Origin of the sequence: Streptomyces cyaneus (genome assembly GCF_004028635.1) — a bacterium.
In the GTDB taxonomy this organism is placed as follows: domain Bacteria; phylum Actinomycetota; class Actinomycetes; order Streptomycetales; family Streptomycetaceae; genus Streptomyces; species Streptomyces cyaneus.
This window is the reverse complement of the sequence record NZ_RQJW01000019.1, coordinates 112,697-161,181: the sequence shown is the minus strand read 5'-3', so window position 1 is coordinate 161,181 and position 48,485 is coordinate 112,697. Positions and strand designations below refer to the sequence as shown.

The 48,485-nt window shown below is 69.3% G+C and carries 42 protein-coding genes and 3 pseudogenes (1 of these 45 cut by a window edge); 32 read left to right on the top strand and 13 right to left on the bottom strand.

The features are described 5' to 3' along the window. Nucleotides 1-457: 457 nt before the first annotated feature. Nucleotides 458-892: pseudogene (locus tag EHO50_RS39640) on the top strand (protein kinase family protein); the annotation flags it as partial. A 113-nt stretch (nucleotides 893-1,005) separates the two neighbouring features. Here the strand turns inward: EHO50_RS39640 and EHO50_RS39635 are convergent. From EHO50_RS39635 to EHO50_RS39610, 6 genes are all read right to left on the bottom strand, one after another. Next, the gene (locus EHO50_RS39635; protein ID WP_128436698.1) at nucleotides 1,006-1,995 is read right to left on the bottom strand and encodes a zinc-dependent alcohol dehydrogenase family protein; all 990 of its coding nucleotides are present in this window, start codon (nucleotides 1,993-1,995) and stop codon (nucleotides 1,006-1,008) included. Next, nucleotides 1,992-2,840: a carbohydrate ABC transporter permease gene (locus EHO50_RS39630; protein ID WP_128436697.1), complete on the bottom strand. Its 849-nt coding sequence runs from the start codon at nucleotides 2,838-2,840 to the stop codon at nucleotides 1,992-1,994. Before EHO50_RS39630 ends, EHO50_RS39635 begins: the two co-directional genes overlap by 4 nt. Beyond that, the gene (locus tag EHO50_RS39625; RefSeq protein ID WP_128436696.1) at nucleotides 2,837-3,775 is read right to left on the bottom strand and encodes a carbohydrate ABC transporter permease; all 939 of its coding nucleotides are present in this window, start codon (nucleotides 3,773-3,775) and stop codon (nucleotides 2,837-2,839) included. The genes EHO50_RS39630 and EHO50_RS39625 overlap by 4 nt, the downstream gene beginning before the upstream one ends. Further along, nucleotides 3,772-5,142 carry an ABC transporter substrate-binding protein gene (locus tag EHO50_RS39620; RefSeq protein WP_128436695.1) on the bottom strand — a complete coding sequence of 457 codons (1,371 nt, stop codon included), beginning with the start codon at nucleotides 5,140-5,142 and terminating at the stop codon, nucleotides 3,772-3,774. Before EHO50_RS39620 ends, EHO50_RS39625 begins: the two co-directional genes overlap by 4 nt. A 134-nt stretch (nucleotides 5,143-5,276) precedes the next feature. Beyond that, nucleotides 5,277-6,056 (bottom strand): DeoR/GlpR family DNA-binding transcription regulator, encoded by a 780-nt coding sequence (locus tag EHO50_RS39615; protein ID WP_128436694.1) that lies wholly within the window; start codon nucleotides 6,054-6,056, stop codon nucleotides 5,277-5,279. 302 nt (nucleotides 6,057-6,358) lie between these two features. Next, nucleotides 6,359-7,168 (bottom strand): NAD-dependent epimerase/dehydratase family protein, encoded by an 810-nt coding sequence (locus EHO50_RS39610; protein ID WP_128436693.1) that lies wholly within the window; start codon nucleotides 7,166-7,168, stop codon nucleotides 6,359-6,361. 164 nt (nucleotides 7,169-7,332) lie between these two features. Between EHO50_RS39610 and EHO50_RS39605 the strand changes: the two genes are divergently transcribed. Beyond that, nucleotides 7,333-8,286: a 5-dehydro-4-deoxyglucarate dehydratase gene (locus tag EHO50_RS39605; protein WP_128436692.1), complete on the top strand. Its 954-nt coding sequence runs from the start codon at nucleotides 7,333-7,335 to the stop codon at nucleotides 8,284-8,286. After that, the gene (locus EHO50_RS39600; RefSeq protein WP_128436691.1) at nucleotides 8,283-9,446 is read left to right on the top strand and encodes a hypothetical protein; all 1,164 of its coding nucleotides are present in this window, start codon (nucleotides 8,283-8,285) and stop codon (nucleotides 9,444-9,446) included. Before EHO50_RS39605 ends, EHO50_RS39600 begins: the two co-directional genes overlap by 4 nt. Here EHO50_RS39600 and EHO50_RS39595 read toward each other — a convergent pair. Then, on the bottom strand, nucleotides 9,383-10,627 hold the full coding sequence (locus EHO50_RS39595; protein WP_128436690.1) for an MFS transporter: 1,245 nt from the start codon (nucleotides 10,625-10,627) through the stop codon (nucleotides 9,383-9,385). The genes EHO50_RS39600 and EHO50_RS39595 overlap by 64 nt on opposite strands. A 215-nt stretch (nucleotides 10,628-10,842) precedes the next feature. On the opposite strand from EHO50_RS39595, the gene EHO50_RS44340 reads away from it, so the two are divergent. The 27 genes and pseudogenes from EHO50_RS44340 to EHO50_RS39465 all read left to right on the top strand — a co-directional run bounded on the left by EHO50_RS44340 (nucleotide 10,843) and on the right by EHO50_RS39465 (nucleotide 38,830). Beyond that, nucleotides 10,843-11,001, top strand: coding sequence for a hypothetical protein (locus EHO50_RS44340; RefSeq protein ID WP_164905077.1), 159 nt, complete (start codon nucleotides 10,843-10,845; stop codon nucleotides 10,999-11,001). A 76-nt stretch (nucleotides 11,002-11,077) separates the two neighbouring features. Further along, complete coding sequence (locus tag EHO50_RS39590; RefSeq protein ID WP_128436689.1) at nucleotides 11,078-11,503, top strand: VOC family protein; 426 nt, start codon at nucleotides 11,078-11,080, stop codon at nucleotides 11,501-11,503. An 89-nt stretch (nucleotides 11,504-11,592) separates the two neighbouring features. Beyond that, a complete protein-coding gene (locus EHO50_RS44735) occupies nucleotides 11,593-11,775 on the top strand; it encodes a DUF6010 family protein (RefSeq protein ID WP_220096492.1) in 183 nt (60 codons plus the stop codon). Between the two features lie 349 nt (nucleotides 11,776-12,124). Continuing rightward, nucleotides 12,125-12,712 carry a TIGR03086 family metal-binding protein gene (locus EHO50_RS39580; protein WP_128436687.1) on the top strand — a complete coding sequence of 196 codons (588 nt, stop codon included), beginning with the start codon at nucleotides 12,125-12,127 and terminating at the stop codon, nucleotides 12,710-12,712. A gap of 184 nt (nucleotides 12,713-12,896) precedes the next feature. After that, the gene (locus EHO50_RS39575) at nucleotides 12,897-14,375 is read left to right on the top strand and encodes an aldehyde dehydrogenase (RefSeq protein ID WP_128436686.1); all 1,479 of its coding nucleotides are present in this window, start codon (nucleotides 12,897-12,899) and stop codon (nucleotides 14,373-14,375) included. Nucleotides 14,376-14,414: 39 nt separating this feature from the next. Beyond that, nucleotides 14,415-14,843: a VOC family protein gene (locus tag EHO50_RS39570; RefSeq protein WP_128436685.1), complete on the top strand. Its 429-nt coding sequence runs from the start codon at nucleotides 14,415-14,417 to the stop codon at nucleotides 14,841-14,843. A 12-nt stretch (nucleotides 14,844-14,855) separates the two neighbouring features. After that, nucleotides 14,856-15,624: pseudogene (locus EHO50_RS39565) on the top strand (MBL fold metallo-hydrolase). Between the two features lie 205 nt (nucleotides 15,625-15,829). Continuing rightward, the gene (locus EHO50_RS39560; RefSeq protein ID WP_128436684.1) at nucleotides 15,830-16,498 is read left to right on the top strand and encodes a GntR family transcriptional regulator; all 669 of its coding nucleotides are present in this window, start codon (nucleotides 15,830-15,832) and stop codon (nucleotides 16,496-16,498) included. Beyond that, nucleotides 16,495-17,403 carry a dihydrodipicolinate synthase family protein gene (locus EHO50_RS39555; RefSeq protein WP_128436683.1) on the top strand — a complete coding sequence of 303 codons (909 nt, stop codon included), beginning with the start codon at nucleotides 16,495-16,497 and terminating at the stop codon, nucleotides 17,401-17,403. The genes EHO50_RS39560 and EHO50_RS39555 overlap by 4 nt, the downstream gene beginning before the upstream one ends. Then, nucleotides 17,400-19,148, top strand: a complete 1,749-nt coding sequence (araD, locus tag EHO50_RS39550; protein WP_128436682.1) for an L-arabinonate dehydratase — start codon at nucleotides 17,400-17,402, stop codon at nucleotides 19,146-19,148. The genes EHO50_RS39555 and araD overlap by 4 nt, the downstream gene beginning before the upstream one ends. Nucleotides 19,149-19,329: 181 nt before the next feature. After that, nucleotides 19,330-20,265 carry a carbohydrate ABC transporter permease gene (locus tag EHO50_RS39545; RefSeq protein WP_128436681.1) on the top strand — a complete coding sequence of 312 codons (936 nt, stop codon included), beginning with the start codon at nucleotides 19,330-19,332 and terminating at the stop codon, nucleotides 20,263-20,265. Beyond that, nucleotides 20,262-21,158, top strand: coding sequence for a carbohydrate ABC transporter permease (locus EHO50_RS39540; RefSeq protein ID WP_128436680.1), 897 nt, complete (start codon nucleotides 20,262-20,264; stop codon nucleotides 21,156-21,158). Before EHO50_RS39545 ends, EHO50_RS39540 begins: the two co-directional genes overlap by 4 nt. 92 nt (nucleotides 21,159-21,250) lie before the next feature. Then, nucleotides 21,251-21,448 (top strand): hypothetical protein, encoded by a 198-nt coding sequence (locus EHO50_RS39535; protein ID WP_128436679.1) that lies wholly within the window; start codon nucleotides 21,251-21,253, stop codon nucleotides 21,446-21,448. Further along, nucleotides 21,445-22,737: a pectate lyase family protein gene (locus EHO50_RS39530; RefSeq protein WP_128436678.1), complete on the top strand. Its 1,293-nt coding sequence runs from the start codon at nucleotides 21,445-21,447 to the stop codon at nucleotides 22,735-22,737. The genes EHO50_RS39535 and EHO50_RS39530 overlap by 4 nt, the downstream gene beginning before the upstream one ends. After that, complete coding sequence (locus EHO50_RS39525) at nucleotides 22,734-23,891, top strand: Gfo/Idh/MocA family protein (protein WP_128436677.1); 1,158 nt, start codon at nucleotides 22,734-22,736, stop codon at nucleotides 23,889-23,891. Before EHO50_RS39530 ends, EHO50_RS39525 begins: the two co-directional genes overlap by 4 nt. After that, nucleotides 23,891-24,736: a DUF6807 domain-containing protein gene (locus tag EHO50_RS39520; RefSeq protein WP_128436676.1), complete on the top strand. Its 846-nt coding sequence runs from the start codon at nucleotides 23,891-23,893 to the stop codon at nucleotides 24,734-24,736. The genes EHO50_RS39525 and EHO50_RS39520 overlap by 1 nt, the downstream gene beginning before the upstream one ends. Further along, on the top strand, nucleotides 24,733-26,241 hold the full coding sequence (locus EHO50_RS39515) for a glycoside hydrolase family 43 protein (protein WP_128436675.1): 1,509 nt from the start codon (nucleotides 24,733-24,735) through the stop codon (nucleotides 26,239-26,241). The genes EHO50_RS39520 and EHO50_RS39515 overlap by 4 nt, the downstream gene beginning before the upstream one ends. A 27-nt stretch (nucleotides 26,242-26,268) precedes the next feature. Further along, nucleotides 26,269-28,272, top strand: coding sequence for a pectinesterase family protein (locus EHO50_RS39510; RefSeq protein ID WP_128436674.1), 2,004 nt, complete (start codon nucleotides 26,269-26,271; stop codon nucleotides 28,270-28,272). Between the two features lie 82 nt (nucleotides 28,273-28,354). Then, nucleotides 28,355-29,704 carry an ABC transporter substrate-binding protein gene (locus EHO50_RS39505; protein ID WP_128436673.1) on the top strand — a complete coding sequence of 450 codons (1,350 nt, stop codon included), beginning with the start codon at nucleotides 28,355-28,357 and terminating at the stop codon, nucleotides 29,702-29,704. A 151-nt stretch (nucleotides 29,705-29,855) separates the two neighbouring features. Further along, a complete protein-coding gene (locus EHO50_RS39500) occupies nucleotides 29,856-30,650 on the top strand; it encodes a rhamnogalacturonan acetylesterase (protein WP_128436705.1) in 795 nt (264 codons plus the stop codon). 31 nt (nucleotides 30,651-30,681) lie between these two features. Next, nucleotides 30,682-31,995, top strand: coding sequence for a pectate lyase family protein (locus tag EHO50_RS39495; RefSeq protein ID WP_128436672.1), 1,314 nt, complete (start codon nucleotides 30,682-30,684; stop codon nucleotides 31,993-31,995). Nucleotides 31,996-32,164: 169 nt separating this feature from the next. Next, nucleotides 32,165-33,298, top strand: a complete 1,134-nt coding sequence (locus EHO50_RS39490; RefSeq protein ID WP_128436671.1) for a pectinesterase family protein — start codon at nucleotides 32,165-32,167, stop codon at nucleotides 33,296-33,298. Nucleotide 33,299: 1 nt separating this feature from the next. Continuing rightward, nucleotides 33,300-34,325 carry a pectinesterase family protein gene (locus EHO50_RS39485; RefSeq protein ID WP_128436670.1) on the top strand — a complete coding sequence of 342 codons (1,026 nt, stop codon included), beginning with the start codon at nucleotides 33,300-33,302 and terminating at the stop codon, nucleotides 34,323-34,325. Then, on the top strand, nucleotides 34,318-35,586 hold the full coding sequence (locus EHO50_RS39480; protein WP_128436669.1) for a pectate lyase family protein: 1,269 nt from the start codon (nucleotides 34,318-34,320) through the stop codon (nucleotides 35,584-35,586). The genes EHO50_RS39485 and EHO50_RS39480 overlap by 8 nt, the downstream gene beginning before the upstream one ends. Continuing rightward, complete coding sequence (locus EHO50_RS39475; RefSeq protein ID WP_128436668.1) at nucleotides 35,579-36,739, top strand: dienelactone hydrolase family protein; 1,161 nt, start codon at nucleotides 35,579-35,581, stop codon at nucleotides 36,737-36,739. The genes EHO50_RS39480 and EHO50_RS39475 overlap by 8 nt, the downstream gene beginning before the upstream one ends. A gap of 50 nt (nucleotides 36,740-36,789) precedes the next feature. Further along, on the top strand, nucleotides 36,790-37,902 hold the full coding sequence (locus EHO50_RS39470; RefSeq protein ID WP_128436667.1) for a right-handed parallel beta-helix repeat-containing protein: 1,113 nt from the start codon (nucleotides 36,790-36,792) through the stop codon (nucleotides 37,900-37,902). A 130-nt stretch (nucleotides 37,903-38,032) separates the two neighbouring features. Further along, nucleotides 38,033-38,830, top strand: coding sequence for an HAD family acid phosphatase (locus tag EHO50_RS39465; protein WP_128436666.1), 798 nt, complete (start codon nucleotides 38,033-38,035; stop codon nucleotides 38,828-38,830). Between the two features lie 3 nt (nucleotides 38,831-38,833). On the opposite strand, the gene EHO50_RS39460 is transcribed toward EHO50_RS39465, so the two are convergent. Further along, nucleotides 38,834-41,032 carry a glycoside hydrolase family 43 protein gene (locus EHO50_RS39460; protein ID WP_128436665.1) on the bottom strand — a complete coding sequence of 733 codons (2,199 nt, stop codon included), beginning with the start codon at nucleotides 41,030-41,032 and terminating at the stop codon, nucleotides 38,834-38,836. A 235-nt stretch (nucleotides 41,033-41,267) separates the two neighbouring features. Here EHO50_RS39460 and EHO50_RS39455 point away from each other — a divergent pair, with 235 nt between their 5' ends. Continuing rightward, the gene (locus tag EHO50_RS39455; RefSeq protein WP_128436664.1) at nucleotides 41,268-42,422 is read left to right on the top strand and encodes a right-handed parallel beta-helix repeat-containing protein; all 1,155 of its coding nucleotides are present in this window, start codon (nucleotides 41,268-41,270) and stop codon (nucleotides 42,420-42,422) included. Between the two features lie 156 nt (nucleotides 42,423-42,578). Here EHO50_RS39455 and EHO50_RS39450 read toward each other — a convergent pair. The 4 genes and pseudogenes from EHO50_RS39450 to EHO50_RS39435 all read right to left on the bottom strand — a co-directional run. Further along, nucleotides 42,579-43,574, bottom strand: a pseudogene (locus EHO50_RS39450) (polysaccharide lyase family protein); the annotation flags it as partial. A gap of 565 nt (nucleotides 43,575-44,139) precedes the next feature. After that, nucleotides 44,140-44,970: a pectate lyase gene (locus EHO50_RS39445; RefSeq protein ID WP_128436663.1), complete on the bottom strand. Its 831-nt coding sequence runs from the start codon at nucleotides 44,968-44,970 to the stop codon at nucleotides 44,140-44,142. An 82-nt stretch (nucleotides 44,971-45,052) separates the two neighbouring features. Next, a complete protein-coding gene (locus EHO50_RS39440; RefSeq protein WP_128436662.1) occupies nucleotides 45,053-45,919 on the bottom strand; it encodes a hypothetical protein in 867 nt (288 codons plus the stop codon). Then, nucleotides 45,916-46,485, bottom strand: coding sequence for a SigE family RNA polymerase sigma factor (locus EHO50_RS39435; protein ID WP_128436661.1), 570 nt, complete (start codon nucleotides 46,483-46,485; stop codon nucleotides 45,916-45,918). Before EHO50_RS39435 ends, EHO50_RS39440 begins: the two co-directional genes overlap by 4 nt. 259 nt (nucleotides 46,486-46,744) lie before the next feature. On the opposite strand from EHO50_RS39435, the gene EHO50_RS39430 reads away from it, so the two are divergent. Beyond that, on the top strand, nucleotides 46,745-48,196 hold the full coding sequence (locus tag EHO50_RS39430; RefSeq protein ID WP_128436660.1) for an NCS2 family permease: 1,452 nt from the start codon (nucleotides 46,745-46,747) through the stop codon (nucleotides 48,194-48,196). Between the two features lie 84 nt (nucleotides 48,197-48,280). On the opposite strand, the gene EHO50_RS39425 is transcribed toward EHO50_RS39430, so the two are convergent. Beyond that, nucleotides 48,281-48,485, bottom strand: the end of a protein-coding gene (locus EHO50_RS39425) for a peptidoglycan D,D-transpeptidase FtsI family protein (RefSeq protein WP_128436659.1). The gene runs 1,238 nt beyond the window's last position; the window shows 205 of its 1,443 coding nt (coding positions 1,239-1,443); its start codon lies off the right edge, out of view — the gene reads right to left on this strand; its stop codon occupies nucleotides 48,281-48,283.

Below are 48,485 nucleotides of genomic sequence, written 5' to 3'. Positions count from 1 at the left end.
CCCCCCCCGCCGCCCGAGCCCAAGGCCGTACCGGGGCGCAACACCGCCTGGCGGAAGTGGCCCAGTGCTCGTGAGCCTTCACTGAAGCCCTGCTCGTCTCTGCACCACAAGCGCACCAGATCGAGCGGGGAACAGCGGGGAACCACGGTGAAAGCAGCCCGGTCCGACGGAGCCAAGATCCGATCGTTCGCGCAGGTCAAAGCCCGAACCGTCCTCACATGCTCGCAGCTTCCCAAGTTGAGGGCGCCGCAGTGCAGTTACACGCTGTGCTGTACAGCAGCCTCGCGCGCACCCGACCATGGCCGAGGGCAGCTCCAGAGTCCGGGGAGGGGAAAGCGTGGCGGACAAGGAAGCGGCAATCCGCGCTGTGGCGCGCCGCGCTGACCATGTGTACTGGGTACGAGAGTGGCCCGACAAGCCGACCTGGCGGGACCGACTTCGCCGATGGATGGACCCCTCCCAGGGTTGGGCACACGGCGATGTGCAGCCAGCCCACTTCATCGTCGGTCCGGAGCGGACGTACCTCATCGACCTCGCCCTTGCCCGAGGCGGACGCGTGCCCGAGGGGTACGACTTCCCGTTCCGCGGCTGCCTCGTCCACTACGAGGCGCCGGAGATCTCCCGCAGCGTGCTCGACACGGGAGAGGCCGAGCCGACGCAGGAAGCCGATGTCTATGCTCTCGGCGCTTCCTTGCTGATCTCAGCCACGGGCTGGCGGGCGGTCGAGTATCCGGACGATGCTCAGCTTCCTGTGCAGCGGGAGGCCGTGGCGAACGGTCGGCGGCGGCCGGTGAAGGCGCCTGGCGAGCTGGGCAAGTTGATCGACGCGATGCTCAGCCATACTCCCGAGGATCGGCCCACCATCTACGAGGTGGGCGCGGCCCTGAGCTGATCCCGGAGCCCCGGTTCAACCAGCGTCTCCAGCGTGGTTGAACCGGGGGAGGCCTTGAAGAGGTGGACCCCTTCAAGGATGGGGCGGGTAGGGGCGGCGGGGGCGAAGAAGGCCTACGGGACCACCACGATCTTCCTGCCGACCCCCGACGCGAACTGCCCCAGTGCCTCCGGGTACCGCTCCAGCGGGATCCGGTCGCTGATGAAGATCTCGGGGTCGAGGACACCGCCCGCGAACAGTTCCGCCGCTCGTTCGAAGCTGTGCAGGACCGCCATCGAACCGGTGATGGTGATCTCCTGGTTGTAGATGCGGTACGGGTCGATCGTCACGCGCGTCGCGTAGTCCGCCACCCCGAACTGCAGGAACGTGCCCGCCTTGGCCACCCGGTCCAGACCGTCCTGGATCGCCGCCGCGTTGCCCGTGGCGTCGACGACCAGGTCCCAGCCCTGGGGGCGGTCCAGCTCGTCCGGGTTCGCCGCGGAGGCCGAGACGCCCAGCCTGCGCGCCGTCTCCAGACGGGCCGGATTCACGTCGACCACGTCGACGCTCGCCGCGCCCGTCCGCTTGGCGAGCTCCAGCATCATCAGGCCCATCGTTCCCGAGCCGTAGATCAGGACGTGGGCGCCGAGGCGGGAGCGGAGGACGTCGTAGCCGCGTACCGCGCAGGACAACGGCTCGACCAGTGCCGCGTCCTGGGTGCGGACGTGTTCGGGGAGCCGTACGCAGTTGGCCACCGGGGCCACCGCGTACTGCGCCGCGCCGCCCGCTGTCGTCACGCCGATCGCCGCCCAGCGTTCGCAGAGGTTGTTGTGGCCGGTACGGCAGTACCGGCACTCGTAGCAGTACAACGAGGGGTCGACCGCCACCCGGTCGCCGACCGCGAGCTCCGTGACCTGGGTGCCGACCCCGACCACCTCGCCCGCGAACTCGTGCCCGGGCACGATCGGCAGCTTCGGGGCGAACTCGCCCTGGAGGATGTGCAGGTCCGTGCCGCACAGGCCGCAGGCCGCGACCTCGACCACGACCTCGCGCGGGCCGGGCGTCGGGTCGGGGACCTCGGCGACGATTGCCTTGCCCACGGACTCGATGACGGCGGCCTTCATTTCACGGCTCCCAACGACAGGCCCTGGACCAGCTTGTCCTGGGCGGCGAACCCCGCGGCGAGCACCGGCAGGGAGATGACGAGCGACGCGGCGCACACCTTCGCCAGGAACAGGCCCTGGCTGGTGATGAAGCCGGTCAGGAAGACGGGGGCGGTCTCCGCCACCACGCCGGTCAGTACGCGGGCGAAGAGCAGTTCGTTCCAGCTGAAGATGAAGCAGATCAGGGCTGTCGCGGCGATGCCGGGCAACGCGATGGGGGCCACCACGCGCGTGAGGATCGTCGGCAGCTTCGCGCCGTCCACCCTTGCCGCCTCGATGATCGCCACCGGGATCTCGGCCAGGAAGGACTGCATCATCCACACCGCGATCGGCAGATTCATGGAGGTGTAGAGGATGACCAGCAGCCAGATGTTGTCGAGCATGTCCGTGTTCTTCGCGAACAGGTAGAGCGGCAACAGGCCCGCCACGGCCGGCAGCATCTTCGTGGACAGGAAGAAGAACAGGACGTCAGTCCACTTCTTCACCGGGCGGATCGACAGGGCGTACGCCGCCGGGAGGGCGAGGACCAGGACGAAGAGTGTCGACGCCACCGACGCCACCGTCGAGTTGATCAGCGCCGGCCAGGGGCTGGCCCCGCCGCCCGCCCCGAAGAACTCGCGGTAGCCGTCCAGCGTCAGTGACGCGGCGAAGGACGGCGGATTGGTCGCCGCGTCCTCCTCGGAGTGGAAGGACGTCAAAGCCATCCACGCGATCGGCAGGAAGAAGACGATCCCGAGCAGCCAGGCCACCAGGCCCAGGCCAACTCCCTTGCGGCGGCTGCGAAGTCGTACGGCCACTGCACTCATGCGCGCGACACCTCCTCGCGGAACAGGGACGACACCACGCGCAGCGCGAAGGTCGCGATGATGATCGAGCCGATGACCACCAGGACGCCCGCGGCCGAGGCGAGGCCGTTCTCATGGGCCTGGTAGAAGCTCTGGTAGACGGTGTAGGGGAGGTTGGCGGTGCCCAGGCCGCCGGATGTGATCGTGAAGACCGCGTCGAAGTTCTGGACGATGTAGATCGAGCCCAGCAGGGCGCCGAGTTCGAGGTAGCGGCGCAGGTGCGGGAGCGTCAGGTGGCGGAAGATCTGCCAGTCGCTCGCGCCGTCGACCCTCGCCGCCTCGATCTGCTCGTTGTCGCGGCTCTGCAGGCCGGCCAGCAGGATCAGCATCATGAACGGCGTCCACTGCCAGACGAGGGAGGCCTCGACCGCGAGCAGCGGGGTGTTGGAGATCCAGTCGGGCTGTGGGCCGCCCACATAGTGCAACAACCCATTGAACAGGCCGTATTCGGGGTTGTAGAGCACATGTTTCCAGAGGAGGGCCGCTGCTACCGGCACCACCAGGAACGGGGCGATCAGCAGGGTGCGGACCACTGAGCGGCCCTTGAACTTCCGGTCCAGGAGCAGTGCCAGGACCAGGCCCAGGACCAGGCTGGCCAGCACCACCGCGACCGTCAGCAGCACGGTCGTCCACACCGAGTGCCGCAGATCGGCGTCGGTGAGGACTTCCCGGTAGTTGTCGATGCCGGTGAAGTGGCGGGCGTCGGGGTAGAGGGCGTTCCAGTCGAAGAACGAGATCACCAGCGTGGCCACGAAGGGCAGCTGGGTCACCACGATCATGAAGACCAGGGCGGGCAGCAAGGGGGCCCGGGTCGCCCAGGCGCGCAGCCGGGCGGAGGGTTGACGCGTCGTATGCATGGGTGTCGTGGCCACGGGGGCCGTAGTCGTCGCTGTCATCGCCCCTCGTACTCCTCGGAGATCTTCTCGGCGAGCTGCTGGGACTTCTTGAGGGCCGAGTCGACGGACTGGCGTCCGGCGATGGCCGCGCTGATCTCCTGGGAGACCTTGGTGCCGAGGTCGGTGAACTCGGGGATGCCGACGAACTGGATGCCGGGCGCGGGGCGCGGCTGTACGCCGGGGTCGTTCGGGCGGGCGCCCTCGATGGCCTCCTTGGTCATCTCCTGGAAGGCGGCCGCCTCCTTGCGGTACGCCGGGTCGGCGTAGGTGGAGGCGCGCTTGCCGGCCGGGACGTTGGACCAGCCGATCTCGTCGCCGACCAGCTGCTCGTACTGCTTGCTGGACGCCCAGGAGACGAACTTCCAGGCGTTGTCGGGGTTGCGGGACGCCTGTTGGATGCCCCAGGCCCAGGTGTAGAGCCAGCCGGAGGACTCCGTCTTCTCGACGGGCGCCGGTGCGTAGCCGACCTTGCCCTTGACGGGGGAGTTGGCCGACTCCAGGGAACCGGCCGCGGAGGTGGCGTCGTACCACATGGCGACCTTGCCCTGCGTCATGTTGTTCAGGCACTCGGCGAAGCCGGACTGGGCCGCTCCCGACTCACCGTGCTCACGGACCAGGTCGACATAGAACTTCGTCGCCTTCTCCCACTCGGGGGAGTCGAGCTGTGCCTTCCAGTTCTTGTCGAACCAGGTGCCGCCGAAGGTGTTCACGACGGTGGTGAGCGGGGCCATCACCTCGCCCCAGCCCGGCAGGCCGCGCAGACAGATGCCCTTCATGCCGGGCTGCGCGCCGTCCGCCTTCGCGGCGAGGTCGGCCACCTGCTGCCAGGTGGGGTGCGCGGGCATGGTGAGCCCCTTCTCCTCGAACACGTCCTTGCGGTACATCAGGAAGGACGACTCGCCGTAGAAGGGCTGGCCGTAGAGCTTGCCGTCGTCGCCGGTGAGGGACTGGCGCATCGGCTTGAGGACGTCCTGCTCGTCGTACCCCGGGTCCTTGGCGACGTACGAGTTCATCTCCTGCAGCCAGCCGTTGCGGGCGTAGATCGGTATCTCGTAGTTGGAGAGGGTGGCCACGTCGTACTGGCCGGCCTGGTTGGCGAAGTCCTGGCTGATCTTGTCGCGGACGTCGTTCTCGGGCAGGACGGTGAAGTTGACCTTGATGCCGGTCTCTTCGGTGAAGTGGGGTGCGAGCTTTTGCAGCTCTGTCATCTGGGGGTTGTTGACCATCAGGACATTGATGGCGTTGCCCCCGGAGCCTGCTCCGCCCGCTCCGACCCAGCAGCCGGAGAGCAGCGGGGCGAGCAGCGTCCCTGCGGCGGCCATGGCGAGCGTGGCTCGCGGTGGCCGCCGTCGGCTCTGGGTTCGCATGGATCGCTCCTGGACGTGAAGGGGGGATGTGAGGGGGGAGGGGGAGGTAAAAGGCGGAGGTAAATGGGGACGTGTGGGGAGATAAGGGGTGTCGGTAGGCGTGAACGTGCCCTATAGGGGAGTGCGTTGGATTTTCAGACGCGGATGACCTGTGGTCCCAGCAGTGAGTAGCGGTGGGCCTCGGCCGTCGGAAGCAGCGTGCTCGTGACGATCGCCTCCAGCGCGCCGACATCGGCGAACCGGCAGAAGCTGACCGCTCCGAACTTGTTGTGCGCGCCCGCGAAGACGGTGCGGCGCGAGGCCCGGATGGCCTGCGCCTTGACCTCGCTCACCGCGGGGTCGGGGGTGGTCAGACCGTGTTCGCGGGAGATGCCGTTGGCCCCGATGTACGCCAGGTCGATGACGAAACCGGCCAGCATCTTCGTGGTCCAGTGGTCGACGGTCGCAAGGGTGCCGGAGCGCACCCGGCCGCCGAGCAGCAGCACCGAGACGTTCTCGGCCTCGGCCAGCGCGCCGGCCACCGGCAGGGACGCGGTGACCACGGTCAGCGGCCGGTCCCGGGGCAGCGCCTCGGCGATGAGCTGCGGGGTGAAGCCCTCGTCGACGAAGACCGTCTCGGCGTCCCCGAGCAGCTCGGCCGCGGCGGCCGCGATCCGGCGCTTCTCGGGGACATGGCTGGTGGCGCGGAAGGCGAGCGTCGTCTCGAAGGCGGCGCTCTCCACGGGGTAGGCGCCGCCATGGGTGCGGCGGAGCAGCCCGTGGTCCTCCAGCACGCGCAGATCCCGCCGTACGGTCTCCTTGGCCACGCCCAGCTCGGTGGCGAGCGCGGAGACGTCGACCGCGCCGGTGGCCCGGGCGACCCGCACGATCTCACGTTGGCGCTCTTCGGCGGTTTTCGCAGTGTTCGCCGTCATCGCCGACACCTGCCTTACGTCCTTGCTTGCCCGAGTCCTTGCCTGCCCGTTCGGGCCCGGTGAGGGCCGTGCAGCAAGTTCTACCGGGGGTACGCGGGGCTGACCAGGCCTGTTGCGGGCTCGATACTGCCCGTTTATGACCGTTCGACTCGGCGTGTGCCCGCTGCGGACCTGCGCGGTAGCCGGGGTCCGGCGTGGGTTCGGGCAGGAGGCGTGCCCGAATGCGGCGGCGGGCAGGCCCGTTCGGTGCCCGCCCGCCGCCGCGAACGATCGTTTTCCGCCGAGCGACGGAGTCGGTGACGTCAGTACGGCCAGATGGGCGGGTCGCTGACGAAGTGGCCGCCCAGGTAGGCGTGCGCGATGTTGTCCGGTTCGAGGTCGCCCTGCTCGGCGATGAGCTTCTCGGCGTATGGCTCGGAGTCGTCCTGCGGCTCGTAGCCGAGGGCGCGGGCGGTGGTGAGGTCCCACCACAGGCGCGTGTTCGCGGAGGAGCCGTAGACGACGGTGTGCTCGACGTTCTCGGCGGTCAGGGCCGCGTGGAAGAGGCGGGCGCCGTCGGCCGGGCTCATCCACAGCGAGAGCATGCGGACGCTGGTCGGCTCGGGGAAGCAGGAGCCGATGCGGACGGACACCGTCTCCAGGCCGTGCTTGTCCCAGTAGAACTGGGCGAGGTCCTCGCCGAAGGACTTGGACAGGCCGTAGAACGTGTCCGGGCGGTGCGCGGCGTCGATCGGGATGAGGGGGTCGTCGCCCTGGGGGCGGGGCGTGAAGCCGACGGCGTGGTTGGAGGAGGCGAAGACGATGCGCTCCACGCCTTCCTCGCGGGCAGCCTCGTACAGGTGGTAGGTGCCCTCGATGTTCGCCCTGAGGATCTTCTCGAACGGGGCTTCCAGGGAGATGCCCGCGAGATGGATGATCGCGTCGACGCCCCGCACGGCCTCGCGCACCGCGTCCTTGTCGGCGAGGTCGGCGACGATCGCGTCCGGCTCGCCCTCGACGGGGCGCAGATCGAGCAGCCGCAGCTCGTAGCCGTACGCCGGGAGCAGGTCCCGCATCAGGGTGCCGAGGCCGCCGGCGGCGCCGGTGAGCAGAACGGTGCGGGGGGCTGGCATCCTCGGTTCTCCTTCAATCAGCGGCCGCATGCGTGCACGGTATTCACATTCATGGACTAGTTAAGGATCATCACCCCTCGTCGTCAAGGGTGGTGCAGCCTGTGTTCATAACCGTAAACTCTGATCAGAATCCTGCACTTACCGTCTCGTTCTAGGGAGAGCCCGTGACGCCTGCCCCCCTCGCCGCTCGCCTCGGCATCCCCAGCGGGCCCCTGTTCTTCCCGGTCACGGCGTACGGGCCCGAGGGCTCGGTCGACCTCGACACGTACCGCACCCATGTGCGCCGAGGCGTCGAGGCCGGGGCCGCCGCCGTGTTCGCATGCTGCGGCACCGGGGAGTTCCACGCGCTCACGCCCGAGGAGTTCGAGGCGTGCGTGCGGGCGGCCGTCGAGGCGGCGGCGGGACGCGTGCCGGTCGTCGCGGGCGCCGGGTACGGCACCGCCCTCGCCGTGCGGTACGCGAGGCTCGCCGAGGCGGCCGGTGCCGACGGGCTGCTCGCCATGCCGCCGTATCTCGTCGTCGCCGGGCAGGAGGGGCTGCTGCGGCACTACAAGGAGATCGCCGCGGCGACCGCGCTCCCCGTCATCGTCTACCAGCGCGACAACGCCGTGTTCACCCCGGAAACCGTCGTCGAACTGGCCCGCACGGACGGCGTCATCGGGCTCAAGGACGGCCTCGGCGACCTGGACCTCATGCAGCGCATCGTCAGCGCCGTACGCACCGAGGCCCCCGGTGACTTCCTCTACTTCAACGGCCTGCCGACCGCCGAACAGACCCAGCTCGCCTACCGCGCCATCGGCGTCCCGCTCTACTCCTCCGCCGTGTTCTGCTTCGCCCCCGAGATCGCCCTCGCCTTCTACCGGGCGCTGGAGGCGGGCGACGACACCACGGTGAACCGCCTCCTGGACGGCTTCTACCGCCCGTTCGTCGAACTGCGCGCCCAGGGCCGCGGATACGCCGTCGCCCTCGTCAAGGCCGGCGTACGGCTGCGCGGGCCGGCCGTAGGGGAGGTCCGGCCTCCGCTGCACGAGCCGAGCGAGGATCATGTCAAGCAGCTCGCCGAGGTGATCGAGCGCGGATACGCGCTGCTGGAGAAGGAGCCGGAGGACACCAAGTGAAGGCGTCGACATTCGTCTACCCCTGGGACGTCAACGGAGACCCGGAGGCACCCGGGAGAATCGCCGCCCTCGGCGTACGGCAGGTGACGCTCGCCGCCGCCTACCACTCCACCCGCGCTCTCACCCCCCGCCACCCGCGCCACCGCATCGTCACCGCCGAGCACGCATCCGTGCTGTATCCGACCGACGACCGGTGGCAGGGCCGGGAGCTGCGCCCCTACCCGGCCGGGGACTGGGCGCCCGGCGACGCCTACGGAGAGGCGGCCGCCGCGCTCGCGGACGCCGGTCTGGAGGTGCACACCTGGGTGGTCCTGGCGCACAACTCCCGCCTGGGCGCCGAGCACCCCGACACCTCGGTCGTCAACGCCTACGGCGACCGCTACCCCTGGGCCCCCTGCATCGCACAGCCCGCCACGCGCGCGTACCTCGTCGATCTCGCCGCCGAGGCCGCCGTACGGCCCGGTGCGCACGGCACCGAACTGGAGTCCCTCGGCTGGTACGGGCTGCAGCACCTGCACGCGCACGACAAGACCGGCGGGGTCCCGCTCGGCGACGCCGGCATGTACCTGATGGCGCTCTGCTTCTGCCCGACCTGCAAGGAGGGCTACGGCGACCAGGGCCTGGACGCCGACGAGCTGGCCGCCGCCGTACGTGCCGCCCTGGAACCGCTGTGGCAGGGCACCGTCGCCGACGAGGGCTGGGCCGGGGTCGAGAAGCTGCTCGGCGAGTCGAACGCGGCGGCCACGCGCGCGTGGCGCGACGAAACCGCCCGTACGCTCCAGGAGACGGCGGTCCGGGCGGTCCGCGCGGCCGCCCCCGACGGCTTCCAGATCCTGCTGCACGCCGACCCCGTGACGTACCACGTCGGCGCCAACCCGGGCGTCGACCCCGAGCACGTCCTCTCCGTCGCGGACGGTGTGGTCGTGCCCTGCGCGGGCGGCCCCGGCCTGCTGACGCCCTTCGCCGAGCAGGGCCGCGAGGGCACGGTCGTCGCCGCCAACTTCGGTGTGGTCTCCGGGATGGGCGGCAGCCCGGGCACGCTGGCGTCGGACGCGGCACGCGCGCGTGAGCTGGGGGCCACGGAAATCCGGCTCTATCACGCGGGGTTGGCGTCGGACGGCGACTTGGTGGCGGTACGGGAGGCGCTCGCCGCGCTCTGAAGCAGCGGCATCGCGGTCACCAGCCAGGCCAGGCCCAGGACGGCCAACAGCAGCCGCACGTCGAGCAGTTCGACCAGCGCCGCCCCCACCGCCAGCCCGATGACATTCGGCGCGAAGACGAGTGTGTTGGCCGTGGCGGCGGTACGGCCGAGCAGCGCGTCCGGTGTCTCGCGCTGTACGGCGGTGAGCGCGGCGATCAGCACGCACGGCAGCCCCGCGCCGATCGCCGCGCTGCAGACCAGGGCCACCGGGTCGGACGGGATTGCCCGCAGGCTCGTGGCGGCGGCCGTCAGGGCGATGCCGTACGCGGCGAAACGGCGTTCGCCGAGGCGGCGCAGCGCGGGGCCGGAGAGCAGCCCGATCGCCACCGAGCCAGCGCCCTGGACGGCGTACAGCACACCGGCGTACGCGGGGTCGTGCCCGAGGCCGTCGATCACGGCGTAGGTCATCGCGCCGTTGAGACCGGCGAAGAGCATGGTGGTGCCGCCGGCCAGGACGAGAGGCCGCAGCCGGGGGTGCGTCCAGAGGTGGCGGGCCCCCTCGGCGGTCCGTGCCCGCCAACTGCCGGCCGGCGGCTCGGGCGTGCTCTCGCGGACACGGAGGCAGGCGTACAGGCCGGTCGCGACCACGAACGTCACGGCGTCGAGCAGGGCGACGCTCGCGCCGCCGTACGCCGCGTAGAGGCCGGCGCCGGCCAGCGGGGCGAGAAGCTTCATGCCCTCGGTGGCCGTCATGCGCAGCCCGTTGAAGTCGCCGAGCAGGGACGCGGGGACCGCGCCGGCGACGAGGGCGGACTCGGCGGCGTCGTGCACCACGCCTGCGGCGCCGTAGACGAACAGGACCGCGAAGAGGAGCCAGAGGCGGGCCGGGGAGTCGACGGTGAAGAGGGTGAGCAGCAGGGCGGCCAGGAGGAGGTTCGCGCCGATCAGCAGCGGTTTGCGGCGCGTGCGGTCGGCGAGCGTGCCGAGGAGGGGGCCGGCCAGGGTGGGCGCCCACATGGCGAGCATGCACAGCGCGGCCAGACCGTCGGATCCGGTGAGGTCCTTGACCCATACGCCGGATGCCAGCCACAACGCCGAGGTGCCGAAGCCGGAGACCACGATTCCGGAGAGGTAGAGGGCGGAGTTGCGGTCGCGCAGGATGCGGGGGAGTGTCCAGGTGGTGGTGCGGGTCGTCGTCATGGCACGCCATCGTGGGTCTAAGGCGGGGGCGTAGGGATCGGGAAAGTGCCTTAGACGGCGCGTTCTTCGTGCGCGCAGGGTGAACAGTGCGCCAATTCCCTGTGTGCGACCGTAATTTGATCGTGACTCCGGGGTGGGGCGCAAGGTAATGTTCAGGCAAAGAGGCGCTCGCGGCAGTCAAGGGAGCCGCGACCGGACAGAGCTCGAAGGAGGCAATGGTGTTCGATCTCCGGACCGAGGCAGAAATGAGGCTGTTCTCGGAAAAGACGGCCCGGGAACTCGCTCTGAAGAAGCAGCGGGATGAGGATGTCGAGTCCGAAGAGTTCACGACCACGCAGACGTCGGCCGCCATTGCGCCGGAGCCGGTCGGCTGACGTTCGGCTCGAAGTACTGTGACGGTCCGTCGGATTCTGCGGCGGGCCGTTTTTCGTTGTCCGGAAAGGGGAATCGATGAGGACCCTGCACTTCGGCCTTCGCGTGGCCGACCTCGAACGATCGCTCGCGTTCTACACGGCCGTCGGCTATGAAGTGATCGGGAGCGTCCCCGAAACCCCGTTCGGAAGCCTGACCATGCTCAAGCTCCCCGGCGACGAGTTCGTCAGCATCGAACTCGTCCACGATCCCGCGGGGGGATACAAGGCCGAGGCCGGTAACAGCAGCGTCCTCAACCATTTCGTCATCAAGGTGGAGTCGATGGCGGCCACGATCGACGAACTCGCCGCGCAGGGCATCGATGCCGAGGAACCCGTATCCCCGGACGGTTCGAACGACTTCCTGACGGCATGGCTCACCGATCCGGACGGCAACCGGATCGAGCTGGTCCAGTGGCCGGCGGGGCATCCCGACGGCATCTCGGGCGCGGACTGGACGGGCTGACCGGACGGACTGACTGGACGGACTGAGCCGGGGCCGAGGTGGGGCACGTGCTCCGGGGCGCGGCGGGAATCCGTTGGAAGCTGCCGGTGATGCTTATGGGGCGGCTGAGGGCCCGGTGCACCTCCTCGCTGGGCTGCGCGATTTGCGACCTGGTGATCGCGCTGTGGTGCTTCGCGGGCGGGAAGATGCCGGGGGAGCTGTTGGGGTGGGGGAGCCGGCTGGGGTGGAGTGCCGGGGCCGGTGCGGGGCGTATGACGGGCTTGCTCGGTTGAGGGAAGGCCGCCGGAGCCGCAGCCGGAGCGCGCGGAGCCGGGGGCTGGGTCCGGCGCGCCTGGGCCACCTCGGCCCCCCGGGGCCGCAACCGCACAGGGGTGCGAGGAGACGGTTCGGCTCCCATGACGCCGCTCGACGGCGATGCCGTGGCGGAGACCCGGGGGCCGAGACGATGACCGGCCGGTCCGGGCTCGACTGCCCGTCCCGTTCCGCTGCGGCGCGCCCGCCCTCCCGTCCTCGACCGTCCACTCCGCCGATGAGTTCCGCGAGCGCCGCCGATTAGTGCCGATTAGTTTCGTGACCCCCGCCGGTCTACCTCTCGGGAACCCATCTGTGAGGAGCCACCCCATGACCGACACGACCCTCGATCTCGGACCGCAGGCCCGCGTCATCGCCCGCCTCGCGGAGGGCGTCACCGACGACCAGCTCTCGGCGCCTACGCCCTGCCCGGAGATGGCGGTGCGCAACCTGCTGGGCCACCTGCTCGGTCTGGCCGTCGCCTTTCGTGATGCCGGCCGCAAGGACCTGGGCGTCACGACCGACACCAGCCCCGAAGCCGCCGTACCGGACATCGGACCGGGCTGGCGCGAGGAGCTGCCCAAGGTGCTCGACGAACTGGCCGAGGCATGGCGCGCTCCGGACGCGCGGGTCGGCATGACTCGTGCGGGCGGCGTGGACCTGCCCGGTGCGGTGGCGGCGGCAGTGGCCACGGACGAGCTGGTGATCCACGGCTGGGACCTGGCCGTGGCCACGGGCCGGCCGTACGCACCGGACCCGGCCGCCCTCCAGGCGTCGTACGACTTCCTCCGCGCCGCCGCCGACGACCCCGACCGCGGCGGCATCTTCGGCCCGGTCGTGCCGGTGCCGGACGAGGCGTCTTTGCTGGACCGCGCGGTGGGGCTGAGCGGGCGGGATCCGGGGTGGCAGCGGCCGTAACCCTCCTCGGCGACTCCGGTGAGGGCCTGCCCCGCCCGGATCAGTCGTACGGTTGAAAGAGGGATAGGCACGCCGGTTGCAGACCGAGAGAAAGCCACCCGTACCGACACCCGTACCGACCGAAACGAAAGGCGGGTCACGGGCGGTGACGCACGTGTCCCGACAGTAAGCCGGGAGGCCAGCGATGCCTTCGGACACGATCATCCAAGCCACGGACTTCGTACGGGACCGGCTCTTCATAGGCGGTGACATGGTCGAGCCGGAGGGCGATGACCTGCTCGAGGTCATCTCCCCGGCCACCGAGGAGCCGATCGGTTCGGCTCCCTCCTCGACGCCCGCCGACGTGGACCGAGCCGTCCGCGCGGCTCGTGCAGCCTTCGACGACGGACCGTGGCCGCGCATGTCGCCTCAGGAGCGGGCCGACGCGCTGGATCCCTTCACCGCCTATCTCCGCGCGCGCGTCCCCCTGATCGCCCAGCTCATCACCGAGGAGATGGGCTCGCCCATCAGCTTCTCCAATCGCCTCCAGGCACCGGTTCCGGTGATGCTCCTCGACTACTTCCGAGGGCTGGCCGCGACCTTCCCGTTCGAGGAGGACCGAGCCGGCCTCACCGGACCGGCGCGGATCCTGAGGGAACCGATGGGGGTCGTCGGGCAGATCGTGCCGTGGAACGTTCCGCTCATCCTCACCATGGCGAACCTCGCCCCGGCCCTGGTCGCCGGCTGCACCGTGGTGCTCAAGCCCGCGCCCGAGACGCCGCTCGACGCATATCTGCTCGCCGAGGCCGCGATGGAAGCCCAGTTGCCTCCGGGCGTGCTCAACATCGTGCCTGCCGACAGGCCGAGCAGCGAGGCGCTCGTCCGCCATCCGCTGGTGGACAAGATCAGTTTCACCGGTAGCTCCGCCACCGGGCGACGGGTCGCCGCCCTGTGCGGCGAGCAGTTCAAGCGCGTCACCCTCGAATGCGGTGGGAAGTCGCCCGCCATCATCCTCGAGGACGCCGACATCGACAGCGTCGTACCGGCCCTCATGCCATTTGCGATCATGATGTCCGGACAGCAGTGCCTGGCGCAGACACGGATCCTCGCCCATCGCAGCCGCTACCGGCAGACCGTCGATGCGATCTCCCAAGCAGCGGCCGAGCTGACGGTCGGTGATCCGCACGATCCCGCCACCGAGGTCGGCCCGCTGGTGGCGGAACGCCAGCGGCGCCGGGTCGAGGACTACATCGCCGACGGGCGGCGGGAAGGTGCGACGACCACCGTGGGCGGCGGCCGGCCCGCGGGGCAGCCGAAGGGCTGGTACGTCGAGTCGACGGTCTTCGCCGACGTCGACAGCTCCATGCGCATCGCCCAGAACGAGATCTTCGGCCCCGTACTGGTCGTGATCCCGTTCGACGACGACAACGACGCCGTCCGTATTGCCAACGACTCGAAGTACGGCTTGTCGGGAAGCGTATGGACCCCTGACGAGGACCGCGCCATGCGGATCGCTCGCCGAGTCCGCACCGGAAGCCTGACCCTCAACGGGTTCCGGATCGAGTTCGCCGCGCCCTTCGGCGGCTACAAGGAATCCGGGGTCGGTCGTGAGTTCGGCCCCGAGGGACTCAGCTCGTTCCTCGAGTACAAGACGATCAACCTCCCCAACGGAGCAGCCCACTGACTGCACATCAGTCGACAGCCCCCCTGCTAGTGTGCGCCGGTGTCAACGATCAAGCAGTTCCAAGTCACCTTCGACTGCGCAGAACCTGAGCGCGTTGCTCGTTTCTGGTGCGAGGTGTTGGGGTACGTCGTACCGCCGCCACCGGAGGGGTTCGCCACCTGGGAGGATTTCAACCGCTCCCAGGATCCCGAGGATCAGGGTTCATGGTTCGCCTGCAGTGATCCCTCAGGTGTTGGCCCGCGCCTCTACTTTCAGCGCGTCCCCGAAGGCAAGGTCGCCAAGAATCGGGTGCATCTTGACGTGAGGGTCGGCACCGGGCTCGTGGGGGAAGAGCGCCTGGCCGCGCTCGAAGCCGAATGCGCACGACTGATCCCGCTCGGCGCGGTACGCGTGCGACTCCTGTATGACGGCAACGATTCATGCATCGTGATGCAGGACATCGAGGGCAACGAGTTCTGTCTCGACTGAGCGCCCACTCGCATGCCCCTCACCCTCACCGTCCTCGGCACCGCATCCCCGCACCCCGGCCCCGGCTATCTGGTGCGCGGGGGAGGGGCCGAGGTGTGGGTGGACGCCGGGACCGGGACCTTCGCGGAATTGCAGCGGCATACCGATCCGGCACGGCTCAGCGCGATCTGGATCTCGCACCTGCACGCCGATCACAACGCCGATCTGCTCGCCGCCTTCTACGGGCTGGCCTATGGCGGGCTCACTCCGGACGCGCCCATTCCGGTGTACGCGCCGGGCGACTGCGCGCTGGGGGTACCTCCCACGCGTTAAGCAGTGGGGGAGTCTCGCCGCCTTCCTCGGGCGGCCCGACGCCGGGTTCCTGAGCGGCATCCTCGACTTCCGGACCCTGTACGACGGCCACACCGTCCAGCACGGTGACCTGCTGCTCACCTCGCGTGCCGTCGTGCACGACGTCGAGGCGTACGGGGTGCGGATCGAGAGCGGTGGGCGGGTGCTCGCGTACTCCGGGGACAGCGGGCCCTGCCCCGCCCTCACCGAACTCGCCCGCGACGCCGACCTGTTCCTCTGCGAGGCCGACATCGACGCGCATCGCGATGGCGAACAGGTGCACCTGACGCCCGAGGACGCCGGAACCGTCGCCCGCCGGGCGGGTGTACGGGAGCTCGTCGTCACGCATGTCGGGCCCACGCTCACGCCGGAGGCGGCGACGGTGCGCGCTGCCGAGGCCTTCGGTGGGCCCACCGCCACCGCACGCGAAGGTCACGTGCTGCGCGTCTGACGGGCAACCAGCAACCAGCAGTCGGCAACCCCGCCCAGCACCCGGCAACCCCAACTTCCTTTGTAAGAAGCATTGACGAAACATGCGCCCCCTCTTACCTTCATCGCGTCGTACTTCGTACGTCATATATGAGACGCGATACGTGAGATCCCATACCTGAGATCCCATACGCGAGAGTCATCTCGCGAAGATCCGAGAGGCGCGCATGACCTCTGTGCCCACGCCGATCCCCTCCCGCACGCAGTACGTGCTGGAGGAGATCAAACGACGCATCCTCACCGGGCAGTTGACGCCCGGTCAGGCCCTGGTCGAGACCGAGCTCGCCGCGCAGTTCGGGGTGTCCAAGACGCCGGTGCGCGAGGCACTCAAGACGCTGGCCGGGACCGGGCTGGTCGTGATGAGCCAGTACAAGGGCGTCACGGTGCGCATGGTGGACGCGGACATGGCGCGCGAGGTCTACGACGTGCGGCTGCTGCTGGAGCCCGAGGCACTGAAGCGGGCCGTGAAGCGCGGGGCCTCTCTCGATGCCGCGCGTGCTGCCCTGACCCGCGCCGACGCCGCCGCCGACACCGCCGAACGGTCGCTCGCCAACCGGGAGTTCCACCGCGCCCTCTATCTGCCGTGCGGCAACCCGCTGCTCGGCCGGATGCTCGACGAGGTCCGCGACCAGGCGGCCCTCGTCTCCGCCGTCGCCTGGGCCGCCTCCCCGTCCTGGGAGCGGGAGGCCGGCGAGCACCGGGAGATCCTGCGGCTCGCGCTCGAAGGGGACGCGGACGGCGCCGCGCGCGCCCTGCACGCCCACATCGCGTCGTTCGTCGAGCGGGCCTTCCCTGACACGGAGATCGAGGCCCAGGGAGAGGACGGTCCGGCATGACCACGACGTTCGAGACCCAGCGGACGGCCCTGGCCGACGTGGTGGCGATCCCGGTGACCCCGTTCGCCGAGGACGGCCGCGTCGACCAGGACGTCCACCGGGCCCTGCTGCGTCGTCTGCTCGACGGGGGCGTCACCACCCTCACCCCCAACGGCAACACCGGCGAGTTCTACGCCCTCAGCCCCGAAGAGCGCCGCCTCGTCACCGAGTTGACCGTCGACGAGGCCGCAGACCGCGCCGTCATCCTCGTCGGCGTCGGCCACGACGTGCCCACCGCCATCGCCTCCGCCCGGCACGCCCGCGAGCTCGGCGCCCAGATGGTGATGGTCCATCAGCCCGTCCACCCGTACGTCTCCCAGAACGGCTGGGTCGACTACCACCGCGCCATCGCCGCCGCCGTGCCCGAGCTCGGCGTCGTCCCGTACATCCGCAACGCCCAGCTCAGCGGCGCCCGCCTCGCCGAACTCGCCGACGACTGCCCGAACGTCATCGGCGTGAAGTACGCCGTACCGGACGCCGCCAAGTTCGCCGCCTTCGCGCGGGATGCCGGGCTCGATCGCTTCGTGTGGGTCGCGGGGCTCGCCGAGCCCTACGCCCCCTCGTACTTCTCCGCGGGCGCCACCGGCTTCACCTCCGGACTGGTGAACGTCGCCCCGTCCGTCTCGCTGAACATGATCGAAGCGCTTCGATCCGGGGACTACCCGGGTGCGATGAAGGTCTGGGAGCAGATCCGCCGCTTCGAGGAGCTGCGCGCCGCGAACGGCTCCGCCAACAACGTCACCGTCGTCAAGGAGGCCCTCGCCTCCCTCGGCCTGTGCCGCCGCGACGTCCGCCCGCCGAGCCGGCATCTGCCCGAGGACGAGCGCGCCGAGGTCGCCGCGATAGCCGCCGGGTGGTCGATATGACCGACAAGATCGACGGGCCTGCGAGGAAGCGCCCCGAGGAACTCAGAAGCCATCAGTGGTACGGCACCGAGGGGCAGTTGCGCACCTGGTCCCACAACGCCCGTATGCGGCAGCTCGGTTACGAGGCGGAGGAGTACCGGGGCCGCCCGGTGATCGCCGTCCTCAACACGTGGTCCGACATCAACCCCTGCCACGTTCATCTGCGTGAGCGTGCCGAGGCGGTCAAGCGGGGGGTGTGGCAGGCCGGGGGCTTCCCGCTCGAGTTCCCGGTCGCCACGGTCTCGGAGACGTACCAGAAGCCGACCCCGATGCTCTATCGCAACCTGCTCGCGATGGAGACGGAGGAGCTGCTGCGGTCGTATCCGATCGACGCGGCGGTGCTGCTCGGCGGCTGCGACAAGTCGACGCCGGCGCTGCTGATGGGCGCGGCCTCGGCCGACGTACCGTCGATCTTCGCGCCCGCGGGGCCGATGCTGCCGGGGCACTGGCGCGGTGAGACCCTCGGGTCCGGCACCGACATGTGGAAGTACTGGGACGAGCACCGCGCGGGCAACCTGACGGACTGTGAACTGCGGGAATTGCAGGGCGGGTTGGCGCGATCGCCCGGTCACTGCATGACCATGGGGACCGCGTCCACGATGACCGCGGCGGCGGAAGCCCTCGGCATGACCCTGCCGGGCGCCTCCTCGATCCCGGCCGTCGACTCCGGGCACGAGCGGATGGCCGCCGCCTCCGGGCGCCGCGCCGTCGAGCTCGCCTGGACCGGGCTGAAGCCGTCCGAGATCCTCACCCGCGAGGCCTTCGAGGACGCCGTCACCACGGTGCTCGGGCTCGGGGGCTCCACCAACGCGGTCATCCATCTCATCGCGATGGCGGGCCGTGCGGGCATCAGGCTCACCCTCGACGACTTCGACCGCATCGCCCGTACCGTGCCGGTGCTCGCCAACGTCCGGCCGGGCGGACAGACCTACCTCATGGAGGACTTCTACTTCGCCGGCGGCCTGCCCGCCTTCCTCTCACGGATCACCGACCTGCTGCACCTGGACCGGCCGACCGTGAACGGCACCCTGGGTGAGCAGATCGAGGGCACCGTCGTCCACAACGACGACGTCATCCGCACCCGCGAGAACCCTGTCGCCGGCGAGGGCGGGGTGGCCGTGCTGCGCGGCAACCTCTGCCCGGACGGGGCCGTCATCAAGCACATCGCCGCCGAGCAGCACCTGCTCAAGCACACCGGGCCCGCCGTCGTCTTCGACGACTACAAGACGATGCAGCGGACCATCAACGACCCGTCGCTCGGCATCACCGCCGACAGCGTGCTCGTGCTGCGCAACGCCGGGCCCAAGGGCGGCCCGGGCATGCCCGAGTACGGCATGCTGCCGATCCCCGACCACCTGCTGAAGCAGGGCGTACGGGACATGGTGCGGATCTCCGACGCCCGGATGAGCGGCACCAGTTACGGCGCGTGCGTGCTGCACATCGCGCCCGAGTCGTACGTCGGCGGACCGCTGGCCCTCGTACGCACCGGGGACACGATCACCCTGGACGTCGCGGCGCGCGTCCTCCAACTCAACGTGGACGACGATGAGTTGGAGCGCCGCCGAGCCGAGTGGAGCCCACCGCCCACCCGCTATGAGCGAGGCTACGGCGCCCTCTACAACGAACAGATCACCCAGGCCGACACCGGCTGCGACTTCGAGTTCCTGGCCCACCCGGGCAACGTCCCGGACCCATACGCAAGCTGACTCGCGCCCCGCAGGGGGCGCGGGGAACTGCGCGACCGGCCACAACGCGTCCGCAGCCGCCACACCGCCACGAGAGGCACCCCGTTTCGCGAGATCCGGGCCAACCCCTACACAGCGAGAAAGCGCTTCCTGCACCACAAAAGCAAGCCGCACGCACGACGTCTGAGAACGGAGACCAGTCATGGCCCAAGCCGCAGCCGTGGCGAAACCGCCCACGCCACCCCGGCGACGCCGTGCCTCCGCCACGCCGCGCAGGCTCCCTTATCTGCTGATCGCCCCGGCGGCCCTGCTCATGCTGGGCTTCATCGCCTACCCGGTCATCAGCGTCTTCTACTACAGCCTGCAGGAGTACAACCCCACCAAACCGTGGCGGAACGGCTTCGCGGGCCTCGACAACTTCGTCCACGCCTTCACCGACGACCCGCTGTTCTGGGACACCCTGGTCTTCAGCGCCAAGTGGGTGTTCGTCGAGGTCGGACTGCAGCTGCTGTTCGGGCTCGCGCTCGCCCTGATCGTCAACCAGACGTTCGCGGGAAGGGCGCTGGGACGCGCCCTGGTCTTCTCCCCGTGGGCCGTCTCCGGCGTGCTGACCTCGGCGATCTGGGTGCTCCTCTACAACTCCCAGACGGGCATCACCCGTTACCTCGCGGACGTCGGCATCGGCTCCTACGGCACCAGCTGGCTGTCGGACACCTCCACCGTGTTCCCGGCGGCGGTCGTCGCCGACCTGTGGCGCGGGGTGCCCTTCTTCGCGATCCTCATCCTCGCCGACCTCCAGTCCGTCTCGAAGGACCTGTACGAGGCCGCCGAGGTCGACGGGGCCAGCCGGATCAAGCAGTTCTGGCACATCACGCTGCCCCATCTGAAGGACGCCATCGTCCTGTCCACGCTGCTGCGCGCGGTGTGGGAGTTCAACAACGTCGACCTGCTCTACACACTGACCGGCGGCGGCCCCGCGGGGGAGACCATGACCCTGCCGCTGTACATCGCCAACACCAGCGTCGACGCGCACAACTTCGGTTACGCGTCCGCCCTGACCACGGTCGCGTTCGTGATCCTGCTCTTCTGCTCGATCGTCTATCTGCGGCTGAGCAAGTTCGGAGGTGAGGACAAGTGAGCGTCAAGGAAGCCACCAAGGCCGCGCCCGCCCCCATGCGTGCCGCCCCCGAACCGCCGCGTACGTCGAAGAAGAACCGATCCTGGGACGAGGTCCCGCGTTGGCAGATCTATCTGCCGCTGTCGATCTACCTGGTCTTCACCCTGATCCCCTTCTACTGGATCCTGCTCTTCTCCCTGCGCCCGGCCAGCTCGACCTCGCTCGTACCCTGGCCGATCACCTTCGACCACTTCGAGAAGGTCTGGACGGAGCGGAGCTTCGGCACCTACTTCCAGAACAGTGTCCTGGTCGGCGTCGCCACCCTGCTGATGACGACCCTCGTCGCCCTGGCCGGCGGCTACGCCCTCGCGCGCTTCAACTTCAAGATCAAGCGCGCCTTCATGCTCGCCCTGCTGTGCTCCCAGTTCGTGCCGGGCGCGCTGCTCCTGGTGCCGCTGTTCGAGACCTTCGCCGAGCTGCAGATGATCAACTCGCTGGCCAGCGTCATCATCGCGGAGACGGTCTTCCAGTTGCCGCTGTCGATGATCCTGATCAGCAACTTCATCAAGAACGTGCCGTACTCCCTGGAGGAGGCGGCCTGGGTCGACGGCTGCAACCGGATGACGGCCTTCAGGATCGTCGTCCTGCCGCTTCTGCGACCCGGTCTGATCGCCGTCGGCTCCTTCGCCTTCGTGCACTCCTGGAACCACTTCCTGTTCGCCCTGATGTTCCTCAACAACCCGGAGAAGCAGACCATCCCGGTCGGCCTCAACACCCTGATGGGCGCCGACAGCGTCGACCTGGGCGCACTGGCCGCGGGCGGCATCATCGCGGCCGTACCCGTCGTGATCGTCTTCGCCTTCATCCAGAAGTGGCTGATCACGGGCTTCAGCGCGGGGGCGGTGAAGGGATGAGACTCCGTCGGACCACCGTGACATGCGCCCTGCCGGCTGATCACCTCGTGCGACGCGAAGGTGGTGCGGGGAGGACAAGGCCCCGTCGGATCGTGGTCGCCGAGGCCCTGAGAAGAGTCCTGTGCATCCCCGCCCGCGCCGCGGCCCGCGGCAGCCTGCCCGCGGACGACCGTCGAGCCTGCACGGGGGCGGGCTCGACCGTCCGCGAGGTGCGCGCGGCCGCCCGCCGGGCCGCGGGTGCCCCGAAGCCGTCGCCCGCCGGTCACCGTGCGGGGGTGGTGTCGATATGAAGTACCGTCAGATCGCTGTTACCGGCGCGCTGTTGGGACTCCTGTGCGTCCCGGCCCACGCCGAGGCCCGGGACATCAGCCGCGACACCTTGCCCGCGCACGACGGCTGGGCCTCCGAGGGCGAAGGCACCACCGGAGGCGCCGCCGCCGACGACGCGCACGTGTACACCGTCACCGACCGCAGTGAGCTCGTCCGCGCTCTCGACGGCGGCAGCGCCACGCCGAAGATCATCAGGATCGCCGGCACCATCGACGCCAACACCGACGACGACGGCGACCACCTGGACTGCGCCGACTACGCCACCGACGGCTACAGCACCAGGAAGTACCTGGCCGCCTACGACCCGCGTACCTGGGGCTCCGCCAAGCCCAGCGGCCCGCAGGAGGAGGCTCGCCAGGCCTCGGCCGCCCAGCAGGCCGAGCGGATCGAGCTGACGGTCGGCTCCAACACCACCCTCGTCGGACTCGGCGACAGCGCGGTCCTCAAGGGCGCGAGCCTCCAGCTCAGGGGCGCGAACGACGTCATCGTCCGCAACCTCGAACTCCGCGACGCCTACGACTGCTTCCCGGTCTGGCAGCCCAACACCGGCGGCCTCGGCGACTGGAAGACGGCGTACGACAACATCTGGCTGCGCGGCGCCACCCACGTCTGGATCGACCATGTGACCCTCAGCGACAAGGGCCACCCGGACGAGAAGGAACCCACCTGCTTCGGCCGCAACTACCTGCGCCACGACGGCCTGCTGGACATCACCAACGCCTCCGACCTGGTCACCGTCTCCTGGAGCCGGTTCGCCGACCACGACAAGGCGATCCTCATCGGCAACGGCGACACGGCCACCGGGGATCGGGGCAAGCTGCGGGTCACCCTGCACCACAACGAGTTCGAGTCCGTCGTCCAGCGCGCCCCACGCGTCCGCTTCGGGCAGGTGCACCTCTACAACAACCGGTACGTCGTCCCGGCCGACGCCCACGACTACCGCTACTCCATCGGCGTGTCGACCGAGTCCGCCGTCTTCGCCGAGAACAACGCCTTCACCACCCCCGGCCACGTCGAGGCCGCAGACCTGGTCAAGAGCTGGAACGGCACCGCCCTCCACCAGTCCGGCACCCTGTTCAACGGCTATCCGGTGGATCTGCTCGCCATCCACAACGCCTACAACTCCGGCAGCGAGCGTGATCTCACGGCCGACGTCGGCTGGACACCTACCCTGCACACAAAGATCGACAGCGCTGCCACGGCCGACCGAGAGGTGGCACGCGGCGCGGGCGCAGGGAGGATCCCATGAGCACTGCCGTACCCATCGTCCTGGCGGGCGCGCGCGGCCACGGCCGCCGGCACCTGGAGAACATCCGCCGGCTTCAGGACAAGGGGATCGTACGGCTGGCGGGCATCTGCGAGCTGACCCCGCTGAGCGCGGACGAACTCCCCGAAGGCCTGGGAACGCCGGAACAGTCCGCCGACTTCGGCGCGCTCCTCGACTCCACCGGCGCGAGCGTCGCGGTGGTCTGCACGCCGATCCCGACCCACACCGACCTGGCGCTCGCGGCCGTGGGCAAGGGCGTGCACATCCTGTTGGAGAAGCCGCCCGCCCCGTCGTACGCCGAGTTCCGGCGCATGGCCGACGGGGTCGCCGAGGCCGGGGTCGTCTGCCAGATCGGCTTCCAGTCGCTGGGCTCGCACGCGGTGCCCGCGATCCGGACGCTGATGGCCGAGGGCGCGATCGGTGAGATCGTCGGGATCGGCGGGGCCGGTGCCTGGGCCCGCGCCGAGGCGTACTACCGACGGGCGCCCTGGGCGGGCAAGCGCAGGATGAACGGCGTCGACGTGATCGACGGGGTACTCACCAACCCCCTCGCGCACGCCGTCGCCACCGCCCTCGCGCTGGGCGGCACGACCCGCGCGGAGGACGTCACCGCCATCGAGACCGAACTGCTGCGCGCCAACGCCATCGAGTCCGACGACACCTCCTGCGTCCGCGTCACCACCGCGCACGGCCCCCAGGTCGTCGTCGCCGCGACCCTGTGCGCGGAGGACCCGGACGAGCCGTACGTGGTCGTGCACGGCGAACACGGCCGGATCACCTTCTGGTACAAGCAGGACCGAGTCCTGCTCCAGCGCGCGAACCACGGCCCCGAGGAGTACGAGTACGGCCGCACCGACCTGCTGGAGAACCTCGTCGAGCACCTCACCGACGGCACCGACCTGCTGGTCACACCCGAGGCGACCGGCGCCTTCATGAAGGTCGTTGAAGCGATTCGACGGGCCCCCGACCCGACCCCGCTGCCGGACGAGGCCTGGCAGCTGCTCCCCGACGAGCAGCGCCGGGTCGTGCCCGGCATCGACGGCCTCGTCGCGGCCGCCGCCGACACCCTCGCCCTCTACTCCGAGCTGGGCGCCCCCTGGGCCCTTCCGGCACGAACGAAAGAGGTGAGCACCTGATGACCCCCCACGACACCGCGGTGCTGCGCGTCGCGGGCCGACCGGTCGGCCGGTACGTCACCCGGCCCGAACTGCCGCCCCGGCTCTCCCCGCGCCCGTATCTGCACCCCGTCACCACCCTGGCCGGCACGGCGGTCACCGAACTCAGCCCGGCCGACCACATACACCACCTCGGCGTCGGTGTAGCCGTTCCCGACGTCGAGGGGCACAACTTCTGGGGCGGACGCACCTACGTCCGCGACCAGGGCCCGACCGAGCTCGACAACCACGGCGCCCAGCGGCACACCGCCTTCCAGCTGCGCGACCCCGACGGCTTCGTCGAGGAGCTGCGGTGGGTGGCGGCAGGGGCCGAGCTGCTGCGCGAGCGCCGTACGGTCGCGACCACCGAACTCACCGCGTCCGCCTGGGCGTTGGACTTCACCTACTCCCTCACCAACGTGACCGCGAACATGCTGTCGATCGGCAGCCCGGCCACCAACGGACGGCCCGGCGCGGCCTACGGCGGCTTCTTCTGGCGTGCCCGCAAGGAGCAGGAGCCCCCGCAGGTCTTCACCGTCGACCGCGAGGGCGAGGCGGCCGTCCATGGCACCCGCGCCGACTGGGTCGCCCTCGCGGGCAGCACCTGGACGCTCGTCTTCGCGGGGGCCACCGACCAGACCCGGCAGGACCCGTGGTTCGTGCGCGCCGAGGAGTATCCGGGCGTCGGGTCCTCGCTGGCCGCCGAGGAGCGGCTGGCCGTTCCGCCGGGCGAGACCGTCGTACGGCGGATCGTCACCGTCGTCGCCGACGGACGGCTTCCCCGTCTCGAAGCGGCGGCCTTGGTCCGCAAGGCGGTGAGCCAGTGACGACCGACGTGTATCGCAACCCCGTCCTGAACGCCGACTGGTCCGACCCGGACGTCGTCCGCGTCGGCGACGACTTCTACCTCACCGCCTCCAGCTTCGGCCGCGCCCCCGGCCTGCCCCTGCTGCACTCCCGCGACCTGGTCAACTGGACGCTGGTGGGCCACGCCGTCGAACGTCTCGAACCGGCCGAGGAGTTCGCGGCGCCCCGCCACGACTGCGGCGTCTGGGCCCCGTCCCTCCGCCACCACGACGACCGCTTCTGGATCTTCTGGGGCGACCCCGACCAGGGCATCTTCCAGGTCAACGCCCCCGAGATCCGCGGCCCTTGGACCCGCCCGCACCTGGTGAAGCAGGGCAAGGGCCTGATCGACCCCTGCCCCCTGTGGGACGAGGAGACCGGCGAGGCCTACCTCGTGCACGCCTGGGCCAAGTCCCGGTCGGGGGTGAAGAACCGGCTCACCGGCCACCGTATGCACCCCGACGGCACCGAACTCCTCGACGAGGGCAAGCTGATCGTCGACGGCGACCGGATCCCCGGCTGGTTCACCCTCGAAGGACCGAAGCTCTACCGGCACGACGGCTGGTTCTGGATCCTGGCGCCCGCCGGGGGAGTGGAGACCGGCTGGCAGGGCGCCTTCCGCTCGCGCGAGTTCTTCGGGCCGTACGAGGAGAAGATCGTCCTCGAACAGAAGGACACCGACGTCAACGGGCCGCACCAGGGCGGCTGGGTGCGCACCCCGTCCGGTGAGGACTGGTTCCTGCACTTCCAGCAGCGGGGCGCCTACGGCCGTGTCGTCCACCTCCAGCCGATGCGCTGGGGTGCCGACGGCTGGCCGGTGTTCGGCGACGACGGCGCCCCCGTCGCCGAACACCGCACCCCCGACCTGCCGCCGCAGCCGCCCGCCGCGCCCGCCACCGACGACGACTTCCCCGGCGGACGCTTCGGCCGCCAGTGGTCCTGGACCGCCAATCCGCAGGACGGCTGGGCCACCCAGCACTCCGGCGACGGCCTGAAGCTGGCCTGCGTCCGCTCGGCCGACGCCCACGACCTGCGCAAACTGCCGAACATCCTCACGCAGCGACTGCCCGGCACGCCGTGTGCGGTCGAGGTCGAACTACGGCTGGACGGCGAGGAACCGGGGGCACGGGCGGGACTCGCGGTGCTCGGGGACGCGTTCGGCTGGATCGGGCTCCAGCGGGGCACGGACGGAGAGGTGCACGTGGTGCACCGGTTCGCCGAGGCCGTCGCGGAGAAGGAACGGGACGCCGAACACGCGCGGCTCGCGCCTCAGGGGCGGGTACGGCTGCGCATCGAGATCGGGGCGGGGGCGCGCTGCCGGTTCTTCTACGACGTCGGGGAGGGCCTGCGCCCGTCCGGCCCCGTCTTCGCGGCCACCCCTTGGCGCTGGGTCGGCGCCCTGCTCGGCCTGTTCGCCCTCGCGCCCGCCGGTCCGGGACACGCCGGCGCGGCGAGCTTCACACAGTTCCGGATCACCTCCTTGTAACCCACCCGATGCCTGTTGGGAGCCGCAATGACGCACCTCCATGGCAAGCGCTTGCCGAGACCGGGGTACGGCAGGGTCGTGGCCACCGTGCTCGGACTGGTGGCCGCCCTGTGCCTCGGGGCGGTAGGCGAGGCGCAGGCCGTCGGCCCTGCTCCGACCGCTGCCGCCACTGCCCCGACCGACTCGTCCGCCGATCGCTGGACCGATCAGCCGCACGGCTTCGCCTCGCTGGCCGGTGGGACCACCGGCGGCGCGGGCGGCAAGGTCGTGACCGTCACCGACCAGGCCTCACTCGCGAAGTACGCGGCGGCCGAGGAGCCGTACGTCATCCGGGTGTCGGGGGCGATCGCCGTCGAGCCCTTCGGCTCGGACATCGTCGTGACCTCGAACAAGACCGTCATCGGCGTCGGGGACACCGGAGAGATCGTCCACGGGGAGCTGCACCTCAACCCCGGTACGAGCAATGTCATCATCCGCAACCTGACGATCCGCGACTCCTATGTCGAGGGCGACTGGGACGGCAAGACCACCGACTTCGACGCCATCCAGATGGACACCGTCGACCACGTCTGGATCGACCACAACCGCCTCACGCACATGGGCGACGGACTGCTCGACATCCGCAAGGACAGCCGCTACATCACCGTCTCCTACAACCAGTTCACCAGCCACAACAAGGCCTTCGGGATCGGCTGGACCACCAACGTCCAGACCGAGATCACGATCGACCACAACTGGTTCACGGGAACGAAGCAACGCAATCCGTCCGCCGACAACTGCGCCTACGCCCACCTCTACAACAACTACCTCTCGGCGCAGGTGTCCGACGGCGACCCGACGTGGACGTACGGGAACTGGTCGCGCGGACAGACCAAGATGGTCATCGAGAACAGCTACTACGACGGAGTCCAGCATCCCTACCAGGCCGACGCCACCGCCCAGTTGGTGCAGCGCGGCTCGATCCTGAAGAACGTCAGCGGGCGGCAGGACGCGTGGGGGACGGCCTTCGATCCGCGCGAGTTCTACGACTACCGGCTCGATGCGGCCGCCGCCGTACCGGCGTTGGTGAAGAAGTTCTCCGGACCGCAGAAGCGGATCGGCGTGACCCTGCACGTCCCGGCCGACTACCCGACCGTGCAGGCCGCCGTGGACGCCGTGCCCGACGGCAACGCCGTGCCGGTCACGATCGCGGTGGCTCCGGGGACGTACCGCGCCAAGGTCTACATCCCCGCGACCAAGCCGAACATCGTGCTGCGGGGGACTGGACACGACCGGTCCGACACCGTCATCGTCTTCGACACGCCTGCCGCGTACGGCGGTTCGACGGGGAGCGCGACGGTCCGGATCGCCGCGAACGACGTCACCGCCCGCAACCTCACCTTCAGCAACGACTTCGACGAGGCCGCGGTCGAGCTGAACGGCGAGCAGGCCCTCGCCATGAAGACCACCGGTGACCGGATCGTCTTCGAGGACACCGCCTTCCTGGGCAACCAGGACACCCTGATGACCGACAGCCCCAAGCTGGACGTGATCAACCGGGTCTACATCCGCGACTCGTACATCGAGGGCGACGTCGACTTCGTGTACGGGCGGGCGACCACCGTCATCGAGCGGTCGGTCGTCCGGGCGCTGAGCCGGGGCTCGGACACCAACAACGGGTACATCACGGCCGCTTCGACCTGGACCGGCAACCCGTACGGGTTCCTGATCACCGGGTCGAAGATCGTGAGCGACGCGCCGGCCGGGACCTTCCACCTGGGGCGGCCGTGGCATCCGGGCGGGGAGCCGAACGCCGTCGCGCAGGTGCTGATCAGGGACACCTGGCTGCCCGCCGCGATCAAGTCCTCTCCGTGGACCGACATGAGCGGCTTCTCGTGGAAGGACGCGCGCTTCACCGAGTACCGCAACTTCGGTCCGGGCGCGGCCGTGACCGCGGACCGGCCGCAGATGAGCGCGGACGAGGCGCGGGTCCACACCGTCGCCGACTACCTCCGGGGCACGGACGGCTGGGCGCCGTACGCGCGCCACTGAGACCCCCACAACTGCATATCTCCTACTCGATCCAGAAGCGTTTGATCCAGCAGTGTTTGATCCAGAAGAAGAGAGCCGACCAATGAAGATCAGCATTCGCAGAAGCAGGCGCGCCGCCGTGGCCGTCGCTCTGGGCTCCGTCCTGGCCCTGACCGCCACCGCCTGCGGTGACGACGGCAGCGGCGCCGGCGGCGACAAGGGCGAAGAGGGCAGCGGCAAGGGCGAGATCGTCTTCTGGGACAACAACGGCGGTGTCCGCACCGACATCTGGAAGGAGGTCATCGCCGACTTCGAGAAGGCGAACCCCGACATCAAGGTCGAGTACGTCGGGATCCCGTCCACCGACTACCAGTCCAAGGTGGACACCGCCATCCAGGGCGGCGGCCTGCCGGACGTCGGTGGCGTCGGCGCGGCGATGCTCGCCGGGTTCGCCGCGCAGAACGCGCTGGAGCCGCTGGACGACCGGCTGGCCAAGTCCTCCCTGAACGGCAAGCTCAACGAGGACATGGTCACCTCGCTGAAGGCCGCGGGCGGCGGGGACGACAAGCTGTACTCGATCCCGACCTCCGCGAACAACGGTGTGCTGTACTACCGCACCGATCTGTTCAAGAAGGCCGGGCTGGACGAGCCGACCACCTGGGACAAGTTCTACGCGGCCGCGGAGAAGCTGACCGACGCCAAGAAGAACGAGTTCGGATACACCATCCGTGGTGGCGCCGGTTCCATCGCCCAGGCGCTGGACGCGATGTACGGGCAGTCCGGGATCACGTCCTTCTGGGACGCGAGCGGTGCGAAGACGACCGTCAACGACCCGAAGAACGTGGCCGCGTTGGAGAAGTACGCCGCGCTCTTCAAGAAGGTCACTCCGGCCGCCGACCTGAACAACGACTTCACCAAGATGGTCGCCCAGTGGGATTCCGGCACGATCGGGATGCTGAACCACAACCTGGGGTCGTACCAGGACCATGTGAAGGCGCTGGGGACGGAGAAGTTCCGGGGCATTCCGCAGCCGGTCGGCTCCGCCGGTAAGCGGGTCCAGGTGTCCAACCCGGTTGACGGGATCGGCCTCTTCAAGAGCTCCAAGAACAAGGAGGCCGCCTGGAAGTTCATCGAGTTCGCCCTCTCGCACGACGAGAACTCGAAGTTCAACGAGTCGGCGGGGCAGGTGCCGGCGAACAACGACGCCGCCAAGGATGCGTGGATCTCCAAGGCCGAGCCCACGAAGCTGGCTGCCGCCGCGCTGACTGACGGTTCTACGACGATCGTGCAGCTGCCGTACTACCTGCCTGACTGGAACACCATCTCCAAGGCCGACAACGAGCCGAACTTCCAGAAGGTGCTGAACGGGGACATGAGCGCCAAGGAGTTCCTGGACACGATGGCTGACCAGCTGAACAAGGCTCAGGCTGAGTGGGAGGAAAGGAACGGCTAGGAGCTCGGTGGCTTCTCTGCGCGGCCGGCCGCGGGTTGTGTGTGGCTGGTCGCGCAGTTCCCCGCGCCCCTGGGTACGTTGCCGCTCCCGCGTTTGAAAGGCACCGCCGAACGAACCTACCCCAGTAGCTCTGTTGAGAAAGGCACCCCTCGTGTCGCTCACCCGCAGACAGGTAACCCTGGCGGCCGTGGCCGCCGCCCCGCTCGCCCTCGCGGCCACCGGTACCGCCCAAGCAGCGCAGCGCCCTCGCACCCTCTACATCGCCGGTGATTCCACCGCCGCCCAGAAATACGCCGACGCCGCCCCCGAGACCGGGTGGGGTATGGCGCTCCCCTTCTTTCTGCACAAGGATCGGCCCGTTTCCAATCACGCGGTGAACGGGCGCAGTTCGAAGAGCTTTGTGGATGAAGGGCGGCTCGACGTCATTCTCCAGGCCATTCGCCCCGGGGACTTCCTTCTCGTCCAGTTCGCCCACAACGACGAGAAGGCCGCCGACCCCACCCGGTACACCGAGCCCTGGACGACGTACCAGGACTATCTGCGTCTGTACATCGACGGCGCCCGTGCTCGGGGCGCCCGGCCCGTCCTCGCCACCGCCGTCGAGCGCCGGAAGTTCGACGCCGGCGGCAACGCCGTGCCGACCCACGGCGACTATCCGGCAGCGATGCGTGCGCTCGCCCAGGAGGAGCGCGTCACGTTGCTCGACATCCAGGCCCTGTCCCTCGCGTTGTGGCAGCAGCTCGGGGTCGAGGGGACGAAGACGTACTTCAACTGGACCGCCACCGAGCAGGACAACACGCACTTCAACCCGCCGGGCGCGATCGCCGTGGCGCGTCTTGTGGCGCGGGAGCTGCTGCGGACGCGGGTGCTCGGTGCGCAGGACGTGCGCCGGCTCGACGAAGAGATCCCGGAGTCCTGGATCACCTGGCCGCAGGCCGCCGCGTAACCACCCCGACCGCAGAAAAGAGAGCCGCACAATGAACGCACAGGTATGGCATGGGCATGTCATAACAAAGGCCGCGGTGCTGATCGGCTGCACCGCGCTCGTCCTCGGTCTCACCGGGACCGGTGCCCAGGCCGGGCCCCGTGACCTCGGCCGCCAGGTCCTCGGTTCGGGCGACGGCTGGGGCTCCGAGGGGGCGGGGACGACCGGGGGGTCGGCCGCCGATGCCGAGCACGTCTACACCGTCACCACCTGGGCCGAGTTCAAGGCCGCGTTGAAGGCCGGCGGCGACGCGCCCAAGATCATCAAGGTCAAGGGCATGATCGACGCCGTCTCCCAGGGCTGCGAGGCCTTCGTCACCGACGGGTACGACCTGCAGCAGTACCTCAAGGACTACGACCCGGCCGTCTACGGCAACGACAAGGTCGCCATGGGCCCGCAGGAGGACGCGCGGGTCGCCTCCGCCGCCAAGCAGGACACGGAGATCAAGGCCAACATCCCCAGCAACACCACCATCGTCGGCGTCGGCAAGAACTCCGGCATCCTCGGCGGCAGCATCCAGATCAAGGGCGTCTCGAACGTCATCCTGCGCAACCTCACCATCGAGGCCCCGCTCGACTGCTTCCCCAAGTGGGACCCGACCGACGACAACAAGACCGGCAACTGGAACTCCGAGTACGACACCGTGGTCGTCTACGGCACCGATCACGTGTGGCTCGACCACAACACGTTCACCGACGGGCGCTACCCCGACAGCGAGCGTCCGGTCTACTTCGGCAAGGTCTTCCAGCAGCACGACGGGCTGACGGACATCGTGCGCGGCTCCAACTATGTGACCGTGTCCTGGAACCGCTACGAGAACCACGACAAGAACATGCTGATCGGCAACGGCGACGGCCTGGCCACCACCGACGGCGGCAAGCTCAAGGTCACCATGCACCACAACCGCTTCGAGGGCATCCTCCAGCGCTCCCCGCGGGTGCGGTTCGGGCAGGTCGACGTCTACAACAACCACTACGTGGTGACCGAGGAGCAGAAGGACGACTACTACATCTTCGGTGTCGGCATCTCCTCGCAGCTCCACGCCAGCGACAACAGCATCTCGCTGCCGGCCGGCGCGAGCGTCGGCAAGGTGCTGAAGAAGTGGAACGAGTCGCCGCTGACCGCCGAGAACAACTACGTCAACGGCAAGCTGACGGACCTCATCGCGGTCCACAACGCCGAGATCCCGGCGGAGACCCTCCAGTCCGGCGCCGGATGGAAGCCGACCCTGCGGACGAAGGTCGACAACCCCAAGGCGCTGCCGGGGATCCTCGACCGCTGCGCGGGCGCCGGCCGCCTGCACTGACCCACGCCACCCGCACCGGGCCGGGGCGCACAGCCCCGGCCCCGCTCCACCACCCCCCACGGCGAGGAAGTACCCCGATCACCCCGATCACCCCGATCACTCGGATGACTCGGCTCACCCCGATCCCTCGGATCACCTCCGAAGAGTCGCACCGCGAAGGAGCCCCCGCATGCCCTCGCCCCACCGCCAACTACCCCTGTCCAGAAGGGGATTCCTGCTGGCAGGCGCCGCAGCTGGCACCGCCCTGGCGCTCGCGTCGGCCCCCGCCCGAGCCGTCGGCGCCCGGCCGCGCCCCTTCGGCCGGTACGGTTCACCGGCCGCCCGCCTGACCGCGCAGACCCTGTACGTCGACGCGTCCGGCCAGGGCGACTTCACCTCCGTCCGGGCCGCCGTGACCGCCGCGACCGGCAGCGGCTGGACGCTGGTCATCGCGCCGGGGACGTACCGGGAGACCGTCGCCGTCGACGTGACCCGTACGGAGATGACCTGGCTCGGCGCCGGCGACGACCCGCGTGACGTCGTCATCGTCTACGACAACGCCGCCGGCACCCCCAAGCCGGGCGGCGGAACCTACGGCACCACCGGATCCGCCACCACCACCGTGCAGGCCGCCGGCTTCACCGCCCGCCACATCACCTTCGCCAACGACTGGCTGCGCGCCGACCACCCCGGCATCTCCGGCACCCAGGCCGTCGCCATCAAGGTGCAGGGCGACCGGTCCGCGTTCCACCACTGCCGGTTCCTCGGCCACCAGGACACCCTGTACGCCGACTCGACGGCCCTGACCGTCTTCGCCCGCCAGTACTTCTCCCACTGCCATGTCGAGGGCGACGTCGACTTCGTCTTCGGCCGGGCCACGGCCGTATACGAGCACTGCCACTTCCGGACCCTGACCCGCACCGACCTGACGTCGGCCCCGTACGGCTTCGTCTTCGCGCCCTCGACGGCGGGCGCCAACCCGCTCGGGTACCTGGTGACCAGGAGCCGTGTCAGCAGCGAGGCGCCGGACGCCTACTACAAGCTGGCCCGCCCCTGGGTGCCCAGCTCCGACACCACCGCCCGCCCCTCCCTCGTCGTCCGGGACACCCACCTCGGTCCCGGCATCGACGCGGTCGCGCCCTACACCAACATGTCGGACGCCTTCCCCTGGCAGAACCAGCGCTTCGCCGAGTACCGCAACTCCGGCCCCGGCGCCGAGATCACGGTCCCCGAGAACCGGCCCCAACTCACCGACGTACAGGCCGAGTCGGCGACCCGCGCGGCCTACCTCGGGGACTGGCAGCCGTGGAAGGAGGCGTGCTGACATGCGCAGGCGCGCCTTTATCGCGGCCGGGGCGGGCCTGATCCTCGCCAGGGCCACCCCCGCCTTCGCCGCCGGGTCCCGCCGTGTCCTGCACGTGCGCCCCGGCGACTCCGTCCAGGCGGCCGTGGACGCGGTGGACGGCCCCGGCTGGACGATCGTCGTGCATCCGGGGACGTACCGTGAGGTCGTCAACGTGCCCGTCGGCAAGGCGGAGTTGACCCTGCGCGGCGCCTCCTGCGACCCGCGCGACGCCGTCATCGTCTACGACAACGCGAACGGCACGCAGAAGCCCGACGGCTCGGGAACGTACGGCACCGCGGGCTCCGCCACCTTCACCTCGGCCGCCCCCGGCCTCACCGTCCGCGATCTGACCCTCGCCAACGACTGGCTGCGCGCCGACCATCCCGACATCACCGGCACCCAGGCGGTGGCGGCGTACACGTACGGCGACCGCACCCACTTCGAGAACGTCCGGCTGCTGGCCCACCAGGACACGCTGTTCGTCGAGACGAGCGCGCTGGCCGCCTTCGACCGGCAGTACTTCCACCGTTGCTACATCGAGGGCGACGTCGACTTCGTCTTCGGCCGGGCGACCGCCGTCTTCGAGGAGTGCCACTTCCACACGCTGCGGCGGGACGTGGACTTCACCCCCAAGGGCATGGTCTTCGCACCGTCCACCGCCCGCGCCAACCCCCGCGGCATCCTCGCCGTCCGCTCCCGCATCACCTCCGGCGCCGAGGACGCGGCGTACAAGCTGGCCCGGCCGTGGGTGCCGACGTACGAGACGAGCGCCTGGCCGTCCCTCGTCGTGCGGGACACCCGGATCGGGCCCGGCATCGATCCCGTCGCGCCCTACACCAACATGCGGGAGCAGTATCCCTGGCAGACCATGCGGTTCCGGGAGTACCGCAACTCCGGCCCGGGCGCGGTGATCTCGGTTCCGGAGAACCGGCCTCAACTGACCCCCAAGGAAGCCGAGGCGCACACCAAGCGGACGTATCTCGGCGACTGGCGGCCCGGTGCGTAGGGCCGCCGCCGTCCTGCTCGCCGGTGCGTGTCTGCTCTGGGCGCCCGAGGCCTTCGCCGGCGAGCAGCGCGGCCCCGTCGGCTGGGCCGCCACCGGCCCCGGCACCACCGGCGGGGAGAGCGGCACCACCTGGACGGTGCGCACTCGCGCCGAGCTCAAGGAGGCCCTGGCCAACTCCGGCGACCCCACCGCCCCCAAGGTGATCCGGGTCGTCGGCGACGTCAACGGCCATGAGGCGGACGACGGTTCACTGCTCGGGGAGCAGGACTACGCGCCCGGGTACGACCTCGCCAGGTACATGTCCTGCTTCGGTGAGGACGGCACGACCTGGTCCGACACCCGCTACGACTACTGCAGACAGCAGCGTCAGCTCCGCCAGACCGGGTCGAACAAGGAGAAGGCGCAGATCCAGCTGACCGTGCCGAGCAACACCACGCTCGTCGGGGTCGGGGACGACGCCCGGCTCCTCGGGGTCTTCCTGACGGTCAACACCGGCACGAACATCGTCGTGCGGAACCTGCATCTCGAAGCCCCCGTCGACCACTTCACCAGCTGGTCGCCGGACGACGGCACACAGGGCAACTGGAACGCCCGCTTCGACGCGCTGACCGTCATCACCGGCAAGAACATCTGGATCGACCACTGCACCTTCACCGACGGCCGCTTCCCGGACCGCGAGGCGCCGCTCGGCTTCCACGGCGAGCATGTGCAGCGGCACGACGGCCTGCTGGACATCGAGGACGGCTCCGACTTCGTCACCGTCTCCGACAGCCGCTTCGACGACCACGACAAGGCGCTCCTCATCGGATCGGGCGACGGACGCGGCGACCGCGACCGGGGGCACCTCAAGGTGACCTTCGTCCGGAACCTGTTCACCGACATCGTGCAGCGCGGGCCCCGCGTCCGCTTCGGGCAGGTGCACGTCGTCAACAACGTGTACCGGGGGAGGGCCGAGGACACCCTCTACGCGCTCGGGGTCGGCGTGGAGTCCGCGATCTTCTCGGAGCGCAACGTCTTCAGTTACCCGAGGGGCGGGCCGTCCCTCGCCGTCGCCGCCTACGGGGGCCGGCACTTCCACGACACCGGCTCCTGGTTCAACGGTCGCCCTGCCCGGCTGAACGCGGTGGCCGGCGGCCTGGGGCTCACCGACGACGTCGGCTGGCATCCGGCCGACGTGTACGAGTACCGGCCGCTGATGTCCAGGGCGGGGGTCGAGCACTACGTCCTGGCCCATGCCGGGGCGGGGAGGCCGCATGCCTGACGCGATGGGACGCCGGACATTCGTGACAGGGGCCGCGGCAGTGGCCCTGGCAGCGGGAACCGGTGGCGCCGAGGCGGCGGCCGACCTCGTCGGCGGCAACCTCCCCGACTTCCACCAGGCCCTCAAGGCCGAGCTGACCTTCCCGCTCGCCTGGGGCACCTCACCGATCCGCGACTTCCGGGCCTGGCGGCGCGCCGCCCGCACCAAGGTCGAGGAACACCTCCTCGTCGACCGCCAGAACGGGACGCCGTACGCACCGGAGTTCACCGCAGGCCCTCAAGAGGACGGATACACAAGGGAGTTGGTCACCCTCTCCCTCAGCCGCCACGAACGCGTCCGCGCCGCCCTGCTCACCCCGCAGGGACCCGGACCCTTCCCCGCCGTCCTCCTGTTCCACGACCACGGGGCCAAGTTCGACATCGGCAAGGAGAAGCTCGTCCGGCCCTGGTACGACGACACCCGGCTCGCCTCCGCGCAGGCCTGGGCCGACAGGTACTTCAGCGGGCGGTTCATCGGCGACGAGCTGGCCCGGCGCGGCTATGTCGTCCTGTGCGCGGACGCCCTCGGCTGGGGCGACCGCGGGCCCCTCGCCTACGCCGAGCAGCAGGCCCTGGCCTCCAACTTCTACAACCTCGGCTCCTCACTCGCCGGACTGATGGCCCGCGAAGACGCCCGGGCCGCCGAATTCCTGGCGGGCCTCGAGAGGGTGGACGCACGCCGGGTCGCGGCCGTCGGGTTCTCCATGGGCGCCTACCGCGCCTGGCAGACCGCCGCGCTGACCGACGCGGTCGCGGCCACCGCCGCCGTCTGCTGGATGACCGGCCTGAAGGAAATGATGGTGCCCGGCAACAACACCCTGCGCGGGCAGTCCTCGTACTACATGCTCCACCCCGGGCTTCCCCGGTTCCTCGACTTCCCCGACGTGGCGAGCATCGCCGCACCCAGGCCGATGCTCTTCTTCGACGGCGGGCTCGACCCGCTGTTCCCCGCCGACGGCGTCCGCGTGGCGTACGACAAGCTGCGCGCCGTCTGGCACTCCCGCCATGCCGAGGAGCGGTTGCACCTGAAGACCTGGCCCGACCTCGGCCATGTCTTCGTCGACCGCATGCAGGACGAGGTCTTCGCATGGCTCGACACCGTCCTGTGCACGTGAACCATCCCCCCACCCGCACGAGCACCCGCACGAGAAAGGACCCGCTCTCCATGTCTCGTCGTACCGCACTCGCCGCCACAGCGGCCCTCACCCTGGGCGCCGGCCTGGCCGTCCTGCCCACCCAGGCCCAGGCCGCGACCGTGGTCGTCAGCAACTCCACCGACCTGTCCAACGCCATCAAGAACGCCACCGCCGGCACCGTCATCCAGGTCCGCGGCGGCACGTACTACCCGACGGCCACGCTCCAGTCCACGGCCAACGGCACCTCCTCCTCGCCGATCACACTCACCGCGTACGGCTCGGAGACCGTCAAGATCGCCGGGTCGTCGCTGCCCTCCGGCTCCTGGATCTTCAAGCTGACCGCCGACTACTGGAACGTCTCCAACATCACCTTCCAGAACTCCCCGGACAGCGCGGTCGTCTGCCAGTCCTGCACCGGCACCAACTGGAACAACATCAAGACCATCAACGGCGGCGACTCCGGCTTCACGCTCACCGGCGACGGGACCGTCAACAACACGGTCAGGAACATCGACTCCTACGGCCACTACGACGCCGCGGGCCACGGCGAGAACGCCGACGGCATCGCCGTGAAGTTCGGCTCCGGCACCGGAAACCTGATCACCGGCGCCCGCCTCTACAACAACTCGGACGACGGTCTGGACTTCTGGTCCTTCTCCTCGCCCGTCACCGTCGAGCACACGTGGGCCTTCGGCAACGGCAAGAACCGCTGGTCCGACTCCGCCTTCGCGGGCGACGGCAACGGCTACAAGCTCGGCGGCGACGGCGAGACCGTGGCCCATGTGATCAACAACTCCGCCGCCTGGGACAACGCCGGCAACGGCTTCACCGAGAACAGCAACAAGGGCGCGATCGTCATCAACCGCACCACCGCCTACGCCAACGCCAAGTGGGGGTACTACTTCGCCACCGGGGCCGCCAGGCTCGGCAAGAACCTCGCCGTGAGCAATGGCGGCGGCCAGGTGAACAAGGGCTCGTCGGTGGTCTCGGCCGGCAACAACTGGGACTCCGGGATATCGACCCCGGCGTTCAGGTCCACGGACGCATCGAGCACGTACAACGCCCGCAGTTCGAGCGGCACCCTGCCCGCGACGACGTTCCTGACGACGGGCAGCACGACCATCGGGGCGACGATGGACTGACCTGCCCGGGGGAGCGCGAGGCCCGTTCGTCCGTGACCCGTTCGTCCGTGACCCGTTCGTCCGTGAGACAGGTAAAGATCGGGCAACGGGTCTCGCGCTCATGAGGGTGACGCGCGTAGAAATCTTTGTCATGCATAAACCACTGCGTATCGCGGCCGTCACCGCCGCCTGTGCCGTCGCCGGTGCCGCCCTCTACGGCGCCGGCGCCGCCACGGCCGGACAGTCGACCGCGAACAGCACCCACGAGCCCTACAACATAGGGCTGCTGGTCAAGGACATAGACACCTACTACGGCACCACGCCCGACGCGAACGGCGTGTACCAGGCGTCCAAGGACAGCCCCTACGCCAAGGACCTGGCGAGTATCGACAAGGCCGCCCGGAAGTACATCGACAAGGCGGCCCGCAAGGCGCTGCACAAGGGCGAGAAGCCGGCCGTCGTCTTCGACATCGACGACACCCTGCTGCTCAGCCTGGACTACGAGAAGAAGACCAACTACACGTACAACAGCGCCACTTGGGCCGAGTACGTCAACAAGGCGGACCGTCCGGCCGTCTTCGGCAGCCCGGAACTGGTGCGGTACGCCGAGTCCAAGGGCGTCGAGGTCTTCTACAACTCGGGCCTGAGCGAGGCGCAGCGCTCCGCCGCCGTCGAGAACCTGAAGAAGGTCGGCGCCGATGTGAACCTCGACGCCGACCACATGTTCCTCAAGGACAAGGCGAACCCGCCGGCCTACCTCGCCGAGTGCGCCACGCCGGGCACCTGGAACTGCACGACCGTGCAGTACAAGTCCGGCACCCGGCAGCACATCGAGGACGACCTCGGCTACGAGATCATCGCCAACTTCGGCGACCAGTACAGCGACCTCGAAGGCGGCTACGCGGACCGGACGTACAAGCTGCCGAACCCGACGTACTTCGTCAGCTGAGCCTCACCGCCGTACGGGACGGATCCCCTCCAGCGTCGGCACCACCGGCTCGATCGTGCCGTCGGCCGCGAACCGCATCCGGTCGACGGTCGTCTCGCGGTGCATGCCGTCGCCGCCCGGCCTGCCGGGCCCGTTGAGGGCGAACCGGTGGTAGACGACGTACCAGTCGTCGGTGCCGGGGGCGTTGACCACCGAGTGGTGACCCGTGCCGAGGATCCCGTACTCGGGACGCTTCTGCAGGATCGTGCCCCGCTTGGTCCACGGGCCGAGCGGGGACGGTCCCGTCGCATAGGCGACGTGGTAGTTCTCGCTGCGGGTGTCGTCCTCGGACCACATGAAGTAGTACGTGCCCTTCCGCTTGATCACGAAGGAGCCCTCGCGGAAGTTGTCCGGCGTGATGTCCCGCACCTTCGACGCGTCGTACGACACCATGTCGTCGTTCAGCGGGACCACATACCCGTGCCCGTTGCCCCAGTAGAGATACGACGTCCCGTCGTCGTCCGTGAAGACAGCCGGGTCGATCATCTGGCCCTGCAGCGAACCGCCCTTCGCGACCAGCGGCTTGCCCAGCGCGTCCTTGAACGGGCCGGCCGGGGAGTCGGCCACCGCCACGCCGATCTGCTGCTCGGCGCAGAAGTAGAAGTAGTACTTGCCGTCGCGCTCGGCGATCGCCGGCGCCCAGGCGTACTTGTCGGCCCAGGAGACCTCCGGACCGAGATCCAGGATGACCCCGTGGTCCTTCCAGTGGACCAGGTCCTTCGACGAGTACGCCTTGAATTTGGTCCCGCTCCAGCCCTGGAAGCCGTCCGTCGTCGGGTAGATCCAGTACTCGCCGTCGAGGTAGTGCACGTCCGGGTCGGCGTTGAGGCCGGGCAGGGTGGGGCTGTTGGTGCGCACCGCCTCGACCGTCCAGGTGCGCTTCGTGCCGTCCGCGGCGGTCACCGTGTACTTCTGCGGCTTGCGGAAGTCGCGCCGGGTGCCGGAGGGCGGGCTGACCGTGGCGCCCGCACCGATCGCCAGCTTCGGGGCGAGGCGGGACAGGTCCGCGTCCGGCCGCATGGGGAGCACTGCCTTCGAGGCGCTCTCCGTGACGATCGCGTACCCCTTCTGGTCCTTCACGGTCGCGTCCACGACAGAGGCGGGGCTCGCGGGGTACGCGGCCAGCAGCCGGTCGTACTCCGCCTGCGTCACCGGGATCACCGTGCCGTGCCGGGGGCTGGCGGGCAGCTGGTAGTCGGTGGACGGGGTCCACTTGCCCGAGTCGAGGTCGGTCGTCTCGAAGGGGACGTAGCCGCGGCCGCCGTACTCGTCGATGAACAGGTACCACTTCTCCTCGGTGTTCGACTTGAACACCGTCGGCCCCTCGCCCCGGTCCATCGCGCCGCTGCCGACGCAGTCGGCCACGAAGTCGTACGACGTGTCGGTCAGGCTCGTCGACTTCTCCGCGGTGATGAACTTCGAGCAGGGGCTGGAGGAGCTGGGGTCCCGCTCGTCCTTGGTGTAGCGGTAGTAGGTGTCCTTGTGCTTCACCACCGTCGAGTCGATGACCGAGTAGCCGGGGTCGTCCCAGACCTTCGGCGCGCTGAAGGTGCGGAAGTCCTTCGTGGTCGCGTACAGCATCTTGTTGTACGTCGATCCGGTGTGGTCGGGGTCGTCGTCGGCGTACAGCTTCGACGCCCAGAAGACGACGAACTCACCCAGGCTGTCGTCCCAGTACGCCTCCGGCGCCCAGGTGTTGCCCGCGTTGTCGGGGGAGACCTTCACCAGGCGCTGGTCGGTCCAGTGGACCAGGTCGGTGGACTCCCAGACCATGATCGACTTGCTGCCGTGCCGCTGGACCTGGTCCCAACTGCCGCTGCTGTTCCGGTACATCCGCAGATCGGTCGCGATCATGTAGAACTTGTCGCCCTCGGGGGAGCGGATCACGAACGGGTCGCGCAGGCCCTTCTCGCCGATCGTGGAGGTGAGGACCGGCTTGCCGGCGTTCAGCTCCCGCCAGTGCAGCGGGTCGTTGCCGCGGCTGAGGGCGTAGCGGATCTGCTCGCCGTCGGCGGTGCCCTCGCCGGTGAAGTAGGCGAAGAGATAGCCGGCGTACTTGGGGTGTGTCACGGGTGGTGCTCCGGAGTTCGCGGTACCGGGCGGGGCGGTGAGAAGAGCGAGAAGCAGCGAGAGACAGGCGACTAGGAGGATTCGTGGGCGCATGTCACTCCTGTGTGGGTGTGGGGGTTCCTGTTGAGTCGTGTGCGCCTTCGGAGTCTCACCAGTGGGAAACAGCACGTCAATCGATGAGTGCGAGATGAGGGCCGACGAAAGTTTCGCTTGCTTTCGGTGAGGCGCGGCAACCTTCCCGGGCCCCGGCGGCGACCGGATGTCAGAAGCGGGCCGGGGCGGCCCCTCCGGCCCGCTTCGTCCCCATTCCCCAGGAAAGGAACGCCCCGTGCGTTTGAGCACCGGCCGTCACCGCAGGACCCGTACCCTGGCCGTCGCCGCGGCGATCGCCGTCGCCTCGGGGGCGGGCGGCGTCTACCTCGGCCTCTCGGGCGGTGGCGCCGAGGCCGCCTCGACGACGGTCACCGTGTCCACCACCGCTCAGCTGGAGTCGGCCGTCAAGAGCGCTGCCGCCGGTACGACCATCCAGGTCCGCGGCGGCACCTACCAGCCGACCGCCACCCTCAAGTCCACGGCGAACGGCACGAGTTCGGCCCGGATCACGCTGCAGGCGTACGGCAGCGAGAAGGTGAAGATCGACGGGGCCAAGCTGCCCGACGGCTCCTGGCTGGCCGGGATCTACGGCGACTACTGGACCGTCCAGAACCTCACCTTCGTCAACGCCCCGGCCCAGGGCTTCGTCGCCACGTCGTCGGTGGGCGGCGTCTTCAAGAACCTCGTCACCGCGAACAACGGCGACTCCGGGTTCACGCTGCGCGGCGACGGCACCACGAACAATCTCGTGCAGAACCTGGACAGTTACGGCAACTACGACCCGGCCGGGCACGGTCAGAACGCCGACGGGATCGCCGTGAAGTTCGGCTCCGGGACGGGCAACAAGATCACCGGAGCGCGGTTGTACAACAACTCCGATGACGGGCTCGACCTCTGGCAGTTCTCCTCGCCGGTCACCATCGAGCACACCTGGGCCTTCGGCAACGGCAAGAACCGCTGGTCCGACTCCGCCTTCGAGGGCAACGGCAACGGCTTCAAGCTGGGCGGCGGAGGGGCGTCCGTCGCGCACGTCGTCAACAACAACGCGGCCTGGGACAACACGCTGCACGGCTTCACGGAGAACTCCAACACCGGGGCCATCGCCCTCAACCGCAACACCGCCTACGCCAACGCCGAGTCCGGCTTCTACTTCGCCACCGGCAAGGCGCGACTGGCCCGCAATCTCGCCGTGAGCAACAAGGGCGGACTGTCCAAGCTGGGGTCGTCGACCGTCAGCGCGGCGAACAACTGGGACAGCGGTGTCGCGACCCCGTCCTTCAAGTCGAAGGACGCCGCCACGGCGTATGCCTCCCGGCGGGCGAGCGGGGCGTTGCCGTCGACCACGTTCCTGACGACGGGGTCGGCGACGATCGGGTCGACGATGAACTGACTGCCGCAAAGGGCCGGTTGCGGGCTGCCGGCCCGTCGTGGCTGGTCGCGCCCACGCGGCGAAGCCGCAAATTGACACAGCCCCGCGCCCCTTGGGGCGCGAACGCCCCCGCCGGTCGTCACCGGCGGGGGCGTTCCACTGCTGACCGAGGGGGGCTCAGGTCAGCAGGTCCAGACAGTCGAACGAGGTGCCCGGGCTGAGGTGAGCCGAGCCGCTCGAACCACTGACGATGTTGAGCTTCAGGACGTTGTACTGGGTGGTGTCCGTCTTCCACGCACTACTAGGGACGTTGAACGTGAACGTGTGGTTGTTCCCTCGGTAGGAACCCGTGGTGAGGGAACGCGTCGAGGGTTGTGTGGGAGCTGTGGGGACGGCCGAGACCCAGTCGTTCACGGTGATGCGCGGCCGGCCGTTCAGGAACGCGTCCGTCACCCCGACCCGCAGCGTGTGCGCCGCCGCGGCCTGCTCCTTGGACAGCTTGAAGTAGACCAGGACACTGTCGTTGACGTCCTTCCACATGTACGCCGGGAAGGAGGCCGCGGCACCGCCGCTGCCGATCGTCACGTTCCCCGTCCACTTCGCCGCGCGGCCGTCGGACGGATGGGCGTACGTCATCAGCTCGGCGTTCTTGAACCCGCCGGGCGTGCCGTCCCAGTCGCCGAGCCGCCAGATGGTCCTGGCCGTCGACGGGTCGCCTGCGATGGTGATGCTGTGCAGCGACGTCGTAGCGCCCGCGGTCACCTTCACCGTGCCGGTGTGCACGGCGAGTTCGCCCTTGTACACGGTCATCGTGTACGTCCCCGGCAGCATCCCCTTGCAGGAGAACGCCCCCGACCCGGCCGCGGCCTTCGTCCAGTACTGCGCGTCCTTGTTCGCGATGCCCACGGTGTACGCGTACTTGGCGTCCATGCCCTTCAGACCCACGCCCGCCACCCTGCCGCGACCGGACGCGCCGACCCAGCCGGTGATGCCGAGGCCGTCCACCCAGGAGGTGTCCAGCTTGGAATGGGAGAGAGCCGACGACGGGGCGCCGCCGTCCGTGAAGGACAGGACGTACGGGCCCTGGAGGCCGTAGCGCTCCGGCTCGGTCTGCGCCTGGTTGTAGTGCAGGATCTCGTACAGTCCGGCGCTGTTTTCTTTGGAGTGCCGCAGCGCCGGACTGCAGGAGGTGACGGTGGACGTACCTGGCCCTGAATCCACGTTCGAGTGCTTGCCGCCGTACCGTTCCTGGGCAGTGAGCGGGGGTAAGTCCGCGCACTGGCACGCCCCGAACGGTGCTGGGCGCACTGGTGGTCCGCTTTCGCGTCCCGGGCGGCGACACGGATCCTGTCCGTGGTCCGAGCCGGGCGGGCGGAGTCCCTTACGACCTGGCCTGTGGGCGCGGCCAGAGGCGACGGGGAGGCCCTGAACCATCTCTCTGGTGGAGCAGGGGCCCCGCACGCCGGCGCCGCACTCGGCGTCCCAGATCGCGATGTTCACGCTACCCCCCGCTGAGCCCGGCCACCACAAGCCTGTGAGCCGACTGTCACACGATCGAGTCGACTTGCCCCACATGCCCTCTCGCGCACCAGGGGCGTGATGTCGCCGGTGGCGGCGACGCCGATCGCGGAGGCCCCGAGCACCCGTCTGCGGGTGACGTGTCTCTTGTGCGTGCTCACAGGTCGTGCTCCGGGGGACGGCCCGGGAGACGACCCGGGGGAGGTGCTTGAACGTTCACTCACTGGTACGTGAGGTCAGATGACGAGAACTTGCAGTTGGTTCCGTCCGGGCCGGTGCCGAGTTCCTTCGGCTCCTTGCCGCTGCTGTTGCCCTCGAAGCGGGTGCAGGTCTTGATCTTCTTGCCGCTGTCGCCGTGGATGCGGATCTTGCGCAGCGCGGCCGTGTCGCCGTAGTTGGCGTTGATGCCGACGATGGACTTGCCGGGCGCGGTGACGTCCACGTCGTTGATGATGATCGTGCGCTTGTACTGCGTGGAGCAGTTGCCGCAGGAGCGCACCAGCTTGCCGAAGTTCTCCACCTGGAACTTGGAGACGACCAGCTTGCCCGCCCCGTTGAACTGCAGCACCTTGTCGTCGGCGTTCTTCGCGCCGCCGCCGTACACCGTGTACACGGCCGAGGACGACTTGCCCTTGAAGGTGGCGGCGTCCTCGCCGACGTCCAGCCACCACACGTTCTGCAGCGTGCAGGAGCCCTTGCAGTGGACGCCGTCCGCGGCCGGGGTGCCGATGATGACGTTCTTGAGGACCGCGCCGTCGGCCAGCTCGAAGATCGGGTCCTGACCCTCCTCCTGGCCGCTGCCGCCGAGATCACCGGTCCCGTAGAACTTCGCCAGCTTGCCGTCGTACGTGCCCGACACCGGGATCGTCTTCGACACCGGCTTGCTGCCGTTGGGTGTCGGCCAGGACGCGGCGGCACCGGCCGTGGACATTAACGACGTGGTGAGGATCGCGGCGCCGGTGATACCGAGCGCGGAGGCCCCGGCGAGCACCGCCCGGCGCCGGGTGACCTTGCGGCGGTGACTGACGCGCTGTTCGGCTCGTGCTGTCATTACCCGATTCCTTGCGTGGGGGATCTTTGCGCCTCTTGGTCGCCCCCGGTGAAGGAAGGGTTGCCGTGCCCTCGGGATTCTTTTACGAATCCCCTTCGTCTGTGGCGGAGTTGCCGCCGTGGCCTGCGAAGTCGCCCGCCACGGACAGCTGTTCGCCGCCCGCGGTGGCCGTCATCGCATAGCTGTCGTCCTTGGCGTCCCGGCCGCCGCGCTCATGGTCGTACTGCCCCGCGAACACCCACTCGCCCGCAGGGACCGTACGGCCCTCCTTGAGCACCCAGGTGTAGACGAGGAAGCCGTCCTTCTCCTCGACCGTCAGCGTGAAGTCGTCCTCGGGCAGCGAGCGCCAGGCGCCGGTCGAGGTGACCCCGCCGGTCTGCGCGACCTTCAACTGGACGGTGAGCGCGGTGAGTTGCTTGCTCGCCCTGAGCGTCAGATCGCTCTGTGCCCAGAAGTCGTTGCTGTGCGGGTCCACCGAGCCGTTCGACCAGAGGGGGCCGTCCTCCTCACCCTTGGCGGCGGGTGGATCGTCCGTGGCGGTCGGCTGCCGCGGCGGCGCCTCGGCCGTCTCGCGGGACTCCGGCGTGTCCTTGGGCGTCGGGTCCGCCGGCGGGGCGGGCGGGACCGGGGGCCGGCTCGTCGCGTCCGGCGACGGGGTGGGCGTCGGCGAGGTGGCCACCGTCTGCTTGGGGGTGTCCTCCTTCACGGCGGACGCCACGGCGTAACCGCCGACCGCGAGGACACCGGCGACCGCGGCCGTCGCGCTCACCACCCGGAACCAGCCGTACACCGGGGGACGGGTCGCCCGGTGCACGGGCCGGGTCTGCCCGGCGGGCTCCGCCATGCCGCGCTCCACCCGGGCCAGGATCCGCGCGCGGTCGGGTTGGTGCGTCTCGGCCGCCTCGTGCAGCCGGGCGCGCAGTTCGTCGTGCACGTCCCCCCGCATCATCGGTTCCTTCCTCCGGTGTCGCCGCTGCGAGCCATCGCCGCGGCGTGCACCTTGAGCGGAGTGCCCTGCGTCCCGAGCAGCCGTTGCAGCTCTGCCATCCCCTTCGAGGTCTGGCTCTTCACCGTACCGACCGAGATGCCCAGGGCGAGCGCGGTGTCCTTCTCGGAGAGGTCGAAGGCGTGCCGCAGCACCACACAGGCGCGTTTGCGGAACGGAAGTCTACGCAACGCCCCCTGGACGTCGACGACACCCGCGACGTCCGGGTTCTCCGTCTTCTCCTCGCGCTGCGACCAGAACAGGGCGATCCGCCGCCGCTCCCGGACCGCGCTGCGGATCTTGGTGCGGGCCAGATTGGCCACGACCCCGCGCGCGTATGCCACCGGATGGTCGGCGGTGCGTACCCGGTCCCAGCGGTGCCACAGCGCCAGCAAGGCGTCCGCCGCCAGATCGTCGGCCGCGTCCGCCTCACCCGTCAACAGATGAGCCAAGCGCGAGAGTTCGGCATAGTGGCGCTCGAAGAAGGCATGGAACTCCACGGAGGCGGTGTCGTCGACGACCGTGCCCACGGGCGACCCCTCCTGCCTGTGAGTGGCATATGTATGACATGTGATCGTCCGGCGATCATTTCGCGATCATCCGGTCGAGGTCCGGAAGCGTAGCAGTGATCGAATGCTCGGTTCGTACGAGGCTTCGAACGCCGTGTGGCACGTCGCACGTGAGCAGCCCTGATTCCGTAACACGGAGAAAACCTGAAACACGTTCAACGCGGGAACAATCCAGCCAGCATCCGCACACCGATCAGTCAGGCAACAAGGAGCGAGAGCCATGTCCGAATCCCAGAAGGTGACCGACCGGCCAAGTGCCGCGCCACCAGGCGCGAACAGCGTCGACCGGTTCTTCAAGATCTCCGAACGGGGATCCACCTTCGCCCGTGAGATACGCGGCGGCTTCGCCACGTTCTTCACGATGGCCTACATCCTTGTCCTGAATCCCATCATCCTCGGCAGCGCGAAGGACAAGTTCGGCCACCAGTTGGATGCGGTCCAACTCACCACCGCCACCGCCCTGGTGGCCGCGGTCATGACGATCATCATGGGCGTCGGCGGCAACCTCCCGCTCGCACTCGCCGCCGGCCTGGGCCTCAACGCCGTCGTCGCCTTCCAGATCGCCCCGTTGATGTCCTGGGACGACGCGATGGGCCTGGTCGTCCTCGAAGGCCTGCTGATCTGCGTACTCGTGCTCACCGGTCTGCGCGAGGCCGTCATGCACGCCATTCCGCAACCGCTCAAGCAGGCGATCAGCGTCGGCATCGGCCTGTTCATCGCCTTCATCGGCTTCGTCGACGCCGGGTTCGTCAGCCGCATCCCGGACGCCGCGAACACCACCGTCCCGGTTCAGCTGGGCGGCACCGGCACGCTCACCGGGTGGCCGATCCTCGTCTTCTGTCTCGGGGTTCTGCTGACGATCGCCCTGCTCGCCCGCAAGGTGAAGGGCGCCATCCTGATCAGCATCGTCACCATGACGGTCGTCGCGATGATCATCAACTCGGTCGCCGACATCAAGGCCTGGGGCCTGACCACGCCGGCGTGGCCCGACAAGGTGGTCGACACCCCCGACTTCGGACTCATCGGCGACTTCAGCCTGTTCGGCGCGTTCGGCGAGACCACGGCCATCACCGTCGTGCTGCTGATCTTCACGCTGATCCTGTCCGACTTCTTCGACACCATGGGCACCGTCGTCGGCATCAGCGCGGAAGCGGGGCTGCTGGACGAGCAGGGCAAGGTGCCGGGCCTCGGCCGGGTGCTGCTGATCGACGGTGCCGCGGCGGCCGCCGGTGGTGCGGCCTCGTCGTCCTCCGCGACCTCCTACATCGAGTCGGCGGCAGGCGTCGGCGAGGGCGCGCGCACGGGCTTCTCCAACCTGATCACCGGCGGCATGTTCGCCCTGGCGCTCTTCCTGACCCCGCTGCTCACGATCGTCCCGCTCCAGGCGGCGGCCCCGGCCCTGGTCGCCGTCGGCTTCCTGATGATGACCCAGGTCAAGCACATCGACTGGGACAAGTACGAGATCGCCATCCCGGCGTTCCTGACCATCGCCGTGATGCCGTTCACGTACTCGATCACCAACGGGATCGGGGCGGGGTTCCTCGCCTACGTCGTGATCAAGGTGGTGCTCGGCAAGGCGAAGGAGATCCACTGGCTGCTGTGGGGGACCTCGGTGCTGTTCCTGGTGTACTTCGCCATCAATCCGATCGAGCAGATCCTGGGCGTGAAGTAAGTACGTGAAGTGACCAAGGGGCGCTGCGCGACCAGTGCGGATCCGTTGTAGCTGGTCGCGCAGTTCCCCGCGCCCCCAAGGGTGTTACTGCAACGCTGCTTTCATGATCGCCTTGGCCACCGGCGCCGCCAGCCCGTTGCCGCTGACCTCCGACCGCGCCGCGTTCGACTGCTCCACGATCACCGCCACGGCGACCTCCTTGCCGTCCGCCTTCCCGTAGGACGTGAACCAGGCGTACGGCGTCTTGCTGTTGTTCTCGCCGTGCTGAGCCGTGCCCGTCTTGCCGCCC

Excerpts from the sequence above, each read along its gene's own strand:
- EHO50_RS39635 (WP_128436698.1), bottom strand. The coding sequence starts at position 1,995 with ATGAAGGCCGCCGTCATCGAGTCCGTGGGCAAGGCAATCGTCGCCGAG.
- EHO50_RS39630 (WP_128436697.1), bottom strand. The coding sequence starts at position 2,840 with ATGAGTGCAGTGGCCGTACGACTTCGCAGCCGCCGCAAGGGAGTTGGC.
- EHO50_RS39625 (WP_128436696.1), bottom strand. The coding sequence starts at position 3,775 with ATGACAGCGACGACTACGGCCCCCGTGGCCACGACACCCATGCATACG.
- EHO50_RS39620 (WP_128436695.1), bottom strand. The coding sequence starts at position 5,142 with ATGCGAACCCAGAGCCGACGGCGGCCACCGCGAGCCACGCTCGCCATG.
- EHO50_RS39615 (WP_128436694.1), bottom strand. The coding sequence starts at position 6,056 with ATGACGGCGAACACTGCGAAAACCGCCGAAGAGCGCCAACGTGAGATC.
- EHO50_RS39610 (WP_128436693.1), bottom strand. The coding sequence starts at position 7,168 with ATGCCAGCCCCCCGCACCGTTCTGCTCACCGGCGCCGCCGGCGGCCTC.
- EHO50_RS39595 (WP_128436690.1), bottom strand. The coding sequence starts at position 10,627 with ATGACGACGACCCGCACCACCACCTGGACACTCCCCCGCATCCTGCGC.
- EHO50_RS44340 (WP_164905077.1), top strand. The coding sequence starts at position 10,843 with ATGGTGTTCGATCTCCGGACCGAGGCAGAAATGAGGCTGTTCTCGGAA.
- EHO50_RS39590 (WP_128436689.1), top strand. The coding sequence starts at position 11,078 with ATGAGGACCCTGCACTTCGGCCTTCGCGTGGCCGACCTCGAACGATCG.
- EHO50_RS44735 (WP_220096492.1), top strand. The coding sequence starts at position 11,593 with ATGCTTATGGGGCGGCTGAGGGCCCGGTGCACCTCCTCGCTGGGCTGC.
- EHO50_RS39580 (WP_128436687.1), top strand. The coding sequence starts at position 12,125 with ATGACCGACACGACCCTCGATCTCGGACCGCAGGCCCGCGTCATCGCC.
- EHO50_RS39575 (WP_128436686.1), top strand. The coding sequence starts at position 12,897 with ATGCCTTCGGACACGATCATCCAAGCCACGGACTTCGTACGGGACCGG.
- EHO50_RS39560 (WP_128436684.1), top strand. The coding sequence starts at position 15,830 with ATGACCTCTGTGCCCACGCCGATCCCCTCCCGCACGCAGTACGTGCTG.
- EHO50_RS39555 (WP_128436683.1), top strand. The coding sequence starts at position 16,495 with ATGACCACGACGTTCGAGACCCAGCGGACGGCCCTGGCCGACGTGGTG.
- araD (WP_128436682.1), top strand. The coding sequence starts at position 17,400 with ATGACCGACAAGATCGACGGGCCTGCGAGGAAGCGCCCCGAGGAACTC.
- EHO50_RS39545 (WP_128436681.1), top strand. The coding sequence starts at position 19,330 with ATGGCCCAAGCCGCAGCCGTGGCGAAACCGCCCACGCCACCCCGGCGA.
- EHO50_RS39530 (WP_128436678.1), top strand. The coding sequence starts at position 21,445 with ATGAAGTACCGTCAGATCGCTGTTACCGGCGCGCTGTTGGGACTCCTG.
- EHO50_RS39525 (WP_128436677.1), top strand. The coding sequence starts at position 22,734 with ATGAGCACTGCCGTACCCATCGTCCTGGCGGGCGCGCGCGGCCACGGC.
- EHO50_RS39520 (WP_128436676.1), top strand. The coding sequence starts at position 23,891 with ATGACCCCCCACGACACCGCGGTGCTGCGCGTCGCGGGCCGACCGGTC.
- EHO50_RS39510 (WP_128436674.1), top strand. The coding sequence starts at position 26,269 with ATGACGCACCTCCATGGCAAGCGCTTGCCGAGACCGGGGTACGGCAGG.
- EHO50_RS39505 (WP_128436673.1), top strand. The coding sequence starts at position 28,355 with ATGAAGATCAGCATTCGCAGAAGCAGGCGCGCCGCCGTGGCCGTCGCT.
- EHO50_RS39495 (WP_128436672.1), top strand. The coding sequence starts at position 30,682 with ATGAACGCACAGGTATGGCATGGGCATGTCATAACAAAGGCCGCGGTG.
- EHO50_RS39490 (WP_128436671.1), top strand. The coding sequence starts at position 32,165 with ATGCCCTCGCCCCACCGCCAACTACCCCTGTCCAGAAGGGGATTCCTG.
- EHO50_RS39485 (WP_128436670.1), top strand. The coding sequence starts at position 33,300 with ATGCGCAGGCGCGCCTTTATCGCGGCCGGGGCGGGCCTGATCCTCGCC.
- EHO50_RS39475 (WP_128436668.1), top strand. The coding sequence starts at position 35,579 with ATGCCTGACGCGATGGGACGCCGGACATTCGTGACAGGGGCCGCGGCA.
- EHO50_RS39470 (WP_128436667.1), top strand. The coding sequence starts at position 36,790 with ATGTCTCGTCGTACCGCACTCGCCGCCACAGCGGCCCTCACCCTGGGC.
- EHO50_RS39465 (WP_128436666.1), top strand. The coding sequence starts at position 38,033 with ATGCATAAACCACTGCGTATCGCGGCCGTCACCGCCGCCTGTGCCGTC.
- EHO50_RS39460 (WP_128436665.1), bottom strand. The coding sequence starts at position 41,032 with ATGCGCCCACGAATCCTCCTAGTCGCCTGTCTCTCGCTGCTTCTCGCT.
- EHO50_RS39445 (WP_128436663.1), bottom strand. The coding sequence starts at position 44,970 with ATGACAGCACGAGCCGAACAGCGCGTCAGTCACCGCCGCAAGGTCACC.
- EHO50_RS39440 (WP_128436662.1), bottom strand. The coding sequence starts at position 45,919 with ATGATGCGGGGGGACGTGCACGACGAACTGCGCGCCCGGCTGCACGAG.
- EHO50_RS39430 (WP_128436660.1), top strand. The coding sequence starts at position 46,745 with ATGTCCGAATCCCAGAAGGTGACCGACCGGCCAAGTGCCGCGCCACCA.